Source organism: Rothia sp. 27098_8_161, assembly GCF_041432905.1.
In the GTDB taxonomy this organism is placed as follows: domain Bacteria; phylum Actinomycetota; class Actinomycetes; order Actinomycetales; family Micrococcaceae; genus Rothia.
The window spans coordinates 115343-173013 of record NZ_JAPWAL010000002.1; the positions used below are offsets into that span (position 1 = coordinate 115343).

Annotated in this window: 54 protein-coding genes and 5 tRNA genes (2 of these 59 running past the window's edge); 40 read left to right on the forward strand and 19 right to left on the reverse strand. The window is 58.6% G+C overall.

All coding sequences use genetic code 11. The features are described from left to right. Both O3648_RS01295 and dacB read right to left on the reverse strand, forming a co-directional pair. On the reverse strand, nt 1–159 hold the 5' end (the start) of the coding sequence (locus O3648_RS01295; protein WP_371567940.1) for a DEAD/DEAH box helicase. 2901 nt of this gene lie to the left of the window's left edge; the window shows 159 of its 3060 coding nt (coding positions 1–159); its start codon is at nt 157–159; the stop codon falls past the left edge of the window. 212 nt (nt 160–371) lie between these two features. Continuing rightward, nucleotides 372–1910, reverse strand: coding sequence for a D-alanyl-D-alanine carboxypeptidase/D-alanyl-D-alanine-endopeptidase (gene dacB, locus O3648_RS01300; RefSeq protein ID WP_371567942.1), 1539 nt, complete (start codon nt 1908–1910; stop codon nt 372–374). A 319-nt stretch (nt 1911–2229) separates the two neighbouring features. Between dacB and ppa the strand changes: the two genes are divergently transcribed. The 6 genes from ppa (at nt 2230) to folE (ending at nt 8248) form a co-directional block, all read left to right on the forward strand. Further along, nucleotides 2230–2715, forward strand: a complete 486-nt coding sequence (gene ppa / locus O3648_RS01305) for an inorganic diphosphatase (protein WP_279742230.1) — start codon at nt 2230–2232, stop codon at nt 2713–2715. Nucleotides 2716–2986: 271 nt separating this feature from the next. After that, entirely contained in the window at nt 2987–3211 is a 225-nt protein-coding gene (locus O3648_RS01310) for a helix-turn-helix transcriptional regulator (RefSeq protein ID WP_279788321.1), read from the forward strand. A gap of 31 nt (nt 3212–3242) precedes the next feature. Further along, nucleotides 3243–4376, forward strand: a complete 1134-nt coding sequence (gene tilS, locus O3648_RS01315; protein WP_279742228.1) for a tRNA lysidine(34) synthetase TilS — start codon at nt 3243–3245, stop codon at nt 4374–4376. Nucleotides 4377–4557: 181 nt separating this feature from the next. Continuing rightward, the gene (hpt, locus tag O3648_RS01320) at nt 4558–5109 is read left to right on the forward strand and encodes a hypoxanthine phosphoribosyltransferase (protein WP_279742227.1); all 552 of its coding nucleotides are present in this window, start codon (nt 4558–4560) and stop codon (nt 5107–5109) included. A 363-nt stretch (nt 5110–5472) separates the two neighbouring features. After that, a complete protein-coding gene (gene ftsH / locus O3648_RS01325) occupies nt 5473–7677 on the forward strand; it encodes an ATP-dependent zinc metalloprotease FtsH (RefSeq protein WP_371567945.1) in 2205 nt (734 codons plus the stop codon). Continuing rightward, entirely contained in the window at nt 7664–8248 is a 585-nt protein-coding gene (folE, locus tag O3648_RS01330) for a GTP cyclohydrolase I FolE (protein WP_049347520.1), read from the forward strand. The genes ftsH and folE overlap by 14 nt, the downstream gene beginning before the upstream one ends. Before the next feature lie 149 nt (nt 8249–8397). Here folE and O3648_RS01335 read toward each other — a convergent pair whose 3' ends face one another. Then, on the reverse strand, nt 8398–8604 hold the full coding sequence (locus O3648_RS01335) for a hypothetical protein (RefSeq protein ID WP_279754502.1): 207 nt from the start codon (nt 8602–8604) through the stop codon (nt 8398–8400). 229 nt (nt 8605–8833) lie between these two features. Between O3648_RS01335 and folP the strand changes: the two genes are divergently transcribed. The 11 genes from folP (at nt 8834) to O3648_RS01390 (ending at nt 22263) form a co-directional block, all read left to right on the forward strand. After that, nucleotides 8834–9793 (forward strand): dihydropteroate synthase, encoded by a 960-nt coding sequence (gene folP, locus O3648_RS01340; protein ID WP_371567948.1) that lies wholly within the window; start codon nt 8834–8836, stop codon nt 9791–9793. Between the two features lie 63 nt (nt 9794–9856). Then, nucleotides 9857–10261, forward strand: coding sequence for a dihydroneopterin aldolase (gene folB / locus O3648_RS01345; protein ID WP_279742224.1), 405 nt, complete (start codon nt 9857–9859; stop codon nt 10259–10261). Further along, nucleotides 10261–10866, forward strand: coding sequence for a 2-amino-4-hydroxy-6-hydroxymethyldihydropteridine diphosphokinase (gene folK / locus O3648_RS01350; protein ID WP_279742223.1), 606 nt, complete (start codon nt 10261–10263; stop codon nt 10864–10866). The genes folB and folK overlap by 1 nt, the downstream gene beginning before the upstream one ends. Before the next feature lie 45 nt (nt 10867–10911). Continuing rightward, complete coding sequence (locus O3648_RS01355; RefSeq protein ID WP_279742222.1) at nt 10912–11430, forward strand: DUF3180 domain-containing protein; 519 nt, start codon at nt 10912–10914, stop codon at nt 11428–11430. Then, entirely contained in the window at nt 11417–12115 is a 699-nt protein-coding gene (locus O3648_RS01360; RefSeq protein ID WP_314077634.1) for a PH domain-containing protein, read from the forward strand. The genes O3648_RS01355 and O3648_RS01360 overlap by 14 nt, the downstream gene beginning before the upstream one ends. After that, nucleotides 12115–13986, forward strand: coding sequence for a PH domain-containing protein (locus tag O3648_RS01365; protein ID WP_371567952.1), 1872 nt, complete (start codon nt 12115–12117; stop codon nt 13984–13986). Before O3648_RS01360 ends, O3648_RS01365 begins: the two co-directional genes overlap by 1 nt. 93 nt (nt 13987–14079) lie before the next feature. Then, nucleotides 14080–15042, forward strand: coding sequence for a Rossmann-like and DUF2520 domain-containing protein (locus tag O3648_RS01370; protein WP_371567954.1), 963 nt, complete (start codon nt 14080–14082; stop codon nt 15040–15042). Beyond that, nucleotides 15039–15986: a pantoate--beta-alanine ligase gene (gene panC / locus O3648_RS01375; RefSeq protein WP_371567957.1), complete on the forward strand. Its 948-nt coding sequence runs from the start codon at nt 15039–15041 to the stop codon at nt 15984–15986. Before O3648_RS01370 ends, panC begins: the two co-directional genes overlap by 4 nt. 52 nt (nt 15987–16038) lie before the next feature. After that, the gene (gene lysS / locus O3648_RS01380; protein ID WP_371567960.1) at nt 16039–17622 is read left to right on the forward strand and encodes a lysine--tRNA ligase; all 1584 of its coding nucleotides are present in this window, start codon (nt 16039–16041) and stop codon (nt 17620–17622) included. A 691-nt stretch (nt 17623–18313) separates the two neighbouring features. Further along, nucleotides 18314–18667 carry an Lsr2 family protein gene (locus tag O3648_RS01385; RefSeq protein ID WP_279742217.1) on the forward strand — a complete coding sequence of 118 codons (354 nt, stop codon included), beginning with the start codon at nt 18314–18316 and terminating at the stop codon, nt 18665–18667. Between the two features lie 1034 nt (nt 18668–19701). After that, complete coding sequence (locus O3648_RS01390; protein WP_279754512.1) at nt 19702–22263, forward strand: ATP-dependent Clp protease ATP-binding subunit; 2562 nt, start codon at nt 19702–19704, stop codon at nt 22261–22263. 117 nt (nt 22264–22380) lie between these two features. Here O3648_RS01390 and O3648_RS01395 read toward each other — a convergent pair whose 3' ends face one another. Next, complete coding sequence (locus O3648_RS01395; protein WP_371567964.1) at nt 22381–23436, reverse strand: A/G-specific adenine glycosylase; 1056 nt, start codon at nt 23434–23436, stop codon at nt 22381–22383. A 92-nt stretch (nt 23437–23528) separates the two neighbouring features. On the opposite strand from O3648_RS01395, the gene O3648_RS01400 reads away from it, so the two are divergent. Beyond that, complete coding sequence (locus O3648_RS01400) at nt 23529–24305, forward strand: hypothetical protein (RefSeq protein WP_371567966.1); 777 nt, start codon at nt 23529–23531, stop codon at nt 24303–24305. 91 nt (nt 24306–24396) lie between these two features. Here O3648_RS01400 and O3648_RS01405 read toward each other — a convergent pair whose 3' ends face one another. The 3 genes from O3648_RS01405 to disA all read right to left on the reverse strand — a co-directional run bounded on the left by O3648_RS01405 (nt 24397) and on the right by disA (nt 26526). Next, nucleotides 24397–24648 carry a phosphoglycerol transferase gene (locus O3648_RS01405; RefSeq protein WP_371567968.1) on the reverse strand — a complete coding sequence of 84 codons (252 nt, stop codon included), beginning with the start codon at nt 24646–24648 and terminating at the stop codon, nt 24397–24399. Continuing rightward, on the reverse strand, nt 24630–25214 hold the full coding sequence (locus tag O3648_RS01410; protein WP_279791135.1) for a hypothetical protein: 585 nt from the start codon (nt 25212–25214) through the stop codon (nt 24630–24632). Before O3648_RS01410 ends, O3648_RS01405 begins: the two co-directional genes overlap by 19 nt. Nucleotides 25215–25449: 235 nt before the next feature. Then, on the reverse strand, nt 25450–26526 hold the full coding sequence (gene disA / locus O3648_RS01415) for a DNA integrity scanning diadenylate cyclase DisA (RefSeq protein ID WP_279741055.1): 1077 nt from the start codon (nt 26524–26526) through the stop codon (nt 25450–25452). Between the two features lie 207 nt (nt 26527–26733). Between disA and radA the strand changes: the two genes are divergently transcribed. Next, a complete protein-coding gene (gene radA, locus O3648_RS01420; protein ID WP_279741053.1) occupies nt 26734–28164 on the forward strand; it encodes a DNA repair protein RadA in 1431 nt (476 codons plus the stop codon). Nucleotides 28165–28240: 76 nt separating this feature from the next. Here radA and O3648_RS01425 read toward each other — a convergent pair whose 3' ends face one another. The 6 genes from O3648_RS01425 to O3648_RS01450 all read right to left on the reverse strand — a co-directional run bounded on the left by O3648_RS01425 (nt 28241) and on the right by O3648_RS01450 (nt 35489). After that, entirely contained in the window at nt 28241–29566 is a 1326-nt protein-coding gene (locus O3648_RS01425; RefSeq protein ID WP_348539263.1) for an FUSC family protein, read from the reverse strand. 143 nt (nt 29567–29709) lie between these two features. Continuing rightward, entirely contained in the window at nt 29710–31443 is a 1734-nt protein-coding gene (locus tag O3648_RS01430) for a polysaccharide pyruvyl transferase family protein (RefSeq protein ID WP_371567971.1), read from the reverse strand. Nucleotides 31444–31445: 2 nt separating this feature from the next. Further along, on the reverse strand, nt 31446–32525 hold the full coding sequence (locus tag O3648_RS01435; RefSeq protein WP_371567973.1) for a glycosyltransferase family 2 protein: 1080 nt from the start codon (nt 32523–32525) through the stop codon (nt 31446–31448). Nucleotides 32526–32667: 142 nt separating this feature from the next. Beyond that, nucleotides 32668–33702 (reverse strand): inorganic phosphate transporter, encoded by a 1035-nt coding sequence (locus O3648_RS01440; protein WP_279741046.1) that lies wholly within the window; start codon nt 33700–33702, stop codon nt 32668–32670. Continuing rightward, a complete protein-coding gene (locus O3648_RS01445) occupies nt 33702–34319 on the reverse strand; it encodes a hypothetical protein (RefSeq protein ID WP_012902791.1) in 618 nt (205 codons plus the stop codon). The genes O3648_RS01440 and O3648_RS01445 overlap by 1 nt, the downstream gene beginning before the upstream one ends. A gap of 396 nt (nt 34320–34715) precedes the next feature. After that, nucleotides 34716–35489, reverse strand: a complete 774-nt coding sequence (locus O3648_RS01450; RefSeq protein ID WP_279791131.1) for a histone acetyltransferase — start codon at nt 35487–35489, stop codon at nt 34716–34718. Between the two features lie 87 nt (nt 35490–35576). Here O3648_RS01450 and O3648_RS01455 point away from each other — a divergent pair. The 5 genes from O3648_RS01455 (at nt 35577) to O3648_RS01475 (ending at nt 38649) form a co-directional block, all read left to right on the forward strand. Beyond that, a tRNA-Lys gene (locus O3648_RS01455) sits at nt 35577–35649 on the forward strand. A gap of 169 nt (nt 35650–35818) precedes the next feature. Beyond that, nucleotides 35819–36328 (forward strand): asparaginase domain-containing protein, encoded by a 510-nt coding sequence (locus tag O3648_RS01460; RefSeq protein WP_279741042.1) that lies wholly within the window; start codon nt 35819–35821, stop codon nt 36326–36328. Then, nucleotides 36329–36940 (forward strand): amino acid transporter, encoded by a 612-nt coding sequence (locus tag O3648_RS01465; RefSeq protein WP_371567976.1) that lies wholly within the window; start codon nt 36329–36331, stop codon nt 36938–36940. A 206-nt stretch (nt 36941–37146) separates the two neighbouring features. After that, nucleotides 37147–37950, forward strand: a complete 804-nt coding sequence (locus O3648_RS01470) for an organic solvent tolerance protein OstA (protein ID WP_371567978.1) — start codon at nt 37147–37149, stop codon at nt 37948–37950. A gap of 111 nt (nt 37951–38061) precedes the next feature. Further along, nucleotides 38062–38649 (forward strand): multidrug DMT transporter permease, encoded by a 588-nt coding sequence (locus tag O3648_RS01475; RefSeq protein ID WP_371567981.1) that lies wholly within the window; start codon nt 38062–38064, stop codon nt 38647–38649. Between the two features lie 349 nt (nt 38650–38998). Here the strand turns inward: O3648_RS01475 and O3648_RS01480 are convergent, their stop codons facing one another. Beyond that, nucleotides 38999–39655 carry a DedA family protein gene (locus tag O3648_RS01480; protein ID WP_254756501.1) on the reverse strand — a complete coding sequence of 219 codons (657 nt, stop codon included), beginning with the start codon at nt 39653–39655 and terminating at the stop codon, nt 38999–39001. A gap of 336 nt (nt 39656–39991) precedes the next feature. Here O3648_RS01480 and O3648_RS01485 point away from each other — a divergent pair, with 336 nt between their 5' ends. The 9 genes from O3648_RS01485 (at nt 39992) to O3648_RS01525 (ending at nt 50302) form a co-directional block, all read left to right on the forward strand. Beyond that, complete coding sequence (locus O3648_RS01485; protein WP_279754534.1) at nt 39992–42166, forward strand: RecQ family ATP-dependent DNA helicase; 2175 nt, start codon at nt 39992–39994, stop codon at nt 42164–42166. A gap of 40 nt (nt 42167–42206) precedes the next feature. Then, nucleotides 42207–42734, forward strand: a complete 528-nt coding sequence (locus tag O3648_RS01490; RefSeq protein ID WP_279741033.1) for a nucleoside deaminase — start codon at nt 42207–42209, stop codon at nt 42732–42734. A gap of 308 nt (nt 42735–43042) precedes the next feature. Continuing rightward, nucleotides 43043–43936 (forward strand): multidrug ABC transporter ATPase, encoded by an 894-nt coding sequence (locus O3648_RS01495; RefSeq protein ID WP_279754536.1) that lies wholly within the window; start codon nt 43043–43045, stop codon nt 43934–43936. Nucleotides 43937–43938: 2 nt separating this feature from the next. Beyond that, the gene (locus O3648_RS01500) at nt 43939–46545 is read left to right on the forward strand and encodes a YhgE/Pip family protein (RefSeq protein WP_371567985.1); all 2607 of its coding nucleotides are present in this window, start codon (nt 43939–43941) and stop codon (nt 46543–46545) included. A 79-nt stretch (nt 46546–46624) separates the two neighbouring features. Then, complete coding sequence (locus O3648_RS01505; protein ID WP_279741030.1) at nt 46625–47245, forward strand: TetR/AcrR family transcriptional regulator; 621 nt, start codon at nt 46625–46627, stop codon at nt 47243–47245. A 154-nt stretch (nt 47246–47399) separates the two neighbouring features. Next, nucleotides 47400–47486, forward strand: a tRNA-Ser gene (locus O3648_RS01510). A 173-nt stretch (nt 47487–47659) separates the two neighbouring features. Next, nucleotides 47660–48298 (forward strand): uracil phosphoribosyltransferase, encoded by a 639-nt coding sequence (gene upp / locus O3648_RS01515; protein ID WP_371567988.1) that lies wholly within the window; start codon nt 47660–47662, stop codon nt 48296–48298. 571 nt (nt 48299–48869) lie between these two features. Continuing rightward, the gene (locus tag O3648_RS01520) at nt 48870–49622 is read left to right on the forward strand and encodes a winged helix-turn-helix domain-containing protein (protein ID WP_279741026.1); all 753 of its coding nucleotides are present in this window, start codon (nt 48870–48872) and stop codon (nt 49620–49622) included. 134 nt (nt 49623–49756) lie between these two features. After that, nucleotides 49757–50302 (forward strand): histidine phosphatase family protein, encoded by a 546-nt coding sequence (locus O3648_RS01525; RefSeq protein ID WP_279741025.1) that lies wholly within the window; start codon nt 49757–49759, stop codon nt 50300–50302. A 60-nt stretch (nt 50303–50362) separates the two neighbouring features. Here O3648_RS01525 and O3648_RS01530 read toward each other — a convergent pair. Continuing rightward, nucleotides 50363–50451 (reverse strand) — tRNA-Ser (locus tag O3648_RS01530). 253 nt (nt 50452–50704) lie between these two features. On the opposite strand from O3648_RS01530, the gene O3648_RS01535 reads away from it, so the two are divergent. Next, nucleotides 50705–51052 (forward strand): DUF4190 domain-containing protein, encoded by a 348-nt coding sequence (locus O3648_RS01535; protein ID WP_279754538.1) that lies wholly within the window; start codon nt 50705–50707, stop codon nt 51050–51052. Nucleotides 51053–51260: 208 nt separating this feature from the next. After that, nucleotides 51261–51758 (forward strand): DUF4190 domain-containing protein, encoded by a 498-nt coding sequence (locus O3648_RS01540; RefSeq protein ID WP_279788354.1) that lies wholly within the window; start codon nt 51261–51263, stop codon nt 51756–51758. 96 nt (nt 51759–51854) lie between these two features. On the opposite strand, the gene O3648_RS01545 is transcribed toward O3648_RS01540, so the two are convergent. Next, a tRNA-Ser gene (locus O3648_RS01545) sits at nt 51855–51942 on the reverse strand. Nucleotides 51943–52067: 125 nt separating this feature from the next. On the opposite strand from O3648_RS01545, the gene O3648_RS01550 reads away from it, so the two are divergent. The 3 genes from O3648_RS01550 (at nt 52068) to O3648_RS01560 (ending at nt 54945) form a co-directional block, all read left to right on the forward strand. Further along, nucleotides 52068–53078: an NAD(P)H-quinone oxidoreductase gene (locus O3648_RS01550; protein WP_371567992.1), complete on the forward strand. Its 1011-nt coding sequence runs from the start codon at nt 52068–52070 to the stop codon at nt 53076–53078. 233 nt (nt 53079–53311) lie between these two features. Beyond that, the gene (locus O3648_RS01555; RefSeq protein ID WP_371567995.1) at nt 53312–53851 is read left to right on the forward strand and encodes a dehydrogenase; all 540 of its coding nucleotides are present in this window, start codon (nt 53312–53314) and stop codon (nt 53849–53851) included. 218 nt (nt 53852–54069) lie between these two features. Continuing rightward, on the forward strand, nt 54070–54945 hold the full coding sequence (locus O3648_RS01560) for a CoA ester lyase (protein ID WP_279741016.1): 876 nt from the start codon (nt 54070–54072) through the stop codon (nt 54943–54945). A gap of 126 nt (nt 54946–55071) precedes the next feature. Here O3648_RS01560 and O3648_RS01565 read toward each other — a convergent pair whose 3' ends face one another. Beyond that, on the reverse strand, nt 55072–55338 hold the full coding sequence (locus O3648_RS01565; protein ID WP_279741015.1) for a hypothetical protein: 267 nt from the start codon (nt 55336–55338) through the stop codon (nt 55072–55074). 105 nt (nt 55339–55443) lie between these two features. Next, nucleotides 55444–55518, reverse strand: a tRNA-Thr gene (locus O3648_RS01570). 308 nt (nt 55519–55826) lie between these two features. On the opposite strand from O3648_RS01570, the gene O3648_RS01575 reads away from it, so the two are divergent. Beyond that, nucleotides 55827–56591 carry a DsbA family protein gene (locus tag O3648_RS01575; RefSeq protein ID WP_371567999.1) on the forward strand — a complete coding sequence of 255 codons (765 nt, stop codon included), beginning with the start codon at nt 55827–55829 and terminating at the stop codon, nt 56589–56591. After that, complete coding sequence (locus O3648_RS01580) at nt 56591–57379, forward strand: fused MFS/spermidine synthase (RefSeq protein ID WP_279754548.1); 789 nt, start codon at nt 56591–56593, stop codon at nt 57377–57379. Before O3648_RS01575 ends, O3648_RS01580 begins: the two co-directional genes overlap by 1 nt. 118 nt (nt 57380–57497) lie before the next feature. On the opposite strand, the gene O3648_RS01585 is transcribed toward O3648_RS01580, so the two are convergent. Then, nucleotides 57498–57671, reverse strand: the 3' portion of a protein-coding gene (locus O3648_RS01585; protein ID WP_279741010.1) for a hypothetical protein. Its footprint extends 15 nt past the window's final position; the window shows 174 of its 189 coding nt (coding positions 16–189); its start codon lies off the right edge, out of view — the gene reads right to left on this strand; it ends in the stop codon at nt 57498–57500.

The window sequence follows — 57671 nt, forward strand, 5'->3', positions numbered from 1 at the left end:
CAGCACTCGTAGACACTCGCGGTACGCTTCGCGGGCACGCTCGGACTTCTCAGGGGGGAGGGCTGACTGCTTCTGCGCGCATTCCCGAAGCTCGGTGTAGAGCCGCAGCTCGCATGCGGAGGTGGCGGTCAGATCAGCGAGGGTGAAGGTAAGGTCCATGGTGACTTTTCTGCTGGAGGAGAGAGAAACAAGGCGAATATAAAACTCCCGTCGCAGGGAGTGGGCGAGAGCACCGGTGGAGGAGTCTATCGGTACCCCGTGCTACCCCCTCGCCCCGAGAGGTTGATTTTTAGGTTTCACGTGAAACAGTACAGAAAATCAACCTTTAAGCAATGATTTAGAGGGCTTTCGGGGCTATCCGGGTGCACATGTTAGGAGGCGGTACCCGCCGTAGCCGCGGTAGAAGCAGCCGGTGCTACCGCAGAGGGATCAGCAGAAGCACTCGGCGAGGTCGAGCGGTTCGCAATCGCTGCCGCCGCGGCGTCCACGCGTTCCTTCGCGGCGGGTAGTGTATCCGAACCGCCCAGACCATTCAGAATAATCGCGAAAATCAGGCGGGTTCCGTCGGGTCGGGTTGCCACACCGCACAACGAAGACACTGTGTACAGGGTGCCAGTCTTCGCCCGCACAAAGGTGCGTGCGTGCACGGCGTTCGCCGCACCAAAACGATCGGACAGGGTGCCGCTCACGCCCGCGACCGGGAACGTGCTCATAAGCTGCTCGGCGTGCTCGTCGGCGTTCATGAGTGCCACAACCTGCACGAGGGTTCGGGCGGTCACGCGGTCCGTCAGGGACATGCCGCACACGTCCGCCTGCACCAGGTTTTCGATGTTCACGCCGGCATCCACGAGTGCCTGGCGTACGGTCTGCTGTGCCGCTTCGCCGCTGCCTTCCTTACCGGCGGCGATGGCAGCGCAACGGCCGAGCACCTCGGCCAGGGCGTTATCGGATTCGAGCATCATGTGCTGCGCCTGCTCCAGCAGGGTTGCCGATTCGACCGCAGCGATTTCAACCGCCTCTGCGGGGGCGGTACGGCGCTCAGCCAGGGTGAAGCTCAGGCCGGATTCCTTGCCGGCGGTGTTGAGTGCATCCACGAACGCCTGCTGCGCTGCAACTGCCGCATCGTCCGGGCGTACCGGGTTGCTTGGGGTCGACTTGCCCGGCACCGTGTGCGATTCGAGCGCAATCGGGTGAATGGGAGTGATCTGGCCGGATGCCAGGTCGGCAGCATCCCAGCCAGGGTTCACGCCGGGGCCGCTAAAGAAGGTGCCGTCAAAGTAGACGGGTAGCGCCGTGGCAGGTTTCTCACCCTGCAGGAGCGCCTTCACAGTCAGCTCAGCGAGGGTGCCCAGGCCTGCGCGTCCCACAATCTGCTTCGGGTTGGAGGCCCCGGCACCGAGCAGGGTGTCGCCACCCGCCATGAGGTACAGTCCGGCGGTGTCGCGGGTGACGCGGGTGCGTAGGCGCGCCTGCAGGTTAGCGTAGTGGCTGAGCGCGAATAGCGTCAGCACCTTAAAAGTGGAGGCGGGCACGCGTGCGGTGTCGGCGTTGGCGGCGTACAGGTCGGCGGGTGCGGTGGCTGCTTTGATGTTGGGCAGGTTGCCGTCCATGCCGGTGACGAGCAGGCTGTACTGCGGGTAGGTGCCGTCCACGAAGAGCGCGGTGAGGGCATTGCGTAGCTGCTCCTGCTCCGCCTCGGGCAGTGCGGGGGCGAGGGTTGGGCTCGGAGCGGCGGAAGTGGTTGCATTGGCGGTGCCGGTTGCGCTCTCAGTGGGGCTTGCGGAGCCTTCGGGGCGTTTCTGTTCGGTCGCGGCGGATCCGCAGGCGGTGAGGAGGAGCATGCCGCCGAGGGTGAGTGCGGCGCGGCGGGTGAGGGTGGTGCTCTGGGTGTTGTGCTTGTTGGAAGGCATCTTTTGAGCATAGCGGGCGGATGGGGTGCCTATCGAGTTTACGTGCCGGTGCCGTGATGCTCATGCTGCGCTCTTGCCGACCTTCACGAACCTTATCTGGGGTGCCCGGCACGGTGGCGGGGGTGCCCTGGCGGGCGTGGGACTAGGTGGAACGTTAACGGTGGTGTGTGCGTGGTAAATTACGCTGGTTTTGGTGCCGAATACGCGGTTTCCGTGTGCGTGAACGGGTTACAATGGGTGAGTTCAACACCTAACTTTCGCACCTTGCGCGCCGAAGTCGCCGCGAAAGTGACTCTAACTCACGAGAAAGAAGGTTCCGATGGAACTCGATGTCACTATTGAAATTCCCCGCGGCTCCCGTGTGAAGTACGAAGTGGACCACGAGACCGGCCGCCTGCGCCTGGACCGCGTGCTGTTCACCTCCATGCAGTACCCCACCGCTTACGGTTACTTCGAGAACACCCTCGGTGAGGACGGCGACCCGCTGGACGCAATGCTGATCCTGGACGTTGATGTTGTTCCCGGCGTGCTGGTTGAGGCTCGCCCGGTTGCTGTGTTCAACATGACCGATGAGGCTGGCGGCGACGCTAAGGTTCTGTGCGTTCCCACCGACAAGCGTTACAACCACATCAAGTCCCTGGCTGATGTTCCCGAACAGCTGAAGGCTGAGATTCAGCACTTCTTCGAGCGTTACAAGGACCTGGAGCCCGGCAAGTGGGTTAAGGGCGAGGGCTGGGAAGACCTGGCCGCTGCTGAGAAGATGGTCCAGGAGGCTATCGACCGTTTCGCAGCTGAGGGTCACTAAACTGCCGCACCGTTAGGTGCACCCGGTTTTTGTCAGGGGACGTGTTCCCCGTGTCTGGTTCGTGCGAGTTTCGTGCGTGCTGGAGGCGGTGGGCACGCCCCCTTTTTTGTTGTACTCCTTGATTGTGTTCGGAGGTTCCGGGAAGAGCATTTGCAGCCGAACTATTCTTCGGAATCACAGCCTCAGAGAGATTCTTGGGGTGCTATTATGGGCATATTACGAAGAATAGTTCGTATAAATTGAGGTTCTGTAGCGGTGAGGAGGAAACCCCATGGCATTCGACGCAACGGGGTTCGCGCAGGAATTTGGTGCCCAGGTTCGCGCCGTACGCAAGTACGAAAAAATCACTCAAATGGAGTTGGCGTGGATGGTTGGGATCAGCGATAAAACGATCCGTGATATTGAACGTGGGCTACCCGGCCCATCAATTGGTGCGGTCCTCAAGGTCGCCCAAGAGCTCGGCATCGAGCTGACTATTGCGAACTCCCTCACCTAACCCTCCCGCACGCCTATATAAAGGAACCACCATGCAGAATGGACGCGCAGGACGCCTGCACCCCGCCGTCGGCACTGCCCGCCGCCACCTCGCCGCCGCCCTCGAAAAGCTCCTTGGCGCCGGAAGCATCAAAGCCACCGGACGCTCCCGCACCGCCTCTACCGCGGACGCCGCCGACCTACCCTTGCTCCTGGTCGCCTGCAGCGGCGGCCCCGACTCCCTCGCGCTGGCAGCCATTGCCGCGCACTTTGCCCGCCGCAGCGACGTACGCGTAGGCGCCATCATCGTCGACCACGGCCTACAAGAAGACTCCGCCGCAATCGCCGCGCAGACTGCGCAGACCCTTGCCGACCTGGGGCTTCACCCCGTCATCACCGAAAAAGTGCAGGTTCCCGCCGGTAACATGGGCCCCGAAATGGCGGCACGCACCGCCCGCTACAGTGCCTTCGCGAGAGCCATCGAGGCGACCGGTGCCCGTGCCGTACTGCTTGGCCACACCCTTGACGACCAGGCAGAAACCGTGCTGCTCGGCCTGAGCCGAGGCTCTGGCACACGCTCCCTAGCGGGCATGCCGCCTGTACGCGTCGAAGAGGGTGTCATCTACCTGCGACCCTTCCTTGACCTGCGCCGCACCGACATGCTCGACATCTGCGACGCCGAAACCCTCACGCCCTGGATTGACCCGACCAACACTGACCAATCCCTCATGCGTGCCCGCATCCGCCACAGCGTGCTGCCCTACCTCGAGAAGTACCTCGGGGGGGACGTCGCCCGCTCCCTGGCGCGCACCGCCTCCGTAGCTGGCCCCGATGCCGAATACCTCGACGAACGGGCACAGGCAGCCTACAAGCAGGCAATTCTACCCGCCGGAACCGCTGTGCGCGGCATCGAAGGCGAGGACGCCGTGCTGCTGGACCGTGCGCAGGTGGCGGCGCTGCATCCGGCGCTTCGTTTGCGTGTGCTTGCGACGGCCTGTAAAGCCGCCGGGGGAGAGAACCCGGGCTTCGAGCGACTGCGGGCGCTGGACTTTTTCACCGCCGAATATGCGGTAGCTGGACCCGTTCAGATGCCCGGTCACGTAAGCGCGTACCGTCGCCGCAAAATTGTGCATCCAGCAACTGGTAAATGCCTGGACGTGCTCGTATTAGTGCCAACTCGACCCTAACTAGGTACCCGCGGAGCCTCCTCAGCACACACTGTCTGCTTGGTAAGGTGCGCCGCGGCGCCGTTTTAAGCCATACTTAAGGCGAACATCATCCACATTGTCCGCTGGGGGAAGGTATGAAACCCCGTACCTGGGGCTCCGGCGGAGACGCAGAGCGTCTAAAGATACGAAGGAATACATCGTGCAGGCTATCGACGTGCAGGACGATATTAAGAACGTTCTCTTCAGCAAGGAAGAGGTTAATGCGAAGGTCGCCGAACTGGCGGCGCGCATCGACGAGGACTACGCCGGTAAGGACGTGCTGTTGGTGGGTGTTCTCAAAGGCGCCATCATGATTATGGCTGACCTTTCCCGTGCTCTCAAGGGCCACTACACCATGGACTGGATGGCTGTTTCTTCTTATGGTTCCGGCACCAAGTCCTCAGGTGTTGTGCGTATCCTCAAGGACCTGGATACCGACCTGGTAGGCCGCAACGTCCTGATTGTTGAAGACATCATTGACTCCGGCCTGACCCTGGCATGGCTGCAGCAGAACCTGATTTCTCGCGGCGCAGCTTCCGTTGAGATTTGCACCCTGCTGCGCAAGCCTAAGGTTGTCAAGGCTGACGTTGACGTCAAGTACGTCGGTTGGGACATTGAGCCCGAGTTCGTTGTTGGTTACGGCCTGGACTTCGCTGAGAAGTACCGCAACCTGGACTGTGTCGCAACCCTGCACCCGCACGTTTACTCCTAAGCCTTCACCTCAGCAACCATGCTGTTGGTGGTGACGCCCCGCTTCCTCACGTTTGTGGGGGAGCGGGGCATTGCTGTACCCGACTGTGGATATATCCGGAGATGGACGCGGGAGACGCAGCCACCCAGACGTACCGTTGCCGCGATACTAGCTACCAAAGATACCAGCCGCCGCGAATACCCGACGAAGAAGATGCACTTTCAGCCCCGCCGAGTGCTACAACCCTTTAGCCCGCAGGTGAAATAGAGAAGCCCGGTACCTAGCCGCTCGCTGAGGTAGGGTACATTTAAGGTTGCATCGTAGGGTGTTCCGGCTAGCAGGCCGCACCCCAACGGGTAACAGCCGCAACGTAAGGACAAAGCATTGGCGCAAAACCCCAATACTCCGCAGAAAGGCTCGGAGGCCTTCCTGAAGAAGCTGATTCATAGTTCCTGGTTCTTTCCGGGTGTAGCTATTGTGGTCATGCTGGGTTTCCTCATGACCTCCTTCTTCACTCAGCCCTCGCGTCAGGTGGACACTAACGTCGGTCTTCAGCTGCTCAACGACCATCAGGTCAAGAGCGCAAAGATTTACGACGGCGACCAGCGCGTCGAGCTGCAGCTTAAGGACGACTACAAGAAGGGCAACGACAACTACGGTAAGTCGGTGCGCTTCTACTATGTGCAGCCCCGCGGCAACGAAGTTGCTAAGGCAATGGAATCCGCTGAGCTGGAAAGCTACACGGACCAGCCGGTTGAGCACAGCTTCCTGGGCTCCCTGGTGTCCCTGCTGTTGCCGATTCTGCTCTTTGGTGTGCTCTTCTGGTTCCTGATGGGACGAATCGGAGGCGGCTCCTCCGTGATGAGTTTCTCCAAGTCCCGCGCGAAGAAGTTTACCAAGGACAAGCCGGAGGTACGTTTTAGCGACGTCGCCGGTGTGGACGAAGCGCTCGCCGAACTGGAAGAAGTCCGCGAGTTCCTGGCTGAACCCGAAAAGTTTACCCGCCTGGGTGCAAAGATCCCCAAGGGCGTTCTGTTGTACGGCCCTCCCGGCACCGGTAAGACCCTGCTCGTCAAGGCTGTGGCGGGCGAGGCTGGCGTGCCGTTCTACTCGATTTCTGGCTCTGACTTCGTTGAAATGTTCGTAGGTGTGGGCGCGTCCCGCGTGCGAGACCTGTTCAAGGAAGCGAAGAGCGACCCCGCCGCCATCGTCTTCGTCGACGAGATTGATGCTGTTGGTCGCCGCCGTGGCGTCGGCATGGGTGGCGGTAATGATGAGCGTGAGCAGACCCTGAACCAGATGCTGGTTGAGATGGACGGCTTTGACGGTAACTCGAACGTCATCGTCATTGCGGCAACGAACCGACCTGATGTTCTGGACCCGGCGTTGCTGCGTCCTGGTCGTTTTGACCGCCAGATTGGTGTGGACGCACCCGACATGCAGGGCCGCGAACACATCCTGCGCGTTCACGCGGCAGGCAAGCCGATCGCTAACACTGTTGACCTGGCTCAGGTCGCGAAGCGTACCCCCGGCTTCACCGGCGCTGACCTGGCGAACGTCATGAACGAGGCGGCTCTGCTGACCGCCCGTGATAACGGTAACGTGATTGACGACCGCGCTATCGACGAGGCGATTGACCGCGTCATGGCTGGTCCGCAGCGTTCCTCGCGCATCATGAACGAGCACGAACGTAAGGTCACCGCATACCACGAGGGCGGTCACGCCCTGGTCGCGGCGGCACTGCGTAACTCCGCGCCGGTCACGAAGATTACTATTCTTCCGCGTGGTCGCGCCCTGGGTTACACCATGGTCATGCCGCAGGATGACAAGTACTCCACGACCCGCCACGAACTGCTCGACCAGATGGCGTACGCGATGGGTGGCCGTGCGGCTGAGGAAATTGTCTTCCACGACCCGTCCACCGGTGCTTCTAACGACATTCAGAAGGCGACCGACACCGCCCGCAAGATGGTTACCGACTACGGTATGAGTGCCGTGATTGGTTCCGTGAAGCTCGGCGGCGAAGATACCGAACCGTTCCTCGGCGGCGGCGGCGCTTCGGCACGCAACTACTCTGATGCAACCGCGGCAAAGGTCGACACTGAGATTCGCGCCCTGCTGGAGCAGGCACACGATGAGGCATTCCAGATTCTGTTGGAAAACCGTGATGTTCTAGACCGCCTCGCCTTCGCCCTGCTCGAGAAGGAAACCCTGCTCGAGAACGAGATTGCCGAAATCTTCAAGGATGTTCGCAAGCGCCCCGAGCGTGAGTACTGGTACTCCAAGCTGACCCGCGAGCGCACCGACATCCCGCCGGTGAAGGCACCGAGCGAGCTGGCGAAGGAAGCTGAAAAGGCTGAGGAAGCACCTGTTACTGCACCGGCAGCTCCTGCTACGGCACCTACTGTTCCTGTAGCACCGGCTGCACCTGCACAGCAGGCACCCGTACAGCCGCCGGTCACCAACCCGGATGCCGACCCGACCGTCGCAATGCCCACCCAGCAGTACCCGAACTACCCTGTGCCTCCGGCGCAGCGCCCGGAGAACGGCACCCCGAACCAGAATGGAGAAGAGAATGAGCGAGGCTAAGAACGCCGTCGACCAGCCGCGTATTGAGGCTGCCGTCCGTGAGATTCTGCTCGCGATTGGTGAGGACCCGGACCGTGACGGTCTGCAGCAGACCCCGGCACGTGTTGCGCGCGCCTACGCGGAGTTCTTCTCGGGCTTGCACCAGGACGCTGGCGAAATTCTGGGTACGACCTTCGATATTGCCCACTCTGAGATGGTGCTGGTGAAGGACATCCCGTTCTACTCCACCTGTGAGCACCACCTGGTACCTTTCCACGGTGTGGCGCATGTGGGTTACATTCCCGGTCCGGACGGTAAGGTGACCGGTCTGAGCAAGCTTGCCCGCGTGGTGGATATGTACGCTCGCCGCCCGCAGGTGCAGGAGCGTCTGACCACGCAGGTGGTGGAGGCTCTCGAGGAGCACCTGAACCCGCGCGGCGCGATTGTGGTGATTGAGGCTGAGCACATGTGCATGTCAATGCGCGGTGTGCGTAAGCCGGGCGCGAAGACCGTGACCAGCGCGGTACGCGGTGCGCTGATGAACACCGCAACCCGCGCGGAGGCGATGAGCCTGATCTTCTCGCAGCGCTAAGCGCACTCTAGACACGCGAAAAGGGGCGGAGGTGAAGACCTCTGCCCCTTTTCGCATCGCCAAAGTGCTCCGAGAGTGTGTTGTGAGCTGTCGCCTCCTGAACGGCGGTGCAGTGAATACTATGTCTCAGAAGCTAGAAGAGCCCGGCACTAACGCTGCAGGCTATCCTTCGCCTCGCTCGGATCATCCCAACCCAGGACAAGCGTCACGATCAAGCCCAGGGCAATGAAACCGCAACCGGTTGCGGTGCCGAAAGCAATCCAACGCACGGCGGGAGCATTTTCAGCGAGCACAATAGTCACCAGCGCGGCAAGAGCCACCAGGGAGAGGATCCAAGCTCCAGTCTTCATATTCACAATGAGTCACTTCCTAGAGTATGTATGTGTGGGGGCGCGCTGCCGACTAGGAACGCGCCCGGTGCGGTATGCGTGCTCTCCCAGCATACCCTTAAATAGGTATCTGTAATGCAAATATCGCATGTTGTGTCACCAGAATCGCCCCGTCGGTGTCCCGACCCCCGCCCCAATAGCCCTTCCAATCACAGCGGCACACATGGGAGCACCGCAGATTCGGTACGATAAATTTATGACTGAATCCACACACACCACTCGTGTAGCCTCTCTGCCCTGCGATGCGCTCGCTGCTGAACGCACCCTCGTGATGGGCATCCTCAACGTCACTCCCGACTCCTTCAGTGACGGCGGACAGCACTACGCCGCCACCGATGCTATCGCCCACGCCGCCCGCATGATCGCTGAGGGCGCCTCCATTATCGATATTGGCGGCGAGTCCACCCGCCCCGGTGCAATCCGCATCAGCGCGGAGGAGGAGGAGCGCCGCATCCTGCCCGTTATTGAGGCAGTCGCGCAGATGGGCACTACTATCAGCGTGGACACCATGAACCCGCAGACCGCCCGCGCCGCCATCGCCGCGGGTGCACACATCATCAACGATGTGTCCGGTCTGAACGTGAGCGATGAAATGATTAAAACCGCCGCCGAACTGCAGGTGCCGTACATCCTCATGCACGCCCGCGGCACCTCCCAGACCATGAACAGCCTGGCGGAGTACCCGCGCGGCGTGGTCACCGAGGTTGTGGAGGAGCTGACCGGCCTGCGTGAGCGTTTCCTTGCCGCCGGTGTGCTGCCGCAGAACCTGATTCTTGACCCGGGTCTGGGCTTCGCGAAGGGTGGTATGCAGGACTGGGAGCTGCTCGCCGCTATTGATGAGCTGCACCACCTGGGCCACCGCTTGCTCATTGCCGGTTCCCGCAAGCGTTTTATTGCGAACGCCCTGACCGCGGCGGATATGGCGCTGGCTGAGCGCCTGAATGCGAGCGGTTTCACCGCAACCGATGCGGGTGAGGCTGAACGTGAACTGTGGCAGTCGCTGTCGGAGCCGCGCCCGTCTCAGCATCGTGCCGCAGCTTCTGCGGCGGTGACCGCCCTGGTGGCGGCGCGCGGGGTGTGGGCGGTGCGCGTGCACGACGTGCCCGCCAGCGTGGATGCGGTGACGGTCGCCTCCGCGCTGCGCTCTGTTAGCTAGAGCCCTGCCAGCTAAACCCCGCCCGCGACCGCCGACTACCCGAATACCCTCTAGGAGACCCCAATGACCCAGGCAGATTACGCACGCCACGACCGTATCACTCTTACCGGCATTACCGCCAAGGGCTACCACGGCGTGCTCGACTTTGAGAAGCGCGATGGCCAGCCCTTCGTCGTGGACGCGACCCTGTACAGTAATTTTTCCGCCGCAGCTGCCACCGATGACCTGACGAAGACTACGAACTACGCGCTGGTAGCGGAGCTTATCAACCGCGAGATTACCACCGGCTCGCTGGATTTGATTGAGACCCTTGCCATGAACATTGCCGAGGGTATTTTGGCTGATTTTGAGCGTATTGACGCGGTGGAAATCAAGGTTTCTAAGCCGCAGGCGCCCATTGAGGTGCCATTTGGGTGCGTAGCGGTGAGCGTGTTCCGTGAGCGTGTCGCCGGTGAAGGCGTCCGTTAATGGCGGGCACCCAGAAACTAGGTATACAGAAGCACCGTGCGGTGTTGGCGTTGGGCTCGAACCTGGGCGAAAGCGAAGATACCCTAGAGCGTGCCATCGCCGACCTGGTGGCGAGTGGTGTGCAGCTGGTGCGCGCCTCCGGGCTGTACCGTACCGCCCCGGTGGGTGGTCCAGCGGGTCAGCCGGATTTCGTGAACGCGGTCATTGAGGTGACCACTGACCTGGGGGCCTACGAGCTGCTGAAGCTGTGTAACGCGGTGGAGGCGGCGTATCACCGTGAGCGCCTGGTGCGTTGGGGCCCACGTACCCTCGATATTGACGTGATTGACTATGATGGCATGATCTCTGAGGATCCGGTGCTGACTCTGCCGCATCCGCGGGCGCAGGAGCGTGCTTTTGTGCTGGTACCGTGGGCGCAGATGGACCCGCAGGCACGCTTGACGGTGACGCATCGTGCGAAGCCTTCGGGGGAGCGTGCGGATGAGGTTCCTGCACCGCTGAGCCGCGAGGTCGTGAACGTTGTAGAGCTGTCCCGTACGCCGATTGAGGCGGATGAAGACGCTATTAGCTATATGCGTGAGATGCAGGTACCTGATCAGCCTTAAATATGGCACCCTGGAAGGTAGAGGAACCTACCGAAAGGAAACACCATGAAGCCCCTGAGCTATTGGGCGATTATTGTAGCGGCGGTGTGTGCTGCCGCTGTCGCTCTTATGGTGAATTCCGTGATGATTGGCGCCGGTTTTGGAGAGCTGAATTTTTCGTGGATGCTTGGCGCGGTGTGCCTGCTGGTTGCGGCGGGTGCCGTGTGGCTGGGTGTGCAGGTGGCTCGTTATCGTCGTATTCAGACGCGTGAGAAGGCACCGCATATGGGCCCGATTCTTGCGGCGCGTGCGGTGGCGTATGCGCAGGGGTCCATTATGACCGGTGCCCTGTTGGCGGGCTGGTGTGGCGCGATTCTTGGCTACCATTTGGCGATGGTGTCTACGCGCGGTTTTTCGGTGGTCTTTTGGGAGGTTCTTGTTAATTGTGTGGGCAGTGTTGCCTTGCTGATTGCTGGCCTGTGGGCTCAGCATTGTTGTCGTATTCCGCCGGGTGATGATGAGGATGTGGCCTCCTCGTCCGGTGCCGTAAAGCCGCGAGAGGGAGGAACCTATGTCGGCTCCTAACCAGAATAGTTATTCGCCCAATGGCCAGTACGGGCAGGACGCCCAGCAGGGCCCCTATGGGCAGAACGGGCAGTATCAGCAGCCCTATGGTCAGCATGGTACCCCGTATGGACAGCAAACAGAGTACGGTCAGCAGGTTCCGTCCGCAGCCTCGTACCCGAATGCGTCTCAGCCAGTTCCCGCGCAATCCGTACTGGAGCCGCAATGGGTGCCCGCAGCTTCCCGCTACCTGACAGTTCGTTTTGTTCACACCATTTCTGCTTTGGCGTTCCCGATTCTTGCGGGTGTTGCCATGTATTGTGCGGGTGCGTTCTTCGGCGGCCCGGAGGTACTGCGCATTATCGGTCTGGCTGTGATTGGGGTGTTTGGCCTGTGGGGTCTGTGGTGGATCCTGACCACTCCGCGCCGTACTCGCGCGCTCAGCTACGCGCTGGAGTCTAATCACCTGATGGCTCGCCGCGGTATCATGTTCCGTTCGATGAGCTCCATGCCGTACGGTCGCATCCAGTATGTTGATGTGGATTCGGGCCCGCTGGAGCGCATGTGCGGTGTTGCCCGCCTGACGGTGCGCACCGCGGGCACGACCACCGGCACGATGGTGCTGTTTGGTATTCCGCTGAACGTGGCGGAGGAGCTGCGTGCGGATTTAGTGCGCCGCGCCGATGAGCGAATGGCGGCACTCTAATGAGTACCCCGGTTCCGAATAATAACGCTCCGAACTCTCAGGATCAGAAGTGGTGGCGTGCCGATATCCGCACGTTCATTATGAACCTCTGGTTTATTATTCTGCTGGCGTTCGGCTTCTTCCAGAGCATTATCCTGAATATTCTGACCACCCCGCCGAACGAGTGGGGCGCGCGCCTGACGCAGGCATTTGACGAGAACAGCAGCTATTTCAGCACGACGTACTCGCAGCTCATCGGCTTTGCCGTGCTCCTGCTGATTCTGGCTGCTGGCTCGATTGACTGGTGGTTTACTCGCTATAGCCTGGACGATTTGGCGATTCACCGCCGCAGCGGTTTTCTGTTCAAGAAGAACCGCACGATTCGTCTGGAGAGCGTGCAGAGCGTGGACATTTCGCGTCCTCTGGTGACTCGTCTGCTGGGTCTGTCGGAGCTGCGTTTTGAGGTGGCTGATGGCTCTTCGGAGGCGCTGCACATCAAGTACGTTTCAGCCCGCAAGGCGGAGGTTCTGCGCCGCACCGCGATGGCGAGTATTAACCTGCTGCGTTCGGAGGCGGCTGGCCGCCCGGTCGACGTGTCGCCCGATAGCATGCAGATTTCGATGGAGCGTATGCTGGATGCGGATCAGATGCACCAGCCGTTCGAGGCGTCCTATGGTGCGCCCGTGCAGGACAGCACCCAGCAGGTAGGGTCTCAGCAGGGATTCCAGCAGCCCGCACCCGACCAGTTTGCACCCGAGCAGTCTGTACCTCAGCATCCCTCAGCATCTCGCCGCGGCGCTCGCGGTCGTATGCCAATGCCGGTCGCAGCCGACCTCTCACAGCCGCCGATTTTTCGCATCTCGAATGTGCGTCTGATTGGCTCTATCATACTGGAGCACCTGGTGTGGCTGGTGCCCGCCGTGGCCCTCATGGTTGGCATTGCGGTCTTAGCCGCAATGCTGGAGGGTGAGAGCCCGTTCCTCATTTTCATGGCGATACTGCCCGGTACCTTCGCGCCTATGGTCGGTTACGTGGTTGCCCTATGGACACGTTTTGATGGTGCCGCGAACTTCAAAATCACCCCCAGCGGTCAGGGTGGTGTAACCCTGCGGTACGGTTTCACCGGCACGCACACCCAGAACGTGATGGTTGAGCGTATTCAGGCGCTGGTCGTGGAGCAGCCCATCCTGTGGCGTGCGTTTGGCTGGTACCGCATCAAGATGACCATTGCCGGTATTGGTATTGAGAAGAACGAAAACCAGAAGCTGGTGACCCGCAATATTGCCCTACCGGTTGGCAACAAGCAGGAGACGGTGATGGTGTTGCGTCTGCTGTTGCCCGCCCTAGATGAGGTGCAGGCGCAGGTGCTGCTGGATACCGCCAACAGTTCGCTGAAGAGTCAGAAGCCGCAGGTTCCGGCAATGATTGTGACGCCCTCTTCGGCGCGCTGGATGGATCTGCTCACCTGGAAGCGTAACGGTGTGACCACGGTCGGTTACACCGCCGGTTCGGTGCAGGCGACCACTTGCATTGATTCTGATGCGGCGTGCTCGAGTGTTGGTGAGCATACGCGAGGTGACCTGCTGCTGATTCGTGGTGGCTACTTTATCCGTGCCCTGTCGATTGTTCCGGTCAGCCGTGTGCTGAGCGTAAGCTGGGGTCAGGGCCCGCTGCAGCGTGCCTTCGGATGCGCGAGTGTGCATTTCGGTACGGTGCCCGGCCCGGTGCGTACGCTCATGATGCACTCGCCGCCACGCGTCTGCGAGAACCTGGTGTGGTTGATGACGGTTCGGCTGGAGGGTATTGAGCCCTACTACCGAGTACCGGAACCCGCGATGGGTTCTGCGCCTGCTGCGAATGTGCCCGGCGCGAATGGGTACGGTGTGCGTTAACCCGCTACTAAAACTGCAAACACACCCTACCGCCGGTCTCCTGTTGTGTACCGGCGGCAGGGGGTGTTGCCAAGGGAGAATATACTTAAAGCCGTGATACAGCATTCAAAACCTGCGCGTTTGGGCATTGGAATTATTTCAGCCGGGAGGGTCGGAGCCGTCCTCGGTGCAGCTTTGCGCGCCTGCGAGCACACTATTGTGGGTGTTCACGCGGTGTCTGAGGCTTCTCAGGAGCGCGCCGCGATGCTGCTTCCCGATGTGCCGTTGCTGCCGGTGGAGCAGATTGCTGAGCGTAGTGAATTGCTGATTCTTGCTGTTCCTGATGACGAGTTGCCGGGCCTTATCACCTACCTGGCGTCCTCGGGAAGTATCATCGCCGGTCAGATTCTGGTGCACACCTCCGGCCGTCACGGCACTGAGGTTCTCGCACCGGCGACCGCGCTGGGCGCTATCGGTTTGGCGATTCACCCCGCCATGACGTTCACCGGCATGTCCGTGGATTTGCAGCGTCTGAACGGCACCTGCTTCGCTGTGACCGGACCCGCGCCGTTCATCCCGATTGCTCAGGCACTCGTGGTGGAAATGGGCGGCGAACCCGTGCACGTTGCCGAGGCTGACCGAGCGCTCTACCACGCAGCCTTAGCGCATGCCGCGAACCACCTCGTGACCATCTTGGGCCAGTCCCAGCAGATGCTTGCCTCTATCGGTATTGAGGACCCGGCACGCTATATGGGGCCGCTCGTTCGAGCCGCCGTGGATAATGCGCTCGCCAGCGGTGAAGGTGCTCTAACCGGGCCCGTGGCACGTGGAGACGCCGGTACCGTGAAGGCTCACCTTCAGGCTCTGAATGAGTATTCAGAGCCTGAAAAAACAGGTGATATTACAGACTCTTATGCCGCTCTGGCACATGCAACTGCAAAAAGGGCGCATAATAGAGGTTTGTTAAACGATGAGCAACTGGGACGAATTGAAAATCTGCTGGGCGATTCTACGGAATGCAACCAGCCCGGCGATATTGATGATTCAACCCCCGAAAACAAGGAGTTCTCGTCATGACTGAGACTTCGAAGCCCCGAGTTGTGACCACCATTGCGGATTTCCGTACGGTAATCACCGAATCCCTTGCCGCAGCGCAGGAGGAACTGGACCGGGTAGCCCGCCAGGAGGCGGAGCAGAATGGCACTGATGTTCAGTACCGTACCGCCATGCTGGGTTATGTGCCCACCATGGGTGCCCTGCACGATGGCCACGCAACCCTGTTGCATCGTGCCGCTGAACAGAATGATGTAGTGGTCGCCTCCATTTTCGTGAACCCGCTGCAGTTTGGCCCCGGCGAGGATTATGAGGCGTACCCTCGTACTCTCGAAGCGGATGCTGCTCTGGCCGGTGCTGCCGGTGTTGACATTATTTTTGCCCCCGAGGTTGAAGAGATGTACCCCGATGGTGACCCGCTCATCCGCATTTCGAGCGGTGAGCTGGGTACTAAGTTTGAGGGTGCGACCCGTCCCGGTCACTTTGATGGTGTGCTGACTGTGGTCAATAAGTTCTTCAATATTATTCGCCCCGCGGCCGGTAACCACCAGGTAAACGCGTACTTCGGGCAGAAGGACGCTCAGCAGTACATCCTGATTCAGCGTATGGTGCGCGATTTCAACCATGACGTGACCATGCGCCCGGTGGTGATTGTGCGTGATGATAACGGTTTGGCGTTGTCTTCGCGTAACGGCTACCTGTCGGATGAGGAGCGTGAGTCTGCTCTCGTGCTGTCCCGCACCTTGGCGATGCTGCGTGAGAATTCACTGAACCGTGGTTTCCACGAGATTGACTTGGATGGTGCGCGCGAGCGGATTAATTCCACTCCCGGTGTGCGCCTGGATTATTTAGAGTTGGTTGATCCGATGACTTTCGGCGAGCCGACTGAGGAGTCGGAGCGAGTGCTGGCACTGGTTGCTGCGTACGTTGGCCCGACCCGCCTGATTGACAACATGGACCTGCGCTAAGCGTTTGCTCGTTTAGAAGAGTCCTCAACACACTACACAGATAGGTATCACTGTGAGCACTGAGCACACTGCCGCACCGGCGATTGCTGATATGTCCGAGCAGATGCAGATTCGCCTGGAGAAGCGTGCGAAGCTGATCGAATCGGGTCGCGAGGCATACCCGGTGGGTCTGCTGGATTCTGAGGGTAATCGCGTGGAGCCCAACCACATTGAGGATCTGCGCGCCGAGTACGATCCGAAGCTGGCTGCTGAGGAGCTGAAGGCTGGGGAAGAGACTGACCGTGTGGTGCATGTTGGCGGCCGCGTGGTGTTCGTCCGTAACACCGGTAAGCTGTGCTTTGTGACCCTGCAGGGTGGTACCGAAGGCAAGCGCATCCAGGCGATGCTGTCGCTGGCTGAGGTTGGCGAGGAATCCCTGTCTGAGTGGAAGTCCCTGGTTGACCTGGGTGACCACGTGTTCGTGACCGGCCGCGTGATTGTTTCTCGCCGCGGTGAGCTGTCCATTATGGTGACCGACTGGAAGATGGCGTCGAAGGCGCTGCGCCCCATGCCGGTTCTGCACAAGGACCTGAATGAGGAAACCCGCGTTCGCCAGCGTTACCTGGATCTGATGGTTCGCGAGGAGGCTCGCGAGTTGGTGAAGAAGCGCGCCCTGATTACCCGTACCGTCCGCCGCGTGCTGGAAGATCACGGCTACATTGAGGTTGAGACCCCCGTTCTACAGCTGGTGCACGGTGGCGCGACGGCTCGCCCGTTCCGCACTCACCTGAACGCTTTTGACCAGCCGATGACGATGCGTATTGCAACCGAATTGCCGCTTAAGCGTGCAGTGGTTGGTGGTATTGACCGTGTGTACGAGATTGGCCGCGTGTTCCGTAACGAGGGCGTGGACTCGACCCACAGCCCCGAGTTCACCACCCTGGAGTGCTACGAGACGTACGCTGACCAGTTTGTGATGGCTGAGCGGATGAAGGAGATTATCCAGAGCTGCGCGAAGGCTGTCGGCACTGAGCGTATTGAGACCGAGAACGGCACCATTGACCTGTTCGGTGAGTGGAAGTGGGTTGGCGTGTACCCGGGCCTGTCCGAGGCTGTGGGAGTTGAGATTACCCCGGAGACTGACGCATCCGTTTTGCGTGAGATTGCTGAGAAGCATGAGGTGGACATTGACCCGAAGTGGGACGCTGAGAAGCTGGTGACCGAGCTTTTCGGTGAGATTGTTGAGCCGGCCCTGGTGAACCCGACCTTCGTGTACGATTACCCGCCAAGTGCTCAGCCGCTGGCTCGTCCGCACCGTTCCGGTGAGCCTCTGATCGAGGCATGGGACCTGATTATTGGCGGTATGGAGCGCGGTACCGCGTTCTCCGAGCTGATTGACCCGGTCATTCAGCGTGAGCGCCTGACCGCTCAGTCGCTGCTGGCTGCTGCCGGTGATGATGAGGCGATGGAGCTGGATGAGGACTTCCTGCGCGCCCTCGAGCACGGTGCACCCCCGATGGGTGGCCTGGGCTTGGGCATCGACCGTCTGATTATGCTGCTGGCGGGCGACCAGGATCCGGAGCATCCGGGTACTGTGGTGCGTCAGCCCGGTATTCGTGAGACTATTCTCTTCCCCCTGATGAAGCCGGAGGCCTAAGCTTCCCCTTCACCTGTGAGGGTGTCAAAGCGGCGGGTGCCGCGGATACGGTTGTATCTGTGCCACCCGCCGTTTTCTGTGTGTTCTTTTGCGCGGCGTATAGCTTCTGGGGTTGGGTTTGTTGTTTATTTACACAGGTCAGGGGAGTTTTAGGGTGATTTTTTGCTTATTCTGGTGCTGATTTATGCTGTTCCATTCACTCTGGTGGGGTTTTCTGCTTATATACATGAATGTGTTACATAGAAAATAATGAAGGGATGGGAGGCGGCAGAATTTTGCTTTTGAATAGAGTTGAAATGTATGGTGCGAATGATCTAATGTGCAGGCTCGTACGGGCACTATATTGCACTCAGATTGTCGGGGGATGAGGGGGTGCATTATTAGGTGTCTTTGTCTCTGAGGGCTGTGTCTGCTGTCTGGAAGATTCCAAAGTATTTGCACTCTGAACTTCACTTTAATGTTCTTGTAGTGAGTGCAGATTTAACGGGGGGAAGCAGAAGCGATATATCGCTGCGGGTGATTGGTCCATTGTTTCAATGCTCAGAATATTTTCGGAATCTTTAATATATTTCTGTTACTATATGAAAGAAAATTAGTACATAAATATATCCGGCGCCCTATTTTCTCAATCCCGATAGAGGTTTTTGGGTTTACCCCATAGGATATATGTAACAGATGAGGAGGCGCCTCAATGGCACAGAAGGTTCGCATCATCCTGGAAGACGATCTCGATGGCGGTCCCGCAGACGAAACTATCCGTTTTGGCCTGGACGGCGCTCACTACGAAATTGATCTGTCCTCTGCAAACGCAGCTCGCCTGCGTGACGCTATCCGCCCCTTCGTAGCGAAGTCCCGCCGCGTGCAGGGTGCCGCTACTCAGCGCAGCCGTGCTCCCCGTGGCACCGCTGCTCCGGTTAAGCGCAACCCTGAGACCGCAGCAATCCGCGAGTGGGCTAAGGCTAATGGCCACAAGGTTTCTGACCGTGGCCGCATCCACCAGGATGTTCAGGACGCATACTACGAAGCAATGAAGGCTCAGGGCTAAAGGCTCTCAGTATTCACGCTGTCGGAGGGTTTGGTGCTTTAGGGCTCTAATTCTCCGGACGCTAAAGGCGGCTGGTTTTCTGACCATCCGCCTTTAGTTGTACCCCGGTATTTCTTGATATGTGTTGCATATCTGCGGAGGGTGGGGTGTTTTTATATCACCCACCCTAATTTACTACTTACATGTAAAACATATTGATCCTTTGCCCATGCCCGCTTCTGAATTATCAGGAGGAAGAGTAGGGAATCGGATACCCAATCTGGTGTCGAGTTCAGGCTCCCCATTTAGATTTCATGTATCGGCAGGAACACTAAAGGCAATGATGCATTAACCTCTTCAAAGCGGGGGTATGCTCTGTAGTATTCGTGCTGTCGTTGAGTCGAGTATTCCATTGAAGAGGCTGGAATGTACTGACTGAAATTTTCGAATAATTAGGGACCCTGCATCTTCGGTGGTACTTTCGGAAATTACGGATTATTTCTTGGTGGGGTGCCGAAATGATGCGGGAATTGTCTGGGAAATAAGCACCGTGTTGTCCGGCAAGTATTTTTTGCAAATTATTGAAATTTCTCACTTAAGCGTATAAATTTTTAAAAATTTCTGCAATATATTCATGCACCTGCAGGAAACAATCAGTTTGGGGAGCTGGTCTATATGGGTTATTGTGCGTTCACCTCTTCAGTAAACCCTCGTATCGGCACCATGGTCTCTCAGAACCCACCCGTACCACCTGCCCGCAGTACATCCGATGGCAATATGCACACACTCTGCATGCGCACACTCTGCACAGGCAGCCCCGGCAAAAACAGTCAGCACCGACCGGCAGTGCCCATCCACCTGTAGGGTAGGCCCACCTGCGTGAGCTAGCCCCCTCAAAACCACTCCCGTACCCCGCCAGAAGCCCCGAAACCGTGCCTAAAACGCTTCGAACAGCTCATCTGTTCTCTTGATGGCGAACAGACGCCCATCAGCCCGCCCTTTCAGCCGCGCTCAACGTACTCTTGTATCAATAGGAAAATGCAAGGAGTGCGTAAATGTTTGAACGCTTTACCGATCGAGCTCGGCGCGTTGTGGTGCTTGCCCAGGAAGAGGCACGCATGCTCAACCACAACTACATCGGTACCGAACACCTTCTGCTCGGTCTGATTCACGAGGGCGAAGGCATCGGTGCCCGCGCCCTGGAATCATTGGGCGTTACCCTGAACGCAGTACGTGAACAGGTTCAGGACATCGTCGGCCCCGGCCCCCAGGCACCTAACGGCCACATCCCCTTTACCCCTCGCGCGAAGAAGGTTCTCGAACTGTCCATGCGCGAGGCTATTCAGCTGAACCATGGCTACATCGGCACCGAACACATCCTGCTGGGCATGGTTCGTGCCAACGAGGGCGTGGCAAACCAGGTGCTGGTCAAGCTGGGCGCTGAACCCGCAGCCGTGCGCCAGGCTGTGATGGACCTGATTTCCGGCTACCCCGGCAACAACTCCGGTGATAAGGAAACCGCCGGCGTGGGTGCAGGTAACTCTCGCGAAGGCACTCCCGCGGGTTCGACCATCCTGGATCAGTTCGGCCGCAACCTCACCGCGGCAGCACGTGAGGGCGAGCTGGACCCGGTCATCGGCCGCCACAAGGAGATGGAACGTGTCATGCAGGTCCTCTCCCGCCGTACCAAGAACAACCCTGTGTTGATTGGTGAGCCCGGCGTCGGTAAGACCGCGGTCGTGGAGGGCCTGGCACAGGCTATCGTGCACGGTGACGTCCCCGAGACCCTCAAGGACAAGCACCTGTACACCCTGGACCTCGGCTCCCTGGTTGCAGGTTCGCGCTACCGCGGTGACTTCGAAGAGCGCCTGAAGAAGGTCCTGAAGGAAATTCGCTCCCGCGGTGACATCATCCTGTTCATCGATGAGATCCACACCCTCGTCGGTGCAGGTGCCGCAGAGGGCGCGATTGACGCTGCCTCCATCCTCAAGCCCATGCTGGCTCGAGGCGAACTGCAGACCATCGGTGCAACCACCCTGGACGAGTACCGTAAACACATTGAGAAGGACGCGGCCCTGGAGCGCCGCTTCCAGCCGATTCAGGTTGAGGAGCCCTCTCAGGAGCTCGCCGTGCAGATTCTCAAGGGTGTGCGTGATAAGTACGAGGCACACCACCGCGTCACCATTACCGACGAGGCAATCGAGACTGCCGTGAATCTTGCGGCACGCTACATCTCTGACCGCTTCCTGCCGGATAAGGCTGTCGATCTGATTGACGAGGCGGGCGCACGTCTGCGCATCAAGCGCATGACCGCACCTCCGGAGATCAAGCTGCTCGACGAGAAGGCTGCCAAGTTGCGCCAGCAGAAGGAAGACGCCATCAACTCCCAGGATTACGAGAAGGCTGCAGGCCTGCGTGATCAGGAGCAGAAGGTCCTGGCTGAGAAGGAAGAAGCCGAGAAGGCATGGCACGAAGGTGGCGACGCATTCGGCACCGTGACCCCCGAGGTTATTTCTGAGGTTCTGGCCGCTTCCACCGGTGTTCCCGTCTACAAGATCACCGAGGAAGAGTCCAGCCGCCTGTTGACCATGGAGCAGGAGCTCCACAAGCGCGTCATCGGCCAGGAGCACGCTATCGCGGCGCTGTCCCGCGCTATCCGTCGTACCCGCGCAGGTCTGAAGGACCCGCGCCGCCCTGGTGGTTCGTTCATTTTCGCCGGCCCGACCGGTGTGGGTAAGACCGAGCTTGCTAAGGCACTTGCTGAGTTCCTGTTCGGCGATGAGGATTCGCTCATCACCCTGGATATGTCCGAGTACCAGGAGAAGCACACCGTCTCCCGTCTGTTCGGTGCGCCTCCCGGCTACGTCGGCTACGATGAGGGCGGCCAGCTGACCGAGAAGGTCCGCCGTAAGCCCTTCTCCGTGGTCCTGTTCGACGAAGTGGAGAAGGCTCACGCCGACCTGTTCAACTCGTTGCTGCAGATTCTGGAAGACGGTCGCCTGACCGACTCGCAGGGTCGCGTGGTGGACTTCAAGAACACCGTCATCATCATGACCACCAATCTGGGATCGCGTGACGTGAACCGCCGCATCCCGGTCGGTTTCCAGGCGATGGACGACGCAACCGCCGACTACGAGCGTATGCAGTCGCGTGTGATGGAGAACCTCAAGGAACACTTCCGCCCCGAGTTCCTCAACCGTGTGGACGACATCATTGTCTTCCCGCAGCTCTCCGAGTCTGAGATTCTGCAGATTGTGGACCTGTTCGTGGGTCGCCTGGCTAAGCGTCTGGCGGAGCAGGATATGTCTATTGAGCTGACCAATGCTGCGAAGGTTCTCATGGCCACTAAGGGTTACGACCCGTCCATGGGTGCTCGCCCGTTGCGCCGCGAGATGCAGCGCAACATTGAGGATGCACTCTCCGAGAAGATCCTCTTCGGTGAGATCAAGCCCGGTGAGAAAATCACCGTGGATGCTGAGGGCGAGGGCGACTCCGCGAAGTTCGTTTTCTCTTCTCAGCCGATGAAGGAGCTGGCTCTGGATTCGGTGCAGGAGCTGAACGAAGCGGACGCTCCTGCAGCTGAAGCACCTGCAACTGATATTCAGGACGAGGACTAGGCTCTGTGTAGCTAAGTTCTAGCGTACTAAACGACTGTGGGGCGGTACCGGAATTATCCGGTACCGCCCCACAGTCGTTTTCTGTCTTCTCAAGGAGAAGCTCCACTCAGATGATTCCTAGAGCGAGATGAGCACTGTATCGCCCTGGGCGACCTCGCGTGCCAGAGAGTCCGCTAGCAGCCCCGCGTAGCAGCGCTGCAGCTGTTCGGCGGCGGGGGAGAGCGCATACAACGCCTTGAGTGGGTGGTGCACCGCGGCGGGTGCATCCGAGGGGAACGCCAAGTCAGGCGAAGAAGCTGCAGCGGGTGAAGAGGCCGTGTCGCCAGCCGAGGCTACACCCGCACCCAGGATGAGCTCGCGATCCACCGGCTCATGCGCCGCACGCAACACCGCCATAACCGCCCCGCGCACCTGACGGTCCGTGCCGTGCCAGCTCTGGCCCTTGGGGGTGTAGTCCGCCTCCGGCTTGCCCGCCGCAACCCAGGCACACAGATCCTCCACGGGGCAGAGCTCGCAGGTTGGGGACTTCGCCGTACAGACCAGCGCACCAAGCTCCATGGTTGCCGCATTCCACAGGCAGGAGGTGGGGGTGTCGGCGGGCATGAGCGCCTCCGCCAGGCGAGTCTCAGCCGCCGTCAACGAACGGGAGGGTAGCGCCTTGCCGGACACGGCGCGCGCATGCACGCGACGGATATTCGTATCAATGACCGTGGCGCGCAGACCAAACGCGAACACGCTAATCGCCGCCGCCGTGTAAGAACCTACGCCCGGCAGAGCCAGTAGCGCCTCATAGTCGGCGGGAACTTCACCGCTGTGCTGCTCCACAATCGCGACAGCGGTACCGTGCAGACGCTGCGCACGGCGCGGGTAACCCAGGCGGCCCCAGGCGCGCACCGCCTCCGATGCGGGCTCGGCGGCAAGGTCGGCGGGGGTGGGCCAGCGGCGCATCCACTCCTCCCACACGGGTAGCACGCGCTTGACGGGGGTCTGCTGCAGCATGAATTCGCTGACCATCACTCCCCAGGGGGTGCACTCGTCACGACGCCACGGCAAATCGCGTGCCTGGTTGAGGAACCACTGGTTGATTCGGTGGTGGAGTGCTTTGATGTTCGTGTCTTCAGGCAGGGTAGGTTCGGGGCACGTGCGTGTGGTGCGTTTGGGCTCTGAGGTCATCCGAAAAGCCTACGCCACAGAATATATATTCCCAAAATTGCATGAACAGAGTTCACTGTGAATCTCAAGGTTAAACCCGGTATCCTAGAGGTATGTCTGAAAATGGTCCCGTTCTGCCTCCCGAAGTGTACCGTCGTCGTCGTATCGTGGCGGTTATTGCTCTGCTCGCTATTATTTTGCTGCTGGTTGCTGGCGTGACCTCCATGATCGGCATGATTAACGGCAAGAAGGACGCCACTGTAGCCTCTACTGCGACGCCTTCCGGTGCGCCCTTCCAGAGCTTCAGTGCTCGCCCTACAGAAACTGCTTCGGCTACCCCGTCCACTAGTGCGACTGCCTCTGCAACTAGTGCGACTGCCTCTGCAACCGCGTCTGCTTCGGCTACTGCTTCGGTAACCCCCTCGGTGACCGCTTCTGCGGCACCCACTGCAAGCGTGACCACCCCCGCACCGGTCCCTTCGGTGACCACTGCGGCTGCTGTTGCGGCCTGCACCGCGAACGACCTGAAGGTGACCGTCACCCCCGCGAAGCATACCTTCGCAGCCGGTGAGCAGGTGTCCTTCCACGTGACCTACACGAACTCCTCGAAGACCCCCTGCGCTGTCGGTGGCGAGGGCACGAACACCGGTGTGGACCTGAACATCACCTCCGGTGCGGCTCGGGTGTACACCCGTAGCCTGTGCGCGGCGACCACCCTGCCTAAGGCGGACGTGGCTGCAGGCTCTGAGGGTGCGACCGACCTGGCGTGGGACCGTAAGATCAACGTTCTGGGCTGCTCCTCCGCTTCGAATGCTCAGAAGGGTTCTTACTGGGCGACTGCTACGGTGAATGGTGTGACTTCGACTCAAGTGAACTTCGTGATTCAGTAGTTCACGTCTATAGTTTTCACCCCTGTGTGAGTGTGCAAAGCCCCTTCGCTGGATATTTTCCGGCGTGGGGGCTTTAGCTTTTATATGGTTATTACTTGGAGGTGCGAGGTTTGGCGAAGCGGCGCTCGCCCAGGTACCCGAGCAGACTACCGAAAGCGGTCCACTGCAGTGCCGCCAACAGTAGGGTGGGCAGGTCGGTCACCTCAAAAGAATTGGGGATGACCCTGAACCACAGCAGCGGCAAGTAAATCAGGAACAGGATGGGGGATGCCCACACGAAGAACGGAACGGAGCGCTTAGTATACCTGTCGCCTGTCTTCTGACTTACCAGCTTCCACGACATTGCCATACACCCCAACTAAGACTCAATGCAATGGTTGCAGGGCCGCCGAAGCTCCTGAGAGCTACTGGTCCAGCAATACGGATGATGGTACGGGCTGCCAAGCCCCAATTCCATGCAGAAATAGCTACTTTGGTAGCTTGCACAAGTCCAGGAATGCTGAATCCCAGCACATTTTCAATCATGCACCGTGCAAATGAATCTGCGTCTTGAGTCGATTCATCATCGAATGAATCATAATCTTCATTCGTGGAACCAGCAGCCCCATTGAAGGCCAGTGCAAGACGTTCAAAATTGGGCGCCTGAAGGATAAGTCCGTCAGCCTTCAAGTTTTCGTAGTTCACAAAATAGTGACCATTATGCTGGGGAACATAACGAGTGAAAAGAACTTCGAGATCATGTGCAAGCTGCTGCTCGGTAACATTTTCTGCAGTGTAGGCGGAGTGTCCTGCAGAAACAGGTGCGGTCTGGAGGGCAGATGCCGGGGCAACTGCGCTCCCCATCATGAGCGATGCCAGAAAGCCTGCCGTGGCGAGGAAAACAGGCTTCTTGATGTGTGAGGTATGCATGTTAACATCCTTGTCTAGCTGTAACTCCTAAGTGAGTAAGCAATCAATTAGATGAGAAAAAATCTCAACTAGATTGATTGAGACAAGATTACACTTGAGTACAATGTATATTCAATAGGATTTTTTGTAATTTATATCACAATTAATGTTATTTGTTATGCAGTTTTTGGACATTAATGTTGAAGCCCCCGTGCTGGATGTTCTTCCGGCACGGGGGTTTTCATATGAGCTTTTGTTAGAGATACTTCTCCAGGCTGCTCTCCGCCATGCGGGACAGCTGCTCGCGCACCGTGCGGGCACGAGCCTCACCCACACCATCCACGGCACGCAGATCCTCAAGGGACGCCGCCATCAGAGCCTGCAGGCTACCGAAGCGCTCCACCAGACGCTCAGAAATAGCGTTCGGGATGCTCGGAATGCCGGCGAGCAGGCGGAAACCGCGAGGCTGCAAAGGGAGCTCAAGGTCGGGGTTCTCGCCAAAGCCGACAGTGCGGGCAATCGTGCGCAGATCCACGATGTCCATATCGTTCAGGTTCTGAAGCGCCTCAACGCCAGCAGTCATCAGCTCGTCGTTTACCTCGGGCAGATAGTCGCGCAGAATTAGGTCGCTAGCGGTCATCTCGGGGGCGCGTAGCTCCTCCAGCTGCAGGGCAATCAGGCGGCCGTGCACGCCGAGCTCCAGCACGTAGTGGCTGACCTCGCGGATAATGCGGTTCACCATCTCCATGCGCTGCAGGGTCATCGCCACATCGCCCAGGGAAACGTTCGATTCAATCTCCAGGGCAGATAGGCTGGAGAGCACAGAACGCAGGCGCTTCTTATAGCTTTCAAGGGTCTGAATCGCCTGGTTTGCGCGAGCCATCATGTACTGGCTGTCTTCAACCATGTAGCGGGTGCCGTCAACGTACACCGAAATCACGGACATCGACGCGCTTACTGAAATCACCGGGAAACCGGTCTGAATCGCCGTGCGTTCGGCGGTGCGGTGGCGGGTGCCGGACTCGTTCGTGTCAATGGAGGCGTCCGGCATGAGCTGCACGCCGGCGTGCAACAGGCGGGTGGCGTCGCGGTCGCAGATAATAGCGCCATCCATCTTCGCCAGCTCGCGCAGACGGGTTGCCGAGAACTCGGTGTCGATATTGAAACCGCCCGAGGACATGGAAGATACGGTGCGGTCGGATCCGAGGACGATGAGTGCGCCCGTACGGCCACGCATGATGCGTTCCAGACCCTCGCGGAGCTCGGTGCCGGGGGCGATTCGGGCGATAGTTTTAATCAATAGGTCACTATAATTCATCTGCACAAAAAACATTGTACCGTAAGGGTGGTTATTGAGCCAGGTCAGCGGCGGAACGGCGGGCTAAAGTGCCTTAAAAACGAATGGATATTCTCAATATTTATGTGGGAGTGTGCAGGTCTAAACTATCTGCATATAAGAGTAAAAATGTATTCTGTGGTGCCCTATTTCGCCCTGACCAAATACTGCGCACCATATCGTCCCAGACCCTAAAATAGACCCATGACCGCGCGCACGAAAAACACCAAAAACGCACCCGCCTACCGCTGCACCGAATGCGGCTGGACCACCGCCAAATGGGTAGGCCGCTGCGGCCAATGCCAAACCTGGGGCACCGTCGAAGAGGCCGCCGGGGGCACCCGCGCGCGCACTCGCGCCGCATCCAGTGTGCAGAAACCCGCCCAGCCCATCGCAGAAGTCGACTCGCGCGTAGCCGCCTACATGAGCACCGGAAACCCCGAATTTGATCGCGTGCTTGGCGGCGGACTCGTACCCGGTGCGGTCATCCTCATGGCGGGCGAACCCGGCGTGGGTAAATCCACCCTGCTGCTGGACGTCGCCGCCACCTTCGCGCGCGGCACCACCCGGAATGCGGGGCAGAACAACCCGGCACACAACACCCAGCCGCCGCGCCCGGTCCTGTACATTACCGGCGAGGAATCTGCAGCGCAGGTCAAGCTCCGCGCCGACCGCATCCGCGCCATCGCGGACACCCTCTACCTGACCAGCGAAACTGACCTCGGCACCGCCCTGGCGCATATTGAGCAGGTCACCCCCTCCCTGCTGGTCATTGACTCCGTGCAGACCCTCGCCTCCGCTGAAGTTGAGGGTAGCGCCGGTGGCGTGACCCAGGTGCGTGAGGTTGCCGCCTCCGTCATTGCTGCCGCAAAGGAACGCAATATGTGCACTCTGCTCGTGGGTCACGTGACCAAGGAAGGTACCATTGCGGGTCCGCGCCTACTCGAACACCTGGTGGACGTGGTCTGCCAGTTCGAGGGCGATAAGCACTCGAATATCCGTATGCTACGCGCTATCAAGAACCGCTTCGGACCCACCGACGAGGTCGGTTGCTTCGATATGGACGAAGACGGTATCGCGCCGGTGCTGGACCCCTCCGGCATGTTCGTCTCCAGCACTCCGCACCCCGTACCCGGTACCTGCGTGACCGTCACAATGGAGGGCCGCCGACCCCTGCTCGCGGAGGTGCAGGCCCTGCTGGATCAGGCGGTGGCACCCGCCCCTCGCCGTACCGTTTCGGGTCTGGATTCGGCGCGTATTCAAATGCTATTGGCGGTGCTACAGCGCCGCGCCGGGCTGAATGTGGGCAAGCTCGACTGCTACGTTTCTACCGTGGGTGGCGCAAAGATTACCGAACCCGCCGCTGACCTGGCCTGCGTGATGGCGTTGGCTTCAGCGGCCCAGAATAAGCCGCTCCCGCGTAAGCTCGCGGTCTTTGGCGAAGTCGGTCTGGCCGGTGAGGTGCGCGCCGTGCCGGGCATCCGCCAGCGTATTGCGGAAGTGGGCCGACTGGGCTTCACACACGTGCTGGTGCCAGCCTCCCCGGCAGGCGTAGGGGATGTACCCGAAGGTGTCACCGTACGTGAGGTAACCACCCTGGGTGAGGCGTTGGCTCTGCTCTTCCCGCAGAAATAAAACACTCTAAAAATAGCAAGAAAGGGGGCTCCCGGCTGGCGTCATGCCCTCGGGAGCCCCTCTGTGGGAAATACCGCTAAGAGCGGCTCTCCTCCTCGTTCTCATGCAGCATAATGTTGATCGAACGGGTATTCAGATTATTCGTGTGGTGGGCGTTGACCGCGCTATCGGCTGTGTCGTTAACCACCATCAGGTCGTCCACGTCAGTATCAACAATTGGGATGGCCGAGGTGCGCGGCGCATGCTGTGTGACCGCCTCGCCCAGGGGTACCAGAACATCGACAGCGTCCTTGTGTGACATGCCAGTGGCCTCCATAAAGTCGACCACAATCAGACGAAGCATCAGCACTAGCGACTCACCCTCAAAGGTTTCCACACCCATCGCACGCGGCTCAAGGGTGCCTGCGAGCTTCACCATGCGTTTGCGGGCTTCCATCATGTAGTGTTCGCGTTCGCCTTCGGTCGGGGCAGACATACCCAAGCCGAGACTCTGCGCCGCGAGCGATAGCTCAGCCAGTGCGTCACTGAGCGAAATCTGCGCGGCGGTGCGCAGTTGCACGTGGCGAATCGTGGACGCCATACGGCGGTTGAGGACGCGATCGTTACGAATTGCCAAATCCACCGCGGCTAGGGTCTTCGACAAGCGCGCCAGCTCGCCTTTGCTTTTACGGCTATTCCAGGACAGCTCGCTCATACCCTGCGCAGTAATTAGATCGCCACGGCAGCTATCGTAGAGCGGCTGCAGAGCGCGCGCGTCGAGTAGGCTCTGGTACGCCTTGTCGTAGTTGTAGTAGCGGATTGCCTCAGAGGAAAGAGCGAAAACCTTTGCGAAAGCATCCATCAGAGTCATAGCGCGGGCACGCGGGTTCTTACGCGGATCACGCGGCATCAGATACATGGCAAGGAACGCGAAGGCACCACCGACAATGCCGTCAAAACTGCGGGTGAACGCGTCATCAGGCACCGGTAGCAGTAATACAAAACACGCCTGGAAGCTGAGCTGAATCGTAAAAATAATGCCCTTATCAATAAATCGGGCAATAATCACGGATAAGAACAGCACGACCGCCGCCTGCCAGGTGCCGTGACCAAGCAGAATCAGCAGAAGGTCACCGATAAGAATACCGAGGGTTACGCCGAAGGAAACCTCAAGGATTCGGCGGGAATGCTTAGCGCCGCTCACATAGCCTAGGGACACGAGGGCAGAAACCGCCGCGAAAATAGGCTCTTGATGGCCCAGGACGCGTTCAGAGAAAAGCCAAGCACCCATAGACGCCGCAACAATCTGCACAGACTGAAAGAAGTCTGCTTGGACTCGATGAATACCCTCACGAATGAACTGACGGGTATTCTGTTCAGTAGTGCGTAGAATCTCTGCGAAGCGTGCCATGAGCACCATCATACCGGCGTGTGTGCGGTGCACAAGGGGCTAGGACAGTGTCGGGCTCAACTGTGAGAGAGTCCGCGCACTGTACCCGCTCTGGAGCCGTATTTTTTCGAGGAAACTTAGCCCCGAACCGCTACTTGAGCCTCCCGTTACACAACCTAGCTGCGGAGGCGGCGAGCCACCCTCGCTAGCAGGCCCGGCTGGGCAGGGTGTGGCTGTGCGGGTGCTTCGGAAGATGACTCAGGCTCAACGGTGACGGGGTGTGTTTCTTCGGCGCCGTGTGCGCCGTGAATACCCTGCGTGCTGTGCCCGCCACCGATTGCGCAGGCATGTTCGAGCTGTCGGCGGTGCTCAGCGTCCCAGGAGTGCGCTCGGTCAGACATCGCCCACTCAAACCCCGCGGTGAGGGAGGTTTCGGTGAAGAGATCGCGGGCGGCACGGACGGTTGCACCCAGCGGCTCGGGGAACGCCGGGACCTGCTCCACGGTGGGGAAAGGCGCGGGGGCTTCTACTTCGCCGCGAGTTTCTGCCTTGTCGCGCGCTTCTGCACTAGAGGCAAGAATCTGTGCGAGCAGGTAGGCACGATCAGCCTGCAGAACCTCCACAAGTTCAGCGCGGCGCGCATCCGACGCCACCGCCGCGTGCTGCATGGCAGCGGCAACCATCAGCTCGGGAACACCACCGGCCAACATGCCTAACGGCAGTGTGAAATCACCCAGCCCGTACAGGCTCAGGGCTCCGCCCACACGCATCTGCGTGAAGGCATCCGGCACGAGAGTGAGCACGGGAATACCCGCCGCGGCGGAGAACACCGCCGGGTGGTAGCGGCTGGTCAGCGTGAACGCCGCCCCTCGGTGCACGGTAACGCTCTGGTCTGCGTGCAGAATCGGCAGTAGGGTCGCCGGCGTGGAGGGGCTGAGCTGCTCAGCGATGCGCTGGTGTGCCTGAATATCGCCGCTTTCGGGGTTCTGTGGGTCGCCAAAATGGCTCAGGAATACGGGGGCGTAGCCGTGCTCTCGCCACATGCTATCGAGCAGATGCGCAATCTGCTGCGCCTGCTGTTCGGTGCACTCGTTGACGGTGACGCACACGTAGAGCTCAGGTAGCTTATCCAGTATCTGACTTGAGGAAATGCCTTTCGCATAGTGCAGGGTACGCGCCGGGGAAGCCACCAGGTAGTCGGTAGCATCGTCCACGCTCAGGCGTGCGTCAATACCCCGCTCACGGCACCAGACGAGGGAAGAATGTTCGCGCATCGTCACCGAACGGGCGGTGCGCAGCATGCGCTCCAGGATGCGGGCATCCTCGGGGCTGAGCACTGGACCCAAGGATTGGCCGGTCACATGCACAGGTACGCCAGCATGCTCGGCGGCACGCACCGCAGCGGCGCGTTCATAGAGGAGCCACCCGTAGCGAGAATTGAGATTCCCTCCGCCGGAAATAACCACCGCGTCCATAGTTGCGATAGAATCCGCAAATTCCACCATCCGCTCAACGATCTGCTCCAACGGATGCAACACCTCGGGTAGTGCCTGCACCTGCGGCAACGCCACCAGATCGGTGATGGAGGGGCGCTCCCGATCGGCGTGCAGCTGTACCAGGACGCACTCGAGCGCCGCGATGGTCAGCTCGCGTTCAGCCGGCGCCCAGGGGAAGAGGAGAAACGGCAGGTACCCGTAGGGGGTGCCTACATCCTGCGCAAAGGGCTCACCAATGTAGCGCGCCGAATGCCCCACATCGCGGGTCATGAGGGTGACCGCTGCGCCGCCTTCTGCGAGGGCCTGGGCACTCGCGATGGTCATAGCTTCATCACCGACGTGGTAGGTATGCTGGCCAATATCGCCAATGACGAGTACGCGCGGTGCTGTAGAAGAATGATTATTCTCTGTCATGGCTATGCGTCCTTCGCGCTGGTAGAACCAGTCTGGGTGCTACCACCAGCGCGGTGGCCCTGGGAACGAGAAGACAGAGAATAAGAAGCCAGGGAACGCTTCGCCAAGGAACGCAACACGCGGCCCGGAGCACGCAGGTGCTTGAGAACCTTCAGGCGCTCCTCAATAGAGTGCTGGCGGGTCTCAATAACCTGCTGACGAGCCTCGATACGTCCCAGGCGGTGCTCAATTGAACGCAGAATATCCAGGGATTCGCGGGTCAGATCGTGCCCGTCAATCACGCGGCGCTCCAGGTCAGCCGCTAAATGCGCCTGGTACAGGTACGCACCCGGTCGGGCACCTGCCTGCAGATCCTCGCGGATAGCGCGGGCGCGCACCAGTGAATCGAAGCGGGCGTGATCAGCCTGACGCTTCACGCTATTCGCCTCGGCACCCTCCGCGTCGGGGCGCAGCGACCAGTACGCCAGTGGCTCATCCACCAGCAGAATATCCGCAACAGAGGCGGCACGCATGTTGAACTCCCAGTCGCCGACCACCGGCAGGGACTCGTCGTAGAAACCAACTAGCTCGTGCAGACTACGGCGGTAGAGAATACCAATCGGCACGGTACGGTTCGTGCGGAACAGGAACTGTAAACCTACGCTGGGCAGGCTGTCGTGGAAAATACGCTCTTCGTACACCTCGAACTCGCCGTCGGCATTCTCGCGTTCGTACCGCTCCACAATGCGGGTGGTGCACATGAGCGCGCCGCTTTCTTCGAGCGCCGCGACAGTGCGTTCCAGGAACTCGGGCGCCCACAGGTCGTCGTCATCGTGAATCGCCACGTACTTGGAGACGGTTGCCGTCAAACCGGCGTTGGATGCCGCCTCCATGTTGCCGCCGGCGGTCAGCAGCTGTACGTGACCGGAATCCAGCGGGGATTCCTCAATGACGGCGCGGGCTGCCTGCTCGTCGCCTCCATCGTTAATCACGCAGACCGTGTAGTCGGTGAAGGTCTGCTGCGCAATGTTCTCCAATGCGCGGCTCAAGAAGCGGGGACGGTCCTTCGTGCGGACCAGAATAGCTACGGTAGGGGAAGACATAACCACAATCAGTCGAGGGTGAATGGGCCCATGCTAGCCCAGGAACTCAACCCATTATGAAGGTGTGCACTGTTCAGACTCAACCCGCCGCCCGTCCACGCTGCAACAGCATGCATGCAGAGGCATGCGCCGCCCCTAAAAATTAGCTGATGGACTGTAGCGCCACCATTGCCAGCACCCCAAGCACAAAGCATGCCGGAATGGTTACTAGCCACACCAGAAGAATCTGCAGAACAATCCTGGACTTCAACGCGTTAAAACGCTGGTTCACGCCCGCACCGAGCGCCGATGCAGTCGCCAGGTGCGAGGAGGAAAACGGCACCTGCAGCAGGAAGTAGCCGAGCACCTGCACCACCGCGGTCGTGCCCTGAGCGACCGCGCCACGGAACGGATCCAGGCGCACCATCTTGTAGGCGAAGGTGTAGCCGATGCGGCGACCACCGGTCAGCGTACCCGCACCCAGGCTGAGGGCAATAATGAGGGTGCCCAGCAGCATCCCGCCCCCGGTGAGGGCTTGAATCAGCGCCGGATTAGTGATGCGTTCGCTCAGTAGCGCCCACAGCAGCAGGTACAGGTAGCCAGTCTGCAGGCCGTGCAGCAGCGAAATCGCGGAGGCAGACACCGCCAGTACCTCGCGGGCTCGCTGATTCACGAGGCGCGGGTTGTGGCCGACCACGAGCCGGTAGAACGGCACCACCATCAGCCAGGACAGCAGAAAAATGAGCGGCGGAAGGTAGAAGAGCGGTAGCAGAGTCGCCCCAAAGATATGCGGCAGGAATGCGAGGGAACCGAACCCTTCGGCGGCGCTGTCGATCTTCGTCTGGGTCCACCAGCTCACACCGGCGAGGGCACCGATCAGCGCGTGGGTCGAGGAGGACGGAAAACGCAAAAACCAGGTGAGCACACCCCAAATAGCGCAGACCAGCAGCGCAGCAACAATGCCGTTCAGGCCTGTGATGCCCTCCGGGGCGCTTACCCACGAGGCGGAATACTCGCCGAGTAGCAGGAACGCACCGAGCACGCCGAGCACGTTGAAGAGCGCGGCAAGGTACGTGGCGGAGTGCTCGCCAAGGGCGCGGGTACGCACCGGAACAGCGACGGAGTTGGAGGCATCGTGCACACCGGTAACGTAGACCGCGGCAATGAAAGCGCAGCAGGCTAGAAGACCCAGGAGCATTAGGATTCCTGAACGATAATGCGGCCGATCTCGGCGGACACATCGCGCATAGAGTTGGAGGCGGCGGTCAGCTGCGCCAGGAAGGTGGCGTAGCGGCGGTACCGTTCGGGGGTGTAGCGTTCGGCAATGTACGCATCGTATTCTTCGGCGGTTCGTAGCGCCTGGCGGGAGATGCGCAGCATGTCCATCCAGTAGTTATCGAGGCCGCGAATATCGGCAAGTTTGGGGATGACGGCGGCTGTCAGCACCGCCTGACGCTGAATGATGTCCAGGATTGAGGTGATGTGCGTGGCGAAGCCGTCAATGCTGTGCAGAGACAGCACGTGCGCGGCGCTGGTGAGCTTCTCAACGGCGTTAGTGAGCTTGCGTGCCAGCGTATACAGGTCTTCACGCGGAATCGGCGGGGAGAAGGAGCTACGCACCTCGGTGAGGGTGCGGAATAGCAGGTTCGTGGAGTCTGCCTCGTGGGTGAGCATGCGTTCGAAGAGTTCGGGGTACTCCGCGACGGGGGAGCCGACCATTTCAGAGAGCAATGCCGCAGCCTCACCGACCTGCGCTGAAATTTCAGCGAGGGAGGCGAGGGATTCGTTGGCGTGGGGGAAAAGTCGGTGCAGCATAGTTCCCAGTCTAACCAGTATTGGATGCTGCGGGTGCGCATAGCCCGTGCGTATATCACTAGAGCCCGACCTGCAAATGTTATAGCGCCGAGCTGTTTGCGGTTGCCCGTGAGGATTTTAAGCAAAAAACGGTGGGAATCGATTTCTCGACCCCCACCGGAACGTTGAGGGATGTCGGGTTGGGAGCGCCTCTCGGCGGAAGGCCGCTCGAAGCGGCTAAAGATTTGGAGCCCGGGGCTACCTATTAGCAACCCGACATCTTGTAATTATTATCCACCCGCACCCGGTACAGAGTCAATTAGAAACAGGCTTTTCACGCCTTTGCAACCCAATGTGGAACCTGTGCCAATTTACGGCACGAACCCGCATTTTTAGGCGCCCAAACGCTGAAGAAGACTAGAATATTTTGAGGTTGGTCTGCGATTTTTCCTGCGCAGAATCAGCCTCCGAAGCCCCGTCAGCCTGCTCACCAGCCTCAACGGCGCGCAGCTGGGCGGCGACCGCCTCCAAATCGTGCGCGATCTGCTCCATCTGATGAGCCTGATACGGCAGACGAGCACGACGCTCCACCGCCTCACGCTTCACCTCGTGGCTGCCCAGAACCGCACCATCCTGCCTGGCAGAGCGCGCATAATCGGTGCGAATACCCAACGCCACCACGTGCGCAAAAGCCGCGCAACGTTCCATCGCAATGTCCATATCGCCGGTGTACAGGCCCGCCAGAATCTCATCAATCGTGCGGACCACCTCGTCGGCACTCGGCGGGTCGGGAACACCCGCCACCACGTGTGAACGGTAATCCTCCGCCATGCCCAGCTCAAAAGCACGGCTCACCCCGCGCGGCGAACGATGCACCACATCCCGCAGCCAGTACATACGCCACAGCGCACCAGGCAGGGAGTGGGCGCTCGCCTGCGACCAGAGTTCGGCGAGCATCTCAATACCGTAGTCGTCGGTGAAGCTGACAAGCCGCTCGGTCATCTGTTCGTCGGTGCCGCGTCCACGCATCAGTAGGATGCGTGCGGAGGCGTGCGCCGCCTCTTCGCGTGCGGCGGGGTCCATGCCGCCTTCGTGGCGTTCAAATTTCTTGGCGGAGTAGAGGACGGGGCGGTGGTGGGTGCGGTGTCGGGTGTGCCCGGAGGCGCTGCTTGATGCTGCGGGTGTAGACATAGGATTTTCCAGTGTACCGTTTATTAGCTGGGAGTCGGTAGTGTATAGTATTTCTATCTGCACACTTTCAGTTTTGTGTGGATAGGAGCGCCTTTAGCTCAGTCGGTAGAGCTACGGACTTTTAATCCGCAGGTCGTGGGTTCGAGCCCCACAGGGCGCACTAGCCGATCCGTCGCCTCCCGCTTCGCGGGGGTCGGCGGGTTTTTGCGTCTTCACCCTCATGTTCGGGGTTTTACCCCGTGTCGATTCCGTGTGGATGGGGCGCGTCCTGCCGGTTGGCCTGGCAGTTGTTGATTTGTGTACGTTGACCCGAAAAGATGAGGAAACCCGTGAGCGTCACCATTAAGAACTCCGAAGAAATCACGATTCTTGCCACTGGCGGCACAATCGATAAGTTCTATTCGGTGGCGGGCACCATGGATATTGGAGAGCCTGCCGCTAAGGACCTGCTGGACCGCGTCATCACCGATGTGCGTTTTCACATTCGCCCGCTGATTGGTAAGGACAGCTTGGACATGACCGATGCGGATCGTGCCGAGCTGACCGAGGTGCTGAATGCTGTCACTAACGACCAGGTGCTCATCACTCACGGTACCGACACCATGCCGGAGACCGCACGTTACTTGGTGGAGCACGCCGACCTGGGCGATAAGGTTGTGGTGCTAACCGGTGCGATGCAGCCCGCCGTGATGGCTCGTTCGGATGCCAGCTTCAACCTGGGCGCCGCTATCGCTGCCCTAAACTTGCTGGAGCCTGGCGTGTACATCAGCATGAGCGGTCGTATTTTCCCTGCGGAGAGCGTGCGTAAGGACCGTTCCCGCGGCATTTTCGAGGGCTAAATGGCTGATTCCGCTCGTACGCGGCGGGGCAAACCAGTTTCTGCCGCTGAGCTTGCGCAGGTGGTGGGTTCCTCGGATCTTGTGCCGCAGGAATATATGACTCAGACACAGCTGATGCAGTTGCAGGCCTTGGAGGAGCTGGAACAGCAAGCTGACGAGTTCTGGAATGTCGCCAGTGATTACCCGTTGCCGGCTAAGAACCTGTACCTGGTACGTGTGCTGCTACTGGTTGTACCCTCGCTGATTATTGTTTATTACTTCATCCGTGTCACGCTTTTCCCGATTGGTGCGGTACCGCTGGTCTACCTGGTGATGCACATGTGGCTTGCCATGATTTACCGGGTGAACCGTTCAGTGAAGCTGGTGCTGCTGGCGAATGTTGCTTCCGCGGTTGCTGCTGCGGTGATGACGGCGTTTTTCATCTATGTGTTGGTGGCTCTGCACGGTCCACAGACGTTGCTGGACCGTGTGGACGTGTTCTATGCGGTGAGCCTGCTGACGGTCATGGCGTCCTTTGCTGTGGAGGTTTTATTTTCGCTGTTATATAGCGTGGTGATTCGTAGGAGTCTGCGCCGGAGCAAGCTGGAGAAGCAAACAGGCGCTGAACAATAAAAGTTATGGTCTTGAGGAGTGGCGTTCAATCACCCCAGCGGGTGGGGTGCTCCTTTGTGCATTCACGCCTCTGAGAGGGTGATGACGAGGTAGCGAAAGACAGCGGGCAATGCTTTCCGCGACGCTCAGCTACTACTCAGAAACCCCTCAAGAACGCGTGATACGGTAAGACAGAAACACGACTTGCACCTGCCAGGAGACCACTCATGGGCGCTACACACCTGAACACAGATGCTGCTTCATCCGCAGAACACCCGGATGAAGATATCAGTGTACAGACTCGCTATCAGGCGCCTATCCGCCACGCGACTCCTGCCACGCCGGAGGTGTCCGTTCCGCTGAACGTGCCGCCGGTGGTGACCGGTTCGCATCCGGTTATTTCGGCGACTTCTACCGTCATTATTCAGGAAGGTGCGAACCAGCCGATTGTGGTGCGTACGCATCCGACAGGTCCTCTACCGCCGTTCCCGGGGCAGGGGCAGGTGCCCACTTTTCTACGCACCTACACCGCTAATGAGGTGAATGATCGCAAACAGAAGCTCAAGAAGAACCTGCTGGTCCGCGCCGTTATTTTGTGCATTTTGACCCTGGTTGAGGGTCTCATTATCTCCCAGTACACGCAGCCGTTGGCGATTTGCTTTGGCTTTGTTGCGGCGCTTTACCTGGTGGTTCAGATGTGGCCGCTGATGCACCCTCCGCGTGATTCAGCGGCCACCTCCGTGTATAGCGTTTGGGCTATATGCTCCCTGACTGGGTATGTTGCGGTGGGCTTGGTACTTTCACCGATTACGTTCCTGCTGCTGATGCTTGACTGGGCTGGGGTTTCGATGGGGTTGGATCCTTTGCTGGTTCTCGTCCTTTTGGGTATGGTCTGGTTGAGTGAGATCGGTTTATCCTTGCTGACTATTTACCGCTTCAGTAACTTGCGAATTGCGATGGCGAACCGGACAGATTCTCCGTCGTTATCTAAAAGCATTTCTGCGACGGTGGATCCGTCCACTTCTTCCTAATTTTTTTGAGGCGGTGAGCCCATCGAATACCGCGCCGCCACCCACATTCACACCACGTGCTTGCTCATACATCCTCCGCACACTATCAGCCGACATTCGAAAGATTCCGCCATGTCCGCCGTTGAGCCTTCGCCGCCATTCACTCCGAACACCACGTATCTTACGAAGCCTGCTACCCCGACTCTCGTGTCTGTGGCAGGTTGGGTTTTGCTCGCTATTGCTGTGGGCTGGCTGGTGCTGATTGGGTACACGGGTTTTGTGTATGCGACGACGCAACTGTCGCACCTGTCCACCTGGCGTGCCCAGTCACTGGTGGATGCGCAGGCATACTATCCGGTGCTTTTTCTGATGGTGAGTGCGGTCAGCAACGTAGCCCTGCACGGCTTCTGCCCGGTGGCGTATCTGCGTGGTTACCGTTGGGCGGCGTTGGTGCTGTCAGTAGCGTTGGCGTTGGGCGTGCTGGCTTCTTTGCTGATTATGCTGGCGGTCGCAGCTCTTTTAGGTACTCTGAATGGTGCTCCGAGCCAGGATGTTGAGCTGCTGCTCAGTAGCGCTTCGCCGCTGTACACGCTGGTATATATTGCTGTGCCGTATATGCTGGTGTGTGTTGTGGCGTTGGTGTGGTCGCGCCAGTCGCGTACCTATATGGAGATGCGCCGTGATTGGCGTGTGCGCCGAAGCGAGGATTACCTGATTTAGCGTTATGCTGCCGATGGTGGTGGCATACGTGAGGAAGGAAGCGCATAACAGAACGTACCCCGAAGCAGTCCTTGAATAAGAATAATCCGGAGTACACGCTTTCCGAATACAGCGTGCTGCAACCCTCCGACCAGGCTGAAAACAGCACGGTAGAGAGTAACGCCGCCTCCATAACGTTGCCCCCAGTAGTACGGTAGACAATAACGCAGCAGTGGACAACGCACCCGGCGACAGCACCCCCGAGTAAGCCACGACCACCAAAAGGCTCAGAGCATGAAAGGGCGGGGATACCAGACGGTATCCCCACCCTTTTACCATCCCCGGCTTGCGACCGAGGGCCACTCACATATTACTCAGCAGATTCCTGCTTCGCCTTTGAACGGCCACGCAGGTACTCGATAATAACCGGCACCACAGAAACCGCCACAATAATCACAGCAATGTACTCAATGTTGTTGTGTACGAACGGGATACCGCCTAGCAGCACACCCGCCAGACCAATCAAACCAATCCACGCAACCGCGCCAACAACATTCCACAGGTGGAACTTCTTACGGTCGTACGAAGAAATACCAGCCGCAAGAGACACAAAAGTACGAACAATCGGCACGAAACGACCTAGAACCAGAGCCAAACTACCGCGCTTCTGGAAGAACTCCTCAGTAGTGTGCAGGTTCTTGGTGCTCAGAATCTTCGCGTCATCCTTGAAGATCTTACGGCCGTAACGGGCACCAATCTGGTAGCCAACCTCAGCGCCAGCAATAGCAACCAGCACCAGGACCGGGAACGCCACCCACAGGGACAGGCCCATCTGCTCATGCAGCATACCCAGAGCAAAAATCAGGGAGTCACCCGGAAGAATCGGGAAAAGAACACCGGACTCAATAAATACGATAATTGCCGAAACTACCAGAACCCATGGGCCGGTATCGAGCAGGAACTGCTCAAGGTCGAGGCCCAAGAGCGCAACCGGAAGATGCGCCAAAGCGGTGGCAAGAAAAGTCATGAAAAATCCTGAACTGTGAGTGGACCGCACGCACGGCTCGGCGGCGGAGTAACATCAGCATAGAAAGCGTACCTATGGCGAACATTGTGCAAAACTATGCGGAGGCTGTGTATTACTGGCACAATTCTACCGGTATTTACGCCGGATGCACGGGTGAGCGAGGCTAAATCTCTGCGCCTGCATGGCGAAACAACCCGAGGTGACGCGACGCTCGCGTGCCTCCCCAATAAATGACCATCCGCAGAGCCGGAGGATACGGGGTGTGACATGATGGAAAGAGAGCACGGCGCGTCGCGGCGTACCGATTGACCCAACCACCCACCGTTGGAGAGAACCATGAACCCCCAGCAGCCAGCTTCCAGCCCCGCCAATCTCCTGTACACGGATCCCCTGCACGCTGAAGCCCGCGAAGTGTTGCGCCGCCTCACCGGCATCGCTCATGCCGAGTTCCACGACGACCAGTACGAGGCGATTCGCGCCCTGGTAGCCGACCGCGCCCGCACCCTCGTCGTGCAGCGTACCGGCTGGGGTAAGTCTGCGGTCTACTTCATTTCTTCCCTGCTGTTGCGTGCCCGCAGTATGGGCCCGGCTCTTATTGTCTCCCCGCTGCTTTCCCTCATGCGTGATCAGGTTGAGGCGGCATCCCGCGCGGGAGTGCGCGCCGCCATGGTGAACTCCGCGAACGTCACCGAATGGGATGAAATCCGCACCCGCCTCGAAGCTAACGAGCTCGACGTGCTCCTGGTGGGCCCTGAACGCCTCAATAACCCGGCGTTCCGCGAGCAGTGGCTACCGTACCTGCTGCCGCGTCTGGGGCTGCTCGTTATTGATGAGGCACACTGTATTTCTGACTGGGGCCATGATTTCCGCCCCGATTACCGCCGTATAGGTTCGCTCATTAGATCTCTGCCGGCGGGTGTGCCGGTGCTGGCGACTACCGCAACCGCGAATAACCGCGTTAGCAGCGATATCGCCGAACAACTCAGCACTGATGCCACCGCACCCGTACATGTGCTGCGCGGCCCGCTGTCCCGCGAGTCCCTGCGTCTGGGTGTTCTGACCCTGCCTCATGAGGCGCAACGCATCGGTTGGCTACTCACGCACCTGAACAGCCTGCCCGGTTCGGGCATTATCTACACGTTGACTGTCTCTGCGGCAGAAGATACCGCAAATGCTCTGCGTGCCAGTGGCTACGAGGTGCGAGCCTACACCGGTAAAACTGACCCGGATGAGCGGCTGGTTGCAGAGCAGGCACTCAAGGAAAACAGAGTGAAGGCTCTGGTTGCGACGAGTGCCCTCGGTATGGGTTTTGATAAGCCTGATTTGGGTTTTGTTGTACACCTGGGTGCGCCGTCGTCTGCGGTGAGCTACTACCAGCAGATTGGCCGCGCCGGACGAGGTGCCGTTAACGCTGATGTTCTGCTTCTGCCCGGTCGTGAAGACCGCGCCATTTGGGAGTATTTTGCAACCGCCTCCATGCCGAATAAGGAGCAGGCGCTGGCGGTGCTGGAGACCCTCGCCCAGTCCCCGGAGGGGTTGAGCATTACCGCGTTGGAGGCACGCGTTCAGTTGCGTCGCTCCACCCTGGAGCTTCTGCTGAAGGTGCTGGACGTTGAGGGTGCCGCCGTGAAGGAAGGCAACTATTGGCGTCGAACCTCTTCGCCGTGGCAGTACGATAGTGCCCGTTATGCGGCGGTGGTGCAGGCGCGTGTGGTGGAGCAGAACGCCATGCTCGAGTATGAACGCACTAGTCAGTGTCGTATGCTTTTCCTGGCGCAGCAACTTGATGATGCTTCCGCGACTGTTTGCGGTCGTTGTGATGTGTGTGCGGGCCCCTGGTACCCGATTGAAGTTCCTGCTGAGGCGCAGCAGGCGGCGCAGAGCAGTTTCAATAGGGTGGGTGTGCCCCTGCAACCGCGCCGTATGTGGCCGAGCGGGCTGGATCAGCTGATGGGTGCGGATGCGCCGCGCGGTCGTTTGTCTAAGGACGAGCAGGCTGAATCCGGTTACGCTTTGGCGCGTCTGAGCGACATGGGGTACGGTACTCGTCTGCGTGAGCTTCTGGCGACGAATGAGCTGGGTGAGCCGGTTGATTTTGAGGTTCCTGCCGAGCTGGGTCGTGCTTGTGTGAAGGTGCTTGCTACTTGGGAGTGGGCTGAGGCGGGTCGTCCGGTGGCGGTATTGACGCTGCCTTCGCCGGTGCGTCCCCGTTTGGCTCAGTCTCTGGGTAGGGGCCTTGCGTCGGTGGGTCGCCTGGTGGATTTGGGTCAGGTGTCTCTGGCGGGGGAACCGCGTTTCTTTGGTGGTAATAGTGCGTTCCGGTGTGCGGATGTGTTGCGCTCGTACCGGGTGCCTGCAGAGGTGCTGGACTATGTGCGTGAGCATCGGTGCCCTGTTCTGCTGGTTTCTGATGCGGTGGATTCGCGGTGGGCGTTTACGGCTGTGGCGCGTGAGCTACGGTTGGCGGGTGCTTCTGCGGTGTATCCTTTCTCTTTGGCTGCTACCCATTAGTTGCGCCCATTATCGTTTATTTATTCCCCGACGAGGTTGTATGTCATATTCGGAATATTCAAAATTGACGGTTACAGACGGTTCTTCCGCCGTGCTCAGCGATATTCCCGCTCGCGCCGAACATAGCGAGTGGATGCTCCGCGCCCTCGCCGAGGGTGTCGCCGCAGGTGAGCGTGGTGAGATCCCTATCGGTGCTGTGGTGGTGGATGAGCAGGGTGTCATTATTGGTTCGGCAGGCAATACCCGCGAGCGGGAGCATGACCCCAGTGCCCATGCGGAGGTGAACGCGATTCGTCAGGCGGCGGCACATCGTGGTCAGTGGCGCCTGGACGGGTGTACGCTCGTCGTGACAGTTGAGCCGTGCCTGATGTGTGCCGGCACGATCCTCGCGTCGCGCGTTTCGACGGTGGTTTTTGGAGCCTGGGAGGAGAAGACGGGGGCTGCTGGCAGTCGTTACGATGTACTGCGTGACGGCAAGGTTGCGCCGGTTCCCGAGGTGTATGCGGGGGTGCGTGCTGATGAGTGTGCGCAGCTGATGGTGGACTTCTTTAAGGAACGCCGCCCCTGACGTTCCCTAAGCTTTACCCCTAAAAGATGGTTTGTATAACGCGAAAAGTCGCGTAGAGATTGCGTGGCTTTTCGCGTTATTTGTACGAAAAGCCCCATTTATTTGAAAAATACTTCAAAAATTTCAAAAATAACCCCTGTTTTTCAAGAAAAGCCCACCACATCACACATAACCGGGTCTACCATATATAGGATATAGGCATTGGAGCCTCCGCGCTGTCCGCGCCTAACGTCCAACACCCCGCGCGGTGCCCGCGGATGACTTCCAGAAACTCACCTAAACCATCCATTCTCTGAGGGGATCTAACCGTGTTAAGCGTTGACAATATTTGGGCGAAAGGGCGCCACACTCCGCTTTTTGACCGCACCACCTTCTCAGTGGGCGAGGGTGAAGTCATTATTGTTCAGGCGGATAGCCAGTTGGAGCGTACCTCTCTCTCGTTGGCGCTGACTGGTCGCCTTCCCCTGTCCGGCGGAACGATTAGCTGGAGCGAAGGCGATGATGACCCTCGCCGTATTTCGATGAAGCGTCTGCGTGCTCTCAGCAGCGTGGTGGACTCTCCTGATGTGACCGCTCCTGAGCAACATATGCGCGTACACGATTATGTGTCGGAGATGCTCTCCTATAACCTGCCGATTTTTGGTCGTTCCCGTGCGAGCCGCTGGTTGGCCGAGCGCGGTCTTGAGGACCTGGACGGCCTGTGGATGGATGAGATCAGCGGCGAGATGAATGTTGAGCTGATGGCTGCTTTGGCGCAGCATAGCCCCTCTGATTTGCTGGTTTTTGATACTCCTTCCCGTCACCTGAACCACACGTACATGTGGCTTCCTGTCCTCGAGAAGCTTGCTAGTGACGAGGAGCATCCGCGTACCGTGGTGGCAATTGTGCCTCATATTTCGGAGTCCTGGCGGGGTGCTCGTGCTGTGGTGGGTAGTGTTCACATGGATCAGGACGGTGAGTTCGAGTTGGCGGAGGAGCCCGTGGAAGAGCAACCCGAGACGGAAGAGCTAACTGAGACTGAACCCGTGATTGATGTGATTGAGGTGCGTGAGGTGGAGGAAATCCCCTTGACCTCTTCGATTCCCCTCACCCTGGCGGCATCCGGCACTTCCGGAGCCGTTCAGACCGCTGAATCTAAGACTGATAACCAGAAGACCGGCAACCAGAAAACTGTTGCCCAGAAGACCGCTGAGAAGGAGTAAGAATGACTGTTCTGCGTGTTGCACTCGTTGAGCTGAAGCGCCTGACCAGCGGTGTTTTGCCGGTTCTGGTGCTCATCGCGATGTCCTGTATTCCGCTGCTGTACGGCGCCCTGTACCTGTACGGCAACTGGGATGCTTACGGCCATGTGAATGGCATTGTGGGTGCCTTGGTGGTTGAGGATGAAGGCGCGACGGATTCTGAGGGTCAGCAGGTGAATACCGGTGCGGACGTGAAGAAGAACCTTCTAGACGCTGGCACGTTTGATTGGCGTCAGGTGCAGACTCGCACTGAGGCTGTTGAGGGCGTGGAGAACGGCACCTATGACTTTGCGATGGTGATTCCGAAGGACTTCTCCCGTAATTTGCAGAGTGCCGGTTCGTTCAAGCCTGATGCTGACGGCAAGACGGGCACTATTGATGCGCGTTCGGCGGGTATTGAGGTCATTACGAATGACGCGAACAACTATGTGCTGACGAATATTGTCACGAAGGCGGGCACTGCGGTGCGTGATTCGGTGGCTGAGAAGGTCGGTAATTCTACGGCGAATTCGCTGTTGGCTAGCTTCACGACTATTCATTCGAAGATGAGTGAGGCTGCTGATGGTGCGTCGAAGGTGAATAGCGGCACGGTGAAGCTGGCGGATGCTATCACTCAGCTGAAGGACGGCACTGCCACGGTGAATGATGGTGCCGTGAAGCTGAAGGACGGTACTTCCTCCTTGGCTGATGGTCAGTCCCAGTTGTTGGATGGTCAGAAGCAGTTGGCGGAGGGTGCTGCGAAGCTTGCTGATGGTGTTTCGACTTTGGATTCGGGTGCCGAGAAGCTGGATTCTGGTGCTGCGAAGCTTGCTGATGGTGCTTCGAGTTTGAAGGATGGTTCGTCAACTTTGGCTTCGGCTGCGGCGTCTGCTTCTGATGGTGCGGAGAAGTTGAAGGATGGTTCGGCTACCCTTGTTGAGGGTACTGCGAGCTTGAAGAGTGGTTCGGCTTCGGTGGCGAAGGGCGCGAATGATTTGGCGTCTGGTATTCATCAGTTGCGTGCCGGCATAGATCAGGCGGGTATTCGTGAGTTGCCGGCCGAGTTGAACACGATGTGCATGCACCTGCATGAGACGGATACTTCTGCCGGTAGCGGCGATTTTGGTCGTGATTTGTCGAATACTGTGGTGTCTGCGAGTGCGCAGAAGGTACGTACTCAGGTGACTCCGCTGGTTGAGGCGGGTACGTTGACTCAGGAGCAGGCTGATCAGCTGGTGTCTGCTGTCGATTCTGAGAAGACGAAGAATGAGGTTGCTGAGCTAAATCAGAAGGCTCTGCAGTCGCACCTGGCTACTCGTGATGCTGCCGCTGCTGATGCCCTGTCAAAGTTGGGCGCATTGAAGTCGAGCCATTGTATTTCTGATGGTTCGTCGTCGACTGCGGTGAAGATTCAAACTTTGGTGACTGGCGTGGATTCGCTGGATTCTGGTGCTTCGTCGTTGGCGAAGGGCGCTTCGTCGCTGGCTGAGGGTGCTGCTCGTGTGGATGCTGGCGCGTCCTCGTTGGCGTCGGGTTCGGCGAGCCTGGCTGATGGTAATTCCAAGATTGCTTCGGGTGCTTCGAGCCTTGCGAGTGGTTCTGCGACTTTGTCTGGTGGTGCTTCTGAGCTGAAGGAGGGTACTGATTCTTTGAAGAGCGGTACTGCCGAGCTGAAGGATGGTAGCGGTACTTTGGCGCAGAAGGAGCAGTCTGCGGTTGAGGGTCAGCAGAAGTTGGCTGATGGTGCGAATGAGCTGAAGGATGGTGCGTCGCAGCTTTCTAACGGTACGGCGAAGCTGTCTGATGGTTCTACTCAGCTGAATGATGGTGCTTCCGAGTTGAAGGATGGTACTTCGTCGCTGGAGAGCGGCCTGGCTTCTGGTGCTAAGCAGGTTCCGAGCCTTGCGCCGACTGATCAGGCGAAGGTTGCGGATACGATGTCGAACCCTGTGACTTTGTCGCAGGAGTCGCTGGCGTCGGGCCGTAACTATGGTGAGGGCATGGGCCCGTTCTTCATGTGCTTGGCGTTGTGGATTGGCGGCTTAATGCTGGTTCAGACGTTGCGTGTGATGAATAACCGTGCGCTGGCTTCGCATGCTCCGTCGATTCGTGTGATGCTCGGTAGCTGGATGCCGTTTGGCTTGGTGGGTATTGCGCAGGCGACTTTGATGTTTGCGGTGATTAAGTTTGGTTTGGGCTTTGAGATGGCTCATCCGTGGCTGGTATGGCTGTTCCTCTGCTATGTGGCTTTGGTCTTTACCGGTTTCATTCATGGTCTGACGGTGATTTTGGGTGCGCCGGGTAAGTTGGTGGCCTTGGTCATTCTGATTCTGCAGTTGATTACTGCGGGCGGAACGATGCCGTATGAGACTCTGCCTGATTCGATTCGTTGGATGCATGATTTCTTCCCGATGGGTTATGCGGTGACGGGTACGCGTCGTCTGGCGTATGGCATTAATGAGTCGAGCCTGTGGGGCATTATGCTGGTTTTGACGCTGTGGGGTTTGGCTGGTCTGGTGTTGGGTTACCTTGGTACCCGCCGTGATCGTACGTGGTCGTTGAAGAAGCTCGCCCCGGAGATTGAGGTATAAGGCGCCTTGTTAGCTCGCGCAGCGGAATACTGTCTAATAAAATAGAGGTATATCTGCAAAAAGGGAGGGAGGACTTCTGATGTTGCAGCGCCCAGTCGCTGAAGCTGCAAGTCGTCGTCCCGGCCGTACTGCTAGAACTCAGTTGAAGTTGTTCAATGCTGCTATGGAGATTATGACCCAGAAGGGGCTTGAGTACGCCACTGTTGAAGAGGTGGCGGCCCGGGCGGGTGTTTCTAAGGGGACCGTGTATTACAATTTCGGTTCTAAGAAGACCATGGTGGATCAGCTTGTTCAGTACGGCACGCAGTTGCTGCTGAGCGATGCGCGTCGTGCGGCGTCGGTTCATTCTGATCCGCGTGAGGCGTTGCGGAGTGCTATTCGTGCCGCTTTCCAGTATCTTGAGGACCGTCCGGGTTTTACTCGGATGTGGCTTGCGGAGGCGTGGAAGGGCGCGGATGGTTGGACTGAGGCAATGAGCGATAACCGTTTGGATCTTCTGAATTATTTGGAGGAGATGACGGAGGCTGTGGCTCGCCGCTATACGGTTGATACCGCTCAGAATCCTCGTGCGATTGCGATCTCTATGTTCGGCGCGATTTATATGCTTGCTATGGATCGTGAAGTGCATCAGGCGGAGCGCAATGCTGAGGATGCAACGCGTGCTGTCATGCTAGTTGTAGATGGGTATATCCGTCATTAGGCAGACCTGTTGGGGTCTGCAGATGTAGCCGGGACTTCGGTGTCGGGTGTCGAAAAGGGCACGGTGAAAGGGACCGTGAAGAGGGCGACACCCGGCTGCCGTACGCGGTTTTTCTTGCCCTCCTGTTGGGGGTGTGCTATAGTTTTCCACAGTTGGTGGTGTGTCCGAGCGGCCGAAGGTGCATCACTCGAAATGATGTTTGGTGTAAAAGCCAACGGGGGTTCAAATCCCTCCACCACCGCACCAACGAAAACCCGTCGAGATTTGTCTCGGCGGGTTTTTGCATGTCTGGCTTGTTCTGGGGTGGCGTTGGTGAGTGTCTATATGGCGGTATTTTGCTCTGGTTTATGGGGTGTGTGCCACTTCGGGGGCTTTACCGATGATTGCTGATTTGGGGGTGGGTAGAATCGTATTATGCGTATTAAGATTCTTGACCACCCGCTGGTCTCTCACAAGATTAGTGTTCTGCGTGATAAGAACACTCCGTCCCCGATTTTCCGTCAGCTGGTTGATGAGCTGGTGACCCTTCTCGCCTATGAGGCGACTCGCGAGATCCGCGTGGAAGAGATTGAGGTTGTGACTCCGGTGGCGACCACTACCGGTGTTCGTATTGCTGATCCTAGGCCGCTGGTTGTTCCGATTCTGCGTGCTGGTTTGGGTATGCTGGAGGGTATGACTCGCATGGTTCCGACCGCTGAGGTGGGTTTCCTGGGTATGGCTCGTAATGAGGAGACCCTAGACATTGTGACGTATGCGGAGCGTCTGCCTGAGGATTTGACTGGCCGTCAGGTGTACCTGTTGGATCCGATGTTGGCTACCGGTGGCACTTTGATTGAGGCTATTAAGTTCCTGCGCAAGCGTGGTGCTGAGTCTGTGACCTGTGTATGCTTGATTGCCGCTCCTGAGGGCATTGCTGCTCTGGAGAAGGGCGTTGCTGGTATGGAGAATGTTGATCTGTTCTTGGCTACTCGTGATGAGCGTCTGAACGAGAAAGCGTACATTATTCCGGGTCTGGGCGATGCTGGTGATCGCCTGTACGGTCTGGCTGAGTAGTCTTTCAGTATAATTCACGTGATATGAATAGGGCGCCTCTGCATATGTATGTGTGGAGGCGCTTCGCTATGTCTTATGGGTGTTTGGGTGGTTGAGTGCCGCAGTGTGGCGGTGCGTGTCTAATGCGTCCGGGGCTTGGGTGGCGATGGTACTGCTAGGGGGTCGGCGTGGGGTTTTGAGACACCCCTGCTATTATATGACGAGGAACACAATGGAGCACTAGAGGGGTGCATTAAAACTTCAAGTATATTCACAGCCTCACATGAAAATACAGAGTGATACCAGTAGATAAAAGAAGCTGTGAATATTTATAAGGGAAAAATACTGAAAGCTTCAGGCGGTTCCTGAAACCTCCCAAAATGGGGGAAAGATATTGTACTCTTCTCATCCATAAAGATGAATCCACTATGTTGAATCCGCTTGATTTATCCGTCAAATAGGAGAAATATTAAGTAAGAGGATTGAGACTCGAACAGGTATTGGGGACTGTTTGACTCTGCGTCGCTTCCGGCGCACCCCACACCACGTACGACTGGGATCCCGTACACAGACTTTGAGAGAAGGTTGAACCATGTCAGGTGCTGTACCTGGATATGTCCACATCTCCCAGCGCGGTCGTGCCGCTAAGCGTCAGGTCGTGCAGCCCCAGCGCCCCGCTGTGCAGGCCGCAACGTTGCGTCCGATGACATTTTCAGCCAGTGATTCTGCCCATAGGCAGGCTCAGGAAAATGAGGCACGCGGCTTCGTGCTCTACGTGGGTTTGAACGAAGAACTTGCTGCCGCGAACGGCACCTCACTGGTGCGTATCGTTCAGGACTTGCGTACTTATGCACACCATCTGGCTCCCGAGTCGGAGTCGTATGCCGCCGTGGCGTTGGCTCCGGTGAACGCTGAGGGTAGCGACCTTGAGGTGGTGCGTAACGCGTTGGGCGATCCGACCGCAATGTATATGCATCCGGAGGCAAATGCCGCCCGCGAGGCAGAGGCTACGAATAGCCACTCCTCGGGTGTATTGATTGATTTGGCGCGCCGCGAGGTGTTCCTGGACGGTGAGCCGCTCATGCTGACCTTCAAGGAATTCGAGTTGCTGGCACACCTGGTGGAGAACTCATCCCGCACCGTGGGTCGTGAGGAGCTGCTGAAGGCCCTATGGAGTTCGGGCGATGAGCATCCGCATGAGCGTACGATTGACGTGCATATCCGTCGTCTGCGTTCGAAGCTGGGTCGCCTGTCGGGTACCGTGCGTACGGTGCGCGGCCAGGGTTACCGTTTCTTTGAGCACCCCGAGGTTGTCGTCTGGGCTGCTCCGGAATACTCGATTTAGTTTTTAGCGTGCACCCCGGTGTGCTGGCGTGATGCCGGCGCGCCGGGGTTTACTTGTGCCCACCTTGTGGGTGTTAGTGCGCGTGCTGTAGCGGCGTACGGGACGTTCCGGTGCCCTCTAGCTAGAATGGGTGTATGGCTGAAAATTCTTCCAACACTGCATCTGGCTCGCACCGCCGCGAGGTTAAGCGTCTGATTATTATGCGCCATGCGGAGGCTGATTGGGGTCTGAATGATTTTGATCGTCCGCTGACGAAGCGCGGTCATGAGCAGGCTGCCGCCGCTGGTGCTTGGTTGGCTTCTCGCGGTTATATTCCGGAGCAGATTGTGTCGTCATCGGCATTGCGTACTCGACAGACGACGACTTGGGTTTCGGATGGTTTGGGGGCGAAGGCGCCTACCGCTCATTTGGATGAGGGGCTGTATGAGGTGTCTGCGTCCCGTATTATTGCGCGCATTAACAGTGTTTCGGAGAATGTTCATTCTCTGATGATGGTGTCGCATCTGCCCGGTGTGCAGGATGCAGCGCAGCGTTTGATGAGCCCGGATTCTGACCTGAATGCGTCCATGGATGTGTACTACGGTTTCCCGCCCTCTTCCATCGCGGTGTTTGAGGTGCTGGGGGAGTGGGCTCTACTTGATGGCGCGGATGCGCGCCTCGTGGACTTCAAGAGCTTCTAGGTTTCGTGCCTGTAAGGGTAAAGTAAAAGCCCCGTACCGGTTGGTACGGGGCTTTTGCGGCGGAGACGGGGGGATTTGAACCCCCGGTCGAGTTTAACCCCGACCCTTCATTAGCAGTGAAGTCCATTCGGCCGCTCTGGCACGTCTCCACGGTGCGCTCGTGAGCGCATCCCTATAAGAATATAGGCTGTTTTGCGCTTGGTCAATTTGACCCATGCTTTGGGGATATTTCTGAGTGTGTGTTGCTCTATAGGGCGGACTATGGATTGTAGGCTTTGAGGCTTATATGCATCTTCGATAGACTGCTGCTGTCCGACCGATAAATGGAGGACGTCTCTGGCGTGTGATTTTTCCATACAGCGTTGCCAGAGTTGTCTTATGTACTCAACGAAATGAGAAATCATGTCTGAAAACCCCAACAACCCCCAGCCCCAGTTCAACCAGGACCCCCAGTTTAGCCAGCAGGCACCCCAGTTCAATCAGCAGGCTCCTTACGGTGTGCCCGTTCAGAGCCCTGAGCAGCAGGCTCAGGCGAAGAAGGCAAAGACTCTGTCGATTGTTTCTTTGGTGAGCGGTATTGTGAGCTTGTTCCTCTTTGGTTACATCCTTGGTGCTGTGGCTATTGTGACCGGCCGCCTGGCTATGAACAACCCTGAGTTGAAGAATCGCGGTATGGCTATTGCCGGTACTATTCTGGGTGCCGTCGGCATTGTGTTGCTGATTGCTCTGAGGATTCTTGTAAAGTCCTAGGGTTGAAGCTACCCACTGTAACCTTATGATTTGAGGGAGCCTGAGTGTACTCCATGTGTACGTGGGCTTTTGTGTGCCTCGTCAGTTTTCTAGTTTGTGCATTATGGTGCATATATCTCTAGAATGACGAATTTGTTTGTACCTACCTCATCGATAGGTTAGGGTGAATTAGGTTTAATGCATACCATTCACGCGAAAGAAGGATCATATGTCCCAGAATCCGCAGGACTCTAACTTCTACGACTACAACCCGGAATACGGCAACCTGAACCAGCAGAACGCTCAGAACGGCCAGTATGGCCAGCAGCAGTACCAGCAGCCTGGCCAGTACGGCCAGCCCATGATGGTCCCCGTCGGCATTGTTCAGAAGACCCCTGAACAGCTCGCGGGTGAGAAGGCTGCTCAGACCTCCATGGTGCTGGGCATTATCGGCCTGGTCTGCAACTTCATCGTCAGCTGGTGGTCGTTCGGTCTGCCCTCCTTGATCCTGGGTGTTATTGGTATCTTCAAGGCGAACGAGGCAGAGCGCTACGGCGCGGCTGCTTCGGCTGGTCGCATCATGAGCTGGATTAACGCAGTTATTGGTGGTCTGTACTTGCTTTTCCTTGGAGGTTTTGTACTGCTGGGGCTTATCGGTATTGCAGGTGCTGCTTCTTCCTCGTCCAGCCACTTTGTTGAGCTGGCTAGCACCCTGGCATTCTTCTAAAAACTTCCGCCCTCACTGGAAGGTATGTAAAGAGCCCCGTTCCTCAATGTGAGGAGCGGGGCTCTTGATGTCCACACTGGAGCAGAAGCTAAAACGCGGATGGTAAGGGATTTGAACCCTTGAGACGGGGTTACCGCCTACTGGTTTTCAAGACCAGCTCCTTCGGCCGCTCGGACAACCATCCATATGCGCCAGAGACCGGCATTTTATGGCAATACCGTGCCGCAGGGCACTACGAGATTATCTCATGAGATAAGCTTTCTGTAAATCGCGCACCAATGATGGTGCTTCCGGCAATGAGGAGGACCCATGAGAGCAATTATTGAGAACAGTCACGGTGGACCTGAGGTTCTGGCAATCAGCGAAGTCCCCACCCCCGTACCCCGATCCCACGAAGTTCTCATCCGCATTCACGCTGCTGGAATCAACCGCGCCGACGCCCTGCAACGCCGTGGATTCTACCCGCCGCCCGCCGGTGCGAGTGCGATCTACGGCCTCGAAGTGGCAGGTGTGATTGAAGCTGTTGGTGATGGCGTCTCAGTTGAGAATCGCGGAACGTCAGTCATGGCGCTACTCACTGGAGGCGGCTACGCCGACTACGTGACCGTACCAATCGACCACGTGTTGCCCGTACCCGAACAGCTGAGCTTCGCCGAAGCCGCCGGTATTCCCGAAGTCGCGGCAACTGTCTACTCGAACCTGGTGCTCACCTGCGGTATGAGCATGAACCCCGCCGAAAACCTTAAGGAAGACGGCGAACCCGCGGTGGTGCTCATTCACGGTGGCACCGGCGGTATCGGTGTGCACGCTATTCAGCTGGCGCTCGCCGCGGGTACCCGTGTGTTTGCGACCGTAAGTACCGAGGAAAAAGCAGAATATGTGCGCTCACTAGGTGCTGAACCGATCATTTATACCGAATATTCGTTCTGTGAAGTTCTGTTGACTGAAACCGGCGGACGCGGCGCCGATTATATCCTCGATGTGGTGGGTGGGAAGTACCTGGATGATAACCTGCACACCCTAGCCGACGGTGGGTGCCTGTGCATTATCGGTCTCATGGGTGGCGCTAAAGCAGAAGTTAATCTGGGTTACATGCTCACCCGCCGCCTGTCGGTGCACGCCACGAGCCTGCGCACTCGTTCGGATCAGCAGAAGGCTGAGATTCTGCGCGGTGTACGCGAACACGTGCTGCCGTTGATTGAATCCGGCAGGGTTGGCGTGGGCCTGGATCGTATTTTCGATATGGAGGAGGCGGCTGCCGCCCACGAATACTTCGACTCGGGTCAGCATTGCGGCAAGATTGTACTGCGCATGGTCTAGAAGCCGCTGTGCTCCCCCCGGTGCCGTTTCAGGTCGGTGCCGCGGGGAGTGTCGCGTGAGGGGAGAGATGAAAATCTGGGTTCGAAATAATCAGCTGACTGCTGACAGCTCGTCACTAAAAGAGATTTAGGGTAACCTAAGTATAAGGAGGTTTGCGGATCGCTGCAGGGCCCATCGTTGGCAGCCTCCACTGACCAACAAACACGGCACACACACCACGCAGAGGAGGACATATGGGACTTAAAAGCTACCTGCAATCGCGCCGCGACGACGCCGAACTCGGCAAAGGCATCTGGCGCCGATCCCACGACCGGTTCATTCGCGGCATTGACCGCTTCCACCAGGTCCTCGAACGCCTAGCGGCAACCGATTCGTCCACCTCCATGATTGAACTCATTGTGCCGGACGCAAACGCTCTCGCCGACCTCATCCCGCGCGTGCGTGCCGTCGTTATGGAAGCGCACCGCCTCGCCCCCAGCGACGGCGATATTCCCGCCTCCCCATTCGGCACCTACTCCGACCTAAATCGCGCCCTATCCAAAGCTGGTAATGCCGTGGCCCTCTGCGCCGAAGCGCTCGCCATGGCACGCTGCTTCGGCAATTGTGCGAGTGCATGCGACCGCCAGGTGAGCGTGCACCGCCGCGTAGAAACCGTCATCCAGCACATTGAGGATGCAGAACGCCTGATTCAGCGTGCCCAGGAGGAAGCTGCTGGCGAGCTGACCTTTGATGACGGAATCCCCGTCGGCCGCACCCAACTGGTTGAGGCATAACACAGGGCCTAAATTGCGATCAACAGGTGAGTTAGTTTGATGTGCACCTCAGCAGACGATAGGCTTAAAGAAGAGGTGTAGGACACTTCTTATGCGGTTCCGTCACAATGGAGGTGGCGACACAATGCGATGGTACGCGCGGAAGAACCGCAGACTTTTTCCTGCCCCTCTACGGCACAATCCAATGTATATACAATTCACGGAAGAAGTCACACACCATGTTTGAATTCCATCGCAATGAGCGTGCGCGTCAGCTGCGCCCCAGCCTCTCACGCTCCTGGCTCCTAGTGCGCGCCAACTCAACCGAAGAAGTTTTTGAAGAGGCCTTCAAATCCGAGGCTGACTCCATCATTATCGACCTGGAAGACGGTTGCCCCGCCGAAGAGAAGGACGCAGCCCGAGAACAGGTCGTTCGTATGCTCAACTCCGGTGTGGTCGCATGGGTGCGAATCAACGCCATCACCACCGAACACTGGTGGAAGGACGTCAAGGCTCTCAAGAACGTGAAAGGTCTGCGAGGCGTCATGCTCGCCACCGCAGAGCACGCCACCGACATCGACCGCACTGCTGCCGAACTGCCCGCCGGTACCCCTATTATTGCGCTGATTGAGTCCGCACTCGGTGTGCACCACTCGGTGGATATTGCCCGCGCTATCGGTACCTTCCGCCTCGCATTCGGTGCGGGTGACTACCGCCGCGATACCGGTTCTTCCGCAACCCCCATGGCACTGGCCTACGTGCGTTCGCAGCTGGTGATTGCCTCCACTCTGGGTGGTCTTCCCGGCCCCATTGACGGCCCGACCCTCGGCGCGTATGGTGGTGACCTCTCCAAGGCATGCGGCTACGCGAACGACCACGGCATGACCGGTAAGATCACCTTGGATATCCGCCAGGCGGAGACCATCAACGCGGCGTTCTCCCCCAGCGAGATCGAGATCGAAGAAGCACACCAGATGCTAGACGTGCCCCTCGACGGCCCCCGCGACGGATCCTACCTGCCGCGTTACCTGCGTGCAAAGAAGGTCAAGGAACTCGCCAAGGTGTACGGCCTGTGGGGCAAGACCGACAGCGACTTCCAGCGTGCCTCCAAGTAAGGTGCTGGCGTAAAGTATACGCATAAAAAGCCGCGCATCCGAGCCCTGAACGGGGAATCGGACGCGCGGCTTTTGTCTGCCTAAAACCTCACGAGGATACAGTCTGGCGGGCTGCCGGTCAGTAGCCTAGTTGCGGGGTGATTTGCCGCCGGTCAGCGCATGAGCGCACACGTACGAAGTCACCAAAGAAATCACAATCGGTACCATGAACGTGGTGTCATTCTCATACACGGAGCGGTAGAAGAACCACACTGCCAGAGAAACGACCAGCGCCAACACATACACCAGAGTAAAACGTGTAGTCGGGCTCATTGGGCGTGCAGAGCCAGCGGAGGTGCGACCTGCCTGCGGGCGGCCCCTCTGGCGCTTAGTGGATGTGGATCGAGAAGACATGAGAATCTCCTAAAGTTCGACGGTGACATCTTCGAGAAAACAACATCTCTCAGATGCTAAAAACCGCCGCAACATACCGGAAACCGGCATGCGTTACGGCGGATGTGGAGCCTCCAGTGGGATTTGAACCCACGACCTTTTCTTTACGAGGGAAATGCTCTACCCCTGAGCTATAGAGGCGCATATGCTTCCGTTCTCAACTGCCCGAAAGCAACCGGCGAACAGTGCATACCCCGCAATAGTACCAAAAAAGGCGGGGGAGAGGCTAATTACTTTCAGCACCGGGCCCGCAGCTGAGAGCAGGCGGCAGAGCGGCTATGGTGTGCACTGCATTCACTCCGCAAACCCGCCCGAAGATAGGGAAAGTTCAGGGCAGGGGCATACAATAAAGCCTATACCCACGGCGGCCGACAGCACTTCACAGTGCACATCAACCACAGATTGATTACCCATAGGCCAGCCCGCCACCCGTAGAGAGAGGAACCCCCATGACTTCACCCCTCAACCGTCGTACCCTGCTGCTGGGCGTAGTGCCCGCCGCCGCACTGGGACTGAGCGCATGCGGTTCCAGCTCCTCCCAGTCCTCCGCATCGGCGTCTGCGAGTGGTTCGGCGAGCGCATCTGCAAGCACCGCCGCTACCTCGGCAAGCGCATCCGCGAGTGCTTCGGCATCTGCTGACCCCTCGGCTACTGCTTCGACAACCGCCGATGACGGCTACGTCGGCTACCGCCTCAATCGCGAAGTACCCGGTGCAGGCACCGCAACCCTGTACACCGACTACCAGTGCCCCTACTGCGCTAAGGCAGAACCTAAGTTTGAAGAAGCCGCCAAGAAGCTTGACGGTGTGCTGAACGTGACCGTGCGTCACATGCCGCTGAACATGCACGCCAACGCCGTACCCGCAGCGCTCGCCGTGGAGGCCGCCGAAGCGCAGGGTAAGCACGTTGAAATGGCGAACAAGCTCTTCGCCGCCCAGAACGACTGGAAGAACATCAAAGAACGCGATAAGCTGCGCACCCTCTTCAATGACTACGCCAAGGAACTGGGCCTGAATACCGAAGAATTCGACAAGGCTCTGCTCGACTCCAACACCGTCAAGCCCGTTCAGCGCGACTACGAGCACGCAGTGAAGATTGGTGTGAAGGGCACCCCCACCTTCGCCGTGAACGATAAGGTCGTTGAAGGACTGGACTCCTCTTCCTCGGTGGATGACCTGGTCAGCACCTTCAAGCGTGAAGCTGGCGTGAAGTAGTGGCACATATTCAGCTCTCTGGTGGTCAGCGCGCCGAAATCCACCCCGACGGGTTCAGCGACCACGGATACGTCCTCGAAATCGGTGGCGCCGAGCAGTCCCACGTGGATGTGCAGAACCCCGACTACGTGTTCTACGAGTACCTGCGCCGCATCGCAAACACTGTGGATGTGCTTGCACCTGCCGGTGAACCCATCACTGCCGCCCACCTGGGCGCCGGTGCGCTCACCCTTGTGCGTTATATTCAGGCGACCCGCCCCGGCTCCCGCCAGATTGCCGTGGATATTGAGCCCGAGCTCATGGGCTTCGTGACGGATCGCCTGCCGCTACCCGCAGGTACCGACTGCCAGCTGGTGGTCGGTGACGCCCGCGAGCAGCTGGCAAACCTGCTCGAACTGCTGGGCGTGCCCGGCTTCGATGCGATTATCCTCGATATCTTCACCGGCATGGACGCGCCCGCCCACCTGACGAACCGCGACTTCTACCGCGAACTCAAGGACGCCCTGAGTGAGCGCGGTATGGTTGCCATCAACGTGGGTGACGATGCGGGTCTGCCCTTCTTCCAGCTGCAGGCAATCGCCATGCTGGAAGTCTTCGATCACGTGTGGTGTCTGTGCGAAAGCTCCATGATCAGCGGGCAGAACGAGGGCAACCTTGTGCTGGTTGGTACCTCCCGTAAGCTGGACGAGGACACCCAAGACCGGCTGTACGCCCTGGGCCCGCATCCGGCGGAGGTGCTCACCACCGATGAGCTGCGCGACCTGCTGGAACAACTGGCTGAGAGCTAAACCGAACATACAAAACCGTTGAGGCGGGTACCTAGCTAGGTACCCGCCTCAACGGTTTTCTCTATGAGTTTTCTATAGGGGTTTTTCTATACGCCGCGCGCCGGTGGAATTTTGGTTTTTACTCAGGTAGCGGCATGGGAACGGGGTCCTTGCCGTCACCCTTCTGTGGAGGAGAACTACCCTTCGTGGTGGTGAGCGTAATGCCTATGCTCGCGGTCATCAGCAGGAAAATCGGCACCCAACGAATCGGGCCGGTCTTCTGATTCAGCAGCGCCCAACCGGCAATCGCCGC

Coding starts and splice junctions, on each gene's coding strand:
- O3648_RS01410 (WP_279791135.1), bottom strand. CDS start 25,214: ATGCATACCTCACACATCAAGAAGCCTGTTTTCCTCGCCACGGCAGGC.
- O3648_RS01475 (WP_371567981.1), top strand. CDS start 38,062: ATGTCCGCCGTTGAGCCTTCGCCGCCATTCACTCCGAACACCACGTAT.
- ppa (WP_279742230.1), top strand. CDS start 2,230: ATGGAACTCGATGTCACTATTGAAATTCCCCGCGGCTCCCGTGTGAAG.
- O3648_RS01470 (WP_371567978.1), top strand. CDS start 37,147: ATGGGCGCTACACACCTGAACACAGATGCTGCTTCATCCGCAGAACAC.
- radA (WP_279741053.1), top strand. CDS start 26,734: ATGACCGCGCGCACGAAAAACACCAAAAACGCACCCGCCTACCGCTGC.
- O3648_RS01575 (WP_371567999.1), top strand. CDS start 55,827: ATGACTTCACCCCTCAACCGTCGTACCCTGCTGCTGGGCGTAGTGCCC.
- O3648_RS01485 (WP_279754534.1), top strand. CDS start 39,992: ATGAACCCCCAGCAGCCAGCTTCCAGCCCCGCCAATCTCCTGTACACG.
- O3648_RS01400 (WP_371567966.1), top strand. CDS start 23,529: ATGTCTGAAAATGGTCCCGTTCTGCCTCCCGAAGTGTACCGTCGTCGT.
- folP (WP_371567948.1), top strand. CDS start 8,834: ATGACTGAATCCACACACACCACTCGTGTAGCCTCTCTGCCCTGCGAT.
- folE (WP_049347520.1), top strand. CDS start 7,664: ATGAGCGAGGCTAAGAACGCCGTCGACCAGCCGCGTATTGAGGCTGCC.
- O3648_RS01395 (WP_371567964.1), bottom strand. CDS start 23,436: ATGACCTCAGAGCCCAAACGCACCACACGCACGTGCCCCGAACCTACC.
- O3648_RS01465 (WP_371567976.1), top strand. CDS start 36,329: ATGGCTGATTCCGCTCGTACGCGGCGGGGCAAACCAGTTTCTGCCGCT.
- panC (WP_371567957.1), top strand. CDS start 15,039: ATGACTGAGACTTCGAAGCCCCGAGTTGTGACCACCATTGCGGATTTC.
- O3648_RS01540 (WP_279788354.1), top strand. CDS start 51,261: ATGTCCCAGAATCCGCAGGACTCTAACTTCTACGACTACAACCCGGAA.
- disA (WP_279741055.1), bottom strand. CDS start 26,526: ATGTTTTTTGTGCAGATGAATTATAGTGACCTATTGATTAAAACTATC.
- O3648_RS01445 (WP_012902791.1), bottom strand. CDS start 34,319: ATGCTGCACCGACTTTTCCCCCACGCCAACGAATCCCTCGCCTCCCTC.
- O3648_RS01440 (WP_279741046.1), bottom strand. CDS start 33,702: ATGCTCCTGGGTCTTCTAGCCTGCTGCGCTTTCATTGCCGCGGTCTAC.
- O3648_RS01525 (WP_279741025.1), top strand. CDS start 49,757: ATGGCTGAAAATTCTTCCAACACTGCATCTGGCTCGCACCGCCGCGAG.
- O3648_RS01355 (WP_279742222.1), top strand. CDS start 10,912: ATGAAGCCCCTGAGCTATTGGGCGATTATTGTAGCGGCGGTGTGTGCT.
- O3648_RS01405 (WP_371567968.1), bottom strand. CDS start 24,648: ATGTCGTGGAAGCTGGTAAGTCAGAAGACAGGCGACAGGTATACTAAG.
- O3648_RS01390 (WP_279754512.1), top strand. CDS start 19,702: ATGTTTGAACGCTTTACCGATCGAGCTCGGCGCGTTGTGGTGCTTGCC.
- O3648_RS01535 (WP_279754538.1), top strand. CDS start 50,705: ATGTCTGAAAACCCCAACAACCCCCAGCCCCAGTTCAACCAGGACCCC.
- upp (WP_371567988.1), top strand. CDS start 47,660: ATGCGTATTAAGATTCTTGACCACCCGCTGGTCTCTCACAAGATTAGT.
- O3648_RS01430 (WP_371567971.1), bottom strand. CDS start 31,443: ATGACAGAGAATAATCATTCTTCTACAGCACCGCGCGTACTCGTCATT.
- O3648_RS01310 (WP_279788321.1), top strand. CDS start 2,987: ATGGCATTCGACGCAACGGGGTTCGCGCAGGAATTTGGTGCCCAGGTT.
- O3648_RS01505 (WP_279741030.1), top strand. CDS start 46,625: ATGTTGCAGCGCCCAGTCGCTGAAGCTGCAAGTCGTCGTCCCGGCCGT.
- folB (WP_279742224.1), top strand. CDS start 9,857: ATGACCCAGGCAGATTACGCACGCCACGACCGTATCACTCTTACCGGC.
- O3648_RS01365 (WP_371567952.1), top strand. CDS start 12,115: ATGAGTACCCCGGTTCCGAATAATAACGCTCCGAACTCTCAGGATCAG.
- O3648_RS01500 (WP_371567985.1), top strand. CDS start 43,939: ATGACTGTTCTGCGTGTTGCACTCGTTGAGCTGAAGCGCCTGACCAGC.
- O3648_RS01435 (WP_371567973.1), bottom strand. CDS start 32,525: ATGTCTTCCCCTACCGTAGCTATTCTGGTCCGCACGAAGGACCGTCCC.
- O3648_RS01480 (WP_254756501.1), bottom strand. CDS start 39,655: ATGACTTTTCTTGCCACCGCTTTGGCGCATCTTCCGGTTGCGCTCTTG.
- folK (WP_279742223.1), top strand. CDS start 10,261: ATGGCGGGCACCCAGAAACTAGGTATACAGAAGCACCGTGCGGTGTTG.
- O3648_RS01565 (WP_279741015.1), bottom strand. CDS start 55,338: ATGTCTTCTCGATCCACATCCACTAAGCGCCAGAGGGGCCGCCCGCAG.
- O3648_RS01490 (WP_279741033.1), top strand. CDS start 42,207: ATGTCATATTCGGAATATTCAAAATTGACGGTTACAGACGGTTCTTCC.
- O3648_RS01520 (WP_279741026.1), top strand. CDS start 48,870: ATGTCAGGTGCTGTACCTGGATATGTCCACATCTCCCAGCGCGGTCGT.
- O3648_RS01560 (WP_279741016.1), top strand. CDS start 54,070: ATGTTTGAATTCCATCGCAATGAGCGTGCGCGTCAGCTGCGCCCCAGC.
- O3648_RS01550 (WP_371567992.1), top strand. CDS start 52,068: ATGAGAGCAATTATTGAGAACAGTCACGGTGGACCTGAGGTTCTGGCA.
- O3648_RS01360 (WP_314077634.1), top strand. CDS start 11,417: ATGTCGGCTCCTAACCAGAATAGTTATTCGCCCAATGGCCAGTACGGG.
- dacB (WP_371567942.1), bottom strand. CDS start 1,910: ATGCCTTCCAACAAGCACAACACCCAGAGCACCACCCTCACCCGCCGC.
- O3648_RS01425 (WP_348539263.1), bottom strand. CDS start 29,566: ATGATGGTGCTCATGGCACGCTTCGCAGAGATTCTACGCACTACTGAA.
- tilS (WP_279742228.1), top strand. CDS start 3,243: ATGCAGAATGGACGCGCAGGACGCCTGCACCCCGCCGTCGGCACTGCC.
- O3648_RS01385 (WP_279742217.1), top strand. CDS start 18,314: ATGGCACAGAAGGTTCGCATCATCCTGGAAGACGATCTCGATGGCGGT.
- O3648_RS01555 (WP_371567995.1), top strand. CDS start 53,312: ATGGGACTTAAAAGCTACCTGCAATCGCGCCGCGACGACGCCGAACTC.
- O3648_RS01450 (WP_279791131.1), bottom strand. CDS start 35,489: ATGTCTACACCCGCAGCATCAAGCAGCGCCTCCGGGCACACCCGACAC.